We start from the raw sequence: 57671 nt of genomic DNA on the forward strand, positions 1-57671 counted from the left end.
TTAGTTGAAAATGTTATTTTACTCATGTTGTCCCCTAATCCCCATTATCTTGAAATTAAAGTATATAAAAAAATACCTATAGATGAAACACTCTTTTATAAGTGTCCTTTCTATAGGTACCATATTAAAAAGGACGCCCTTTATCTTTAGAAAAGATTTGATTTCCACTCTTTCAACATAATACTAATTTAGTTGAAAGAGTGATAAAGATAAACCCGGAATATGCCCCGGGCATCAATGTACAACATGAATAGAACCATCTTCAAAGATTTCTACATTTTGATAGCTAAAAACAAAATCCATGCCCATGACTGATTTTCCTGCAGACAATTTCTTTTGGCCGTCTTCAAAAACTTCATGATTTAAAATCAAATTATAGAAATTGCATTTTTGATCGTCAATGATTTCGGAATCGACCAATTGAAAGTCGTTGCCGTATTTGTCCTTAAACCAAGCGCGATCTAGAGATTAGCGATTTAGAGTATGCTGAGATAGCTCAAGTATTTGCTAGACGTAATTATCAATGAAAAATCCTCGCTACAAACGTAAACGAGGTTTTTCGCCTTACTTAGCCAAATAATAGATGTTCAATACATCTTCTTCATTTAACTTAACAAAGTTTCCTAAAGGTCTATTCTCAGTTCCCTTCTTAGCCATTTCTTCAAAGTGATCTGAGTCAATATTAGCTTCCTTCAATGTGATAGGCATACCGATTGAGCTGAAGAATTGTTCTGTTTTTTTGATTCCTGCTAAGGCAGTTTTTTCTAGGTTATTTAAATCAATTTCAATATCCCATACTCGGTTAGCGAATTGAACAAATCGGTTAAGGTCATGTTTATAAACGTATTTCATCCATGCTGGGAAGATAGTGGCTAATCCGGCTCCGTGAGCAATGTCATAAATACCACTTAGCTCGTGTTCAATATCATGACTAGCCCAATCACCAATTCTTCCAATTCCTAATGAATCATTATGGGCGATTGTTCCTGACCACATAATCTCAGCTCTTGCCGCATAATTTGTTGGATCTTCAATAACAATGTGTGCATTATTTATGATCGTTTTTAATGTCGCTTCACATAAACGGTCAGTTACTTCAACGTTCTTTTCATTTGTAAAATATCTTTCTAAAATATGTGCCATCATATCTGTAATCCCACATGCTGTTTGATATGCAGGTAATGTATATGTAAGCTCTGGATTTAGGATCGCAAACTGTGGTCTCATCGTAATATGTCCTGTTGCTCGTTTATACCATCCATCTTCATTTGTTATAACTGTTCCAGAGCTAGATTCACTTCCAGCTGCAGGAATCGTTAAGACAACTCCAATCGGCAAACAAGCTTCTATCGTGTTTTTCCCTTCAAAGAAATCCCATACATCACCATCATAGTGAGCACCAGCAGCAATCGCTTTTGCAGAATCGATCACACTTCCTCCTCCAACAGCAAGGATAAAGTCGATGTCATTTTCCTTACAAAGTGCGACACCCTCTCGTACAAGACTAACTCTAGGATTTGGCTTAACGCCACCTAATTCAAAAATCTCAATATTTTGTTCTCGTAATGACGTAACAACTCTATCATAGAGTCCACTATTTTTAATACTGCCACCGCCATAATGCAAAAGAAGCTTTTTACTAAATACAACTGACTCTTGACCAACTAATTGCTCTTTATCTTTACCAAAAATAAGTTTCGTACTATTATGAAAAACAAAATCTTGCATGTTTACCCCTCCCATACTAGTTATACAATGTTATATATTACTTTTTCTAGCATATAAAAACAAGCGCTTTCATGTCGAATCGGCAAAAAATAAATACCAATCTGAAAATTTTCACTAGTAAATATCCGTTCGCAACTTTTGTATCATAAATTTCACAAATAATGTAACAAATACAGTACTTTTTTCGTTATAAAAGTATAAAACTATTTAATGATCTATAAATAAGGGGAATGGGGAAAAATGCATAATGAAAACAATTTGAATAGAACTAGAGTTAGTAGAAAACGAAGGCGATTGAAAAAGTCTGTCAGGCACTTTTTACTTTTTAGTTTTTTGATCATATTTGGAGTATTTATTTATAACCTATTTAAGGTTGAAGAAGTTTCTACTGATCTGACTGAAATTAATCAGGAACATAACTTAAAAGAGAGTGAAAAGCAAAACCAGGAACAAAGCACAAATGAGAATAAAAAGCTGGAACCCGTAACAGAAACCAAGATAAAAATAAGTGCTGCTGGGGATTTTACACTTGGAACCGATGAACGTTTTGAGTATACAGATTCTTTTGTAGATGAAGCTACAACAAATGGTCTTTCCTATTTTGTTGAGGGGTTGGGTACGACTTTCATAGAAGATGACCTAACGACTGTGAATTTAGAAACGACTTTAACAACTGCAACGGAGAAGGCAGATAAGACATTCACTTTTAAAGGAGATCCTTCCTATACACAAATTTTAGAACTTGGTGGAATAGAAGCTGTAAATCTAGCAAACAATCATATCTTTGATTACTTAGATAAAGGTTTTGATGATACAATTTCCGCACTAGAGAAGCAGGATATCGGATATTTTGGATATGACCATCAATATATAAAAAAGATTAAAGGGGTAAAAATAGGTGCATTAGGATATGAGGGATGGGGGGATACCCCTGAAATACGCAATAATGTTGAGCAAGATATAAAGGCTTTACGTGAAAATGGTGTAGAGATTATTCTGGTTCATTATCACTGGGGAGCTGAAAAACAGTACGTTCCAAATGATGAACAGAAATCATTGGCTAGATATACGATAGACAGCGGAGCAGATCTTATCCTTGGACATCATCCACACGTTGTAAAAGGAATCGAAGAATATAAAGGGAAATTTATCGTTTATAGTCTCGGCAACTTTATGTTTGGTGGAAATAGAAATCCAAGTAATAAGGATACGTTTGTATTTCAACAGACCTTTCACTTGAAAAACGGTGATCTCACAGACAAAAAAGAAATCAACATCGTACCATTCTCAATCTCATCAGTTTCGAATCGGAATGATTATCAACCAACCGTTTTAAGTGGTTCTGAATCTGACCGTGTACTACAGAAAATCATAGATGTTTCCAATCACATAAACGGTTCGGATTGGATTGTATATGAAAGTGATATAAATGAAGCTAATGTAGAACAATAAAAAACACAGAGTAACCCCTATTCCATTCCTATTAGGAGTGCAATAGGGGATTTCTTATGTTCACGATATTTAAAACCATATTTATTCATTTAAATCCAAAGAAATTTCAATTAATACTTTAGCTCCTTCATCGTGTAAAACTTTAATATCCTCACCAGATAATATGGTGCCTTTTTCAAATAACAATTCACCTGACTTGCTAAAGATATCCTTTTTAATTGAATTTCCTTTTAATAGTTCAATTAGCTTGGCTTTTAAAGCTGCCTTTCTATCTGGGAAACTTTGGGTTTCCCCTACAGTTTGCATAGGAGCAACTTGCTGCAAATTCGTCTTCTGTTCTGAAATTTGATTGTTTATTTCTTGTAAGGAATCATTTATAATGACATGCTCTTTCCCTAAAGAGATAACATTTTCAATCGGTAAAAACGTTTCATTGTTACCAGATAAAATCAGTAGACTCTCTAATTGACCATTTTCTTCATTAAAATAAAAGTCTGAAACTTGACCTGATAGAAATCCTTTTCTTGTCAGAACTAGTGATCCAATAATATGAATCTTTTTATTTAATAATTGATTAACAATAGGAATCTCATCTAAGTCAATAACTGAATTGTCCTGTTCCACCATCACAGCAGTTTCTCCAACTCCAACAATCTTTTTAAAAGGTACTGCTTTTACACCGACTTGCCAATCTTCCTGTTCCACCGTTAAAAAATCCACTGAAAAATTATCAGGATTGATAATCAACCCTTTGATTTTTCCAATTTGTTTAACTCCGGAAATACTAATGATGGGAAGATCTAATAATTCATTGCTTTTTTTCATTTCCCGCACTCCTGTCCATCAGAATGATAATCCTTTATCACAAAATAAGGAAGTTTATTTGAAATGCTGTGGTTTAAACATTTATTTATAAAGCAGGTATATTTCACTTACCTGTATTTATCAAAAAAACTGTATTAAATTAAGTAGACCAATATCCTAATTCACTTTTTATATACTTATATGTTTTTTGGGCATTGTTGTGACTGATAAAAGGAAGTTATAAAGGAAATTTTAATGAAAGAAGCCTAGTTAGTGTTGGGAAAATTAAATGGAGGTGTTTAGTGAAGGTTGATTATTTAACCTTACTGTCCTAATAATGTGAATATCAACTATTAGTCAAAAAAACAGCATATTATCTATATGCTGTTTAAGTGTAGGGAGTATTATTTCACCTTAATTTTCCCACTATTTACATCTAAATCAATATCATGCTGACCAGAACCGTGTTTTCCTTCAATCCTATGTTTGTCTTCTTTAAAATCTATAAGTGAAAAATCAGTTGAGATTGATCCACTACCTATTTTTCCGTTTAACGTAAAATCAGCATTGGCTGGTAAATCAAGTGTTGCAAAACCAGAATTCACTTCAACGTTAACAGAGTCCGATAATTTGTTCATTTTTAGAGAAAGCTGACCAGATGTAACGTGTGCATCCACTTCTCCGGAATAATCCTTTACATCCAATTTTCCCGAACTCATGTTAAAGGAACCTTTCTTTGTAGTAAAAGAATCAATTCCAACATAGCCTGAAGAGCCATCTTGTTCGAAATAATCTGTCATAATATTACTTAATTGTACATGGCCTGAACTCATATTTAATGTAAGGTTTTTTAAATGCATAGGCTTATTAATAGATTTTCCAGAAAAGGAAAGCTTCCCTGAACCACTATCAATCACCATATCACGATCATAATCTTCTGGAATGTAAATGGTTAAGTTCTTTTTATTAAAAAGCGAAAGGAAATTGAACGAATTTTTTGATTCAAACTCAACCTTAATTGAATCACCATTTTCCTGCACTGTTACTTTTCCCTTTCCTTTATACTCAGCTCTTACGTTGTTTCTTTTTTCAGGAATAATTTTTGTACTTACACCTGAAACATCAATTTCAATCAAATCAATGTTATTTGTCACTTCAGCTTGATTGGTCGCCTGCCCAAATGCTAACCAGGAGGTGTTTGTAACAATAAGTAAAAAAAGACCGACAAGAAAAAATCCTAATACAAATAGTTTTTTCAATAAAATACCTTCTTTCTTAAGCTATATTTTTTAAATGAATGTGCTTAGGAATCACGATAAGTTCATTTTAAATAATGAAGGAGGACCTTACAATGAACTCAGGATTTATTTGCAACTAAGGCTTGAGGCGTATATTGAAAATAATTGACTTTATACCAATTGTATCGTGTTCAAGCTGGAGCCTTCTCAAGTCGAGAAAATGCAGAAAAGAGTCTGACTGAAGTGAAAAATGCAGGCATAAATGATGCTTATATTGTTGCAGAAAAGTAAATGCTAATTAAGTGTTTAAGCGGATCAAAATCATTTTTTGTTGGATAGGAGAAATAGGTGCAGATCTTAATTGCATAAAAATACGGTGATATTCCTTAGTTAATAAAAAATGTTGCCATTTTTTTTGACTACATATAAGTAATTGAATGTCCTATCGTTTATTGTTACATACTAACGAAAAAAGGGAGATGATCCTTAATGGGAAAAAGGAATAAAGAATCATCACAAAACAACTGGACTAAAAGTGAAATTAAGTCAACTAATATTGTTGCAACTGAAAAAGAAACTGATCACGAATTTTCGGAAGAACTTTCTGATGGAGGAGAACGAAACGAAATAATCAAAAGACAACAAAATAAGTAATTCATTCTTTCAAGATAATAAACTAAACTATTGCGGAGAATGTTAAAAATAAAAGGAGTTAAATGAAAATGGAAGAGTTAAAACAGTATGTAGATATCGTTAAAAAAAATTTTGAAACAATGAATGCTCCTGACTACGAAGGAAAAGAAGCAGATTTAATTAATCAAAAAGAAGATCTAGTGAATTACGAGGAGTATTTGAAAGAGAACAGTACCTCACTTGAAAGCTTCGATAAAATTGTCAGTGCTACTGTAGATTACGCATCAAATGAAATCTCTTATTCTGAATTAGAAGGAATTTTCAATCGCTTAACAAAATAGCATCCTTGGGGATGTTTTTTTAAGGCTCTTTTCTAAAAGATTGTTGCTTTTAAAACAACAACTAATTCAGGTTGATTGGAACGGATTGCGAGACTCCTGCTTAGAGCAGCGGGACAGGTGAGACTCATGCAGGCGTTTACGCCGAGGAGGCTCACCGCCCGCCCCGCGGAAAGCGAGCAACTCTCGCTGCAATCAACCACACCGCATGACTTGGTAAATAGCAAAAAAGTTTGCGAAAACAGCCTTTTATAAAGTGAAAAAATGTAAGTTTACAGCTTCATACCCTGTTAAATTGAACTATTTATTAGGAATATTTTCAAGGTATTTTGAGAAGCTTACTTTTATGGAGGTGTAAAAAGTGCAAGAAAATAAACTTGAACAAGCTATTCTTAAGGTCCCTCTATCTACTTCTCTTGATAAAAACCTTTCTCAATTAAAACAAATATTTGAAAAGTGTGAGGATATTGTTTTTCATGAGACAGAAATTCATCATATAAAAGTTTGCCTCGTTCATTTAGATAAAATTAATAAGGAGAAAGTGATTGTTGAGATTGAGCAGGTCTTTTCTACTTACAATAGAGAGGATTTTAGTTTAGATTCAAAAAATCCAATCACAGCTTTTTTTGAGCAGCGTTTCCCTTTCAGAAGTGTTGAAAAACTTACAGAAATAAACGATGTAGTAGAAAAAGTATTAGATAGTGAGATCGTTCTCTTTGTTGATGGATTAGAGAAGGCATTGTTGTTTCAAACAAATGATTTAACTGGTAGATTTGTTTCTGAACCTAGTAATGAACCAACCGTTCGCGGTCCACAGGTTGGATTTGTTGAAGATATAAATATGAACCTAAAGCTAGTTCGTAAAATAATTAAAACACCTTCCCTTAAAGTAGAACATTTAATTGTTGGTAAGCAAACAAAAACAAATATTGCTTTACTGTACCTTAAGGGTATAACTGATGAAAATATTGTTAAAGAAGTACATAAACGGATTTCGCAGATTCAAATAGATGGTGTTTTGGACAGTCAATATCTAGAATCGATGATTCAAGATTCTAGGAATTCACCGTTCCCAACCCTTTTTAGTACAGAGCGACCTGATCGAGTATCCGCAAGTCTGTTAGAAGGAAGGGTTGCCATTCTAACAGATGGCACACCTTATGCATTGACGGCACCAGCGTTATTTGTTGAGTTTCTTCACTCAGGTGATGATTTCTATAATGGGTCACTTGTCTCGACAGTAGTCAGGTGGATTAGATTTCTTGGGTTTTTTATCACATTGATTCTTCCAGCTTTCTTTGTGGCGATGACTTCCTTCCATCAAGATTTGTTACAGACACCCTTTCTAATCAGAATTGCATCTTTACGTGAAGGGTTGCCATATCCGGTTTTGGTTGAAGCGATTTTTATGCTTTTAACATTCGAGCTCATTCGTGAAGCAGGCTTAAGAATACCTAAGACGTTCGGTAGTGCTGCAATAACTATTTTAGGCTTAGTGTTAATTAGTCAGTCTGCTGTCCAAGCTGGGATTATCGGACCAATCATGGCGATCGTGGTCTCAGTTACTGCACTAACTTCCTTTATTTTACCTAATTATTCTTTTCACCAAATTATTCGCCTATGTGGACTTCCTTTACTTTTGTTAGCTGGTTTATTCGGGTTTATGGGAATTATTGTTGGTCTCATGTTTGGATTAACTCATTTAGTTAGTTTAAAGTCTTTTGGAGTTCCTTATTTTACACCTGTTTCTCCAGCATATAGAAGAGGGTGGAAGGATGTTTTCATCCGTGCACCATTATGGGCAATGGAAACTCGTCCACCTGGTTTGGGTGTAAACAATCCTATTCGTGCAGGTGAAAATGACGTAAATGATCCAAATAGTGAGGGAGATCATGGTGATAAAAACTAATTATATAATCTCAAGAAAATTAAGGACTTGTCTCATTTTGCTGTTTCTACTTCCACTATTATCAGGGTGTTGGAGTAGTCGAGAAATAGATAACCTAGCGATTATTAATGTTCTTGGAATCGACCAAAATGAAGTTGGTGAATATGTAATTTCCACGGTTATCGCTAATCAAAGTGATCCAACCTCAACCTCTAGTGCCAATGATTCTAAGAGTTCTGGGAGTAACAGTTCGATTATTAAAACAGCAACTGGAAAAAGTATTCATGAAGCAATGGGAGTAATCTCTTCCTCAACTTCAAAAAGAATTTATCTTGGACATGTAAATAACATCATTTTTGGAGAAAATGTAGCTTTAAAAAGTATGGAAGAATCACTTGATTATTTTAGAAGAGAAAACGACTTCAGGCCAAATATTAATGTACTAGTCACGAAAGGACTAGCAGCAGATATCGTAAAAATTAAACCAGAACTACAAACAAATCTTGGCTTTACAATAAGAGATATCATTAATGAAAATCGGTATGTGCCTACGGCTATGGGAAGAGATATTAGCCAATTTATGAAGGCACTTTCAAGTAATACAGTTGATCCTTTTACAACCGAAATAGGTATTGTAAATAATACAGAACAACCTGTAGAGCAAGTATCACCAAATTCCTCTACTGATAAAGAGAAAAAGAGTAATCAAAATGAGAAATCTGATATTGGTATAAAAGGTACTGCTGTTTTTAAAGGGGGCAATTTAGCTGGCTGGTTAGATGAAAGAGAAACGCGTGGATTATTATGGGTCCAGGGTGAAGTTGATACAGGAATCGTTGTGTTAAGTTGTGATGGTGAAGATAATGGTGTCGTATCTCTAGGAATTGGTAAAAGCAACTCGAAGCTTATACCCAAAATATCAAAAGACAAAGTAAGCATGACTGTAAGTTTAGATGTGAATGCTGAGATTAGAAGTGTATCATGTTTAAATCTTAAAATGGATACTAGTCAGATTGAACGTCTAAATAAAAGACTTGAAAATCTTGTCAAACAGGAGGTAATGAGTGCAATTTCGAAGGCAAAGGATCAATGGCAAACTGATATTTTTGGTTTTGGAGAGGTAATCTATCGTAATAACCCTAAAAAATGGGATCAAATGAGTAAACAATGGAGAACCAGTGGGTTAAAAAACATGGGGGTACAAGTGAAGGTTACGGGTAATATCTCAGGGTATGGACTACAAGAAGATCCTATTAAAGCTAACGAATCGAGGTAACATATGGATATTTTAATTAGCATTCTTTTTATCTTTCTGATTTTTGCTTCATCAGGTGCCCACCTCTACTTCGTTTTGATGAATAAGGACAAAAAAACATTCATCGCTCAGATTACCATTCTCTTAATTGCGGCTTTAGGTGGAGTGCTTGCTATCTATAATTTAACAGATCCATCTATTTCAAAGATGCTGAATAATATAAGCCCCTTATAGAACTGAAACGGAGGAACCATATATGATTGAAAAGGGCAAAATTAGTAATATTCAAGCAGGAATGTTAGCAGTTACTTCATTAACAATTGTCGGACATCTAATTCTATTGACAGTTGTGATTAGCCAAGCACGCCAGGATGGATGGGTTTCTAGTATCATTGGAACTATTTTGGGTTTAATTGGAATTATTGCTTTAGTTAAGCTTTTACAAAGTTTTCCCGGTCTTACCTTGATTGAAATTTTGTTCCAGCATTTTTCATGGGTAGGTAAAGTCATCGGAATTCTTTATCTTGTTTATTTCTTTGTTATGACGATCCTAGCAACCAGATTATTCGCAGAGGCCTATAAAAAGATTATGGTAGATACCCCTCTTTGGGCGTTTGTTACCATTATTCTTCTACTAACTACATTTATTGTTTACTCTGGATTGGAAACACTTGGGAGATTAAATCAAGTCATGCTACCTGTTCTCGTGATTATTGCTATTGCTGTTGTCTTTTTAACAATGGGAAAAGAAAAAGACTATTCAAATTTGTTGCCTATTTTAGGTAATGGTTTTACTCCGGTTGCTAAAGGGTCGTTGTCAGTCATGGGCTGGTTTGGGGAGTTTATTATTATGTCAATGATCTTTCCTTATGTACAACAACCTAAAAAGTTAGTAAAAACAGGCATAGTCGCAGCTATCATTACATTAGTCTTCTTTCTCGGTCCGATTACAGGGCCTATTGCAATGTTTGGACCTGTCGAAGCAGCTAAAATGACCTTACCGACCTTTTCAGAGGTGCGTTATATTGTTGCAGGAGAAGTCATTAACCGTTTTGATGCAATTGCTATTCTTTTTTGGACGGTAGGCTTAATGATTCGCATTTCAATCTTTTTTTACGGAGTTTGTTTAGGTACAGCTCAAGCGCTCAAGTTAACGAGTTATCATCCTTTAGTTATTCCATTTGCCTGGTTAATCGGTGTGGGAGCCATCTTATTTGCAAAAAACTATGCTGAATTAAAGGAGTTCTTATTTCAGACTTATGTACCTCTAAATCTGTTAATTGGTGTTGTCATTCCGTTGTTGCTGCTGCTTGTCACAGTTTTTAGGTTCCAAAAGAGGAAGTCCATGCAATCGTAATAAACAGAATAGGATTATCCAAGAAAGAGGATGGCGAAATACAAAAAATAAGCTACATAAATCATATTCCTGAAATATTAAAAAGTAATCTTGACAAAAATTTCAATTTTTAACAAGATTTATTTATTAATCAATAAATAGATAAATAAAAGGAATGATAGTAGTGGCTGTCCGTGAAGATAAGAAGGAACAAATTATTGATAATGCAGTAGGGGTTTTTGCTGAAAAGGGATATTATAAAGCAACGACTGCAATGGTGGCAAAGGCTTCTGGAGTAACACAGCCATATGTGTTTCATTTTTTTGCAAACAAAGAAGAATTATACAAAGCTGTAATTGATCGTGCCTTTAGTCGAATATATGACACATTTGCCGAAGTTAATGCACCGGCTGATCAATTAATCGAAACGATGGGGCGTGCATTTACGCAAATAATCCAAACTCATCGTGATGAAGTTTTGATGGTCATGCAAGCTCATGCTATATCAGATGTAGGCATTCGTGAACATGTTCGAAAGTTGTTCCTTACCATATTTGAATCATTAACAATGAAATTTGAAAGAGCGGGAATTAGTCAAGCAAAAGAAACAGCAGCACATTTTATTGGCACGGGATTGCTGATTACAGTTGCAGAAGTATTGAATTTACCTCAATTATGCAATGGGAAAAATGTGGTAGAGTAAAAGGTTTTGTGAAAAAGAAGGAGTGATTGATCTTTCTTTTTTTGCATCGTTATTTATTGATTAATAAATAAATAAAAATTCAAATTGAAAGAAGGGACAAATCTTGTCAAATATTATGAGATCTGGCCGTCATGATACATGAACCTGCAATTAAGCTATTTGAAGGAGAAAAGTGGCTTGTCTTAACTAGTAGTATAGGTTTTATTCTTGCTGCAGGGATTGCAATTTATCTTTTTTTTCAAGGTCCAATTATTTTACCTGAAGGTAATGCTAAGGATGCCTTTTCGTTTAATGCAGCAATCGGTGTCTTTGTCCTATCCATTGCAGCCATTTTACCTTTTGCTAATTTTAGAGAGCGTAATCGAAAGATGATGCGGTGGTTTTTTATCATAACAGCTTTATATGCCTATGCAGTCGAGACGATTCAGAATTTCCGAGGATTAAATCCACGATTTTCTCGTGAAGGATCTGTTTTTGATATTATTGCTGGTATCCTATTTGGCGTTGATTCACTTGTGCTTGTGACACTTGCCTTGTTGCTTCCAATTCAGTTTTTTCGGCTAAAAGCTCCTGTTGAGCGACCATTGCTTATCCTGGGGATTCGCTATGCCGTACTCTCTGTTTTCGTAGCAAATCTTGCTGGTGTATGGATGATTTTGCTTCAAGATAGATTTACAGGTGATGCAGGAAATCTAATCGTATTACATGGAATTGGCTTTCATGCTTTACAGACATTGATTGTGCCTGGATGGTTTTTGGAACGAGCACAAATCAATGAAAAGTTAAAAAAATCACTCATTCACTATGGCAGTATGGCTTGGATACTATCAATTATTGTGATAGGTATTCAAACTGGATTAGGCAAAACTGTTTTTGAATTAACAGCATTACCAATCTTTGCGATCATTTTGTTGTTTATTTGGCTTGGGACGACGATTTATGCTGGTTGGCTTTTTATAAAAAGGATGAGGAAATCTACTCTCTCAAAACAAGTTAGATCCCTTTAGGGAAAGGGGGAAGAGTTAGTGTTTGAGCTATTGTTTTCACTTTCAAGTATTGGGATATTAGTTTGGTTACTGATGATCGTTCTTCCTACATGGAGAGTGACACGTTTACTTGCAGAACTAAAAATATTTCCAATCTATTTATCAATCCTCTATATTGTCGGGATCATCACAGTTATTTTAAAGAATGGCTTCGGTTTTATGCAGTATTTTAGCTCTGCAGCTGGAGTCATTCGATTGCTGTCAGAACCTAATTTTGCCTTATTGGTATGGATCCATCTTCTTTGCTTCGATCTATTCGTTGGACATTCTATTTACCGAGAAAATTTAGAGTACAGATATATCCCATTACCACTCCAATCAATTATATTATTTTTGACACTTATGTTTGGACCTTTGGGATTGTTGACCTATGTTGTGTTAAGAAATGCAAGCAATCGAAAGAGAACTTAAGGTTAATGGCTTTTCTATTATTATTTGATCCATATTCAAAGGTGAGTAAGCTTATTTTCAATATTAACTAAAAGGACGTGATCCATCAGGATTAACGTCTTTTATGTATTTAGCACTCTGTTTTAATTAGTCAGATTAAAGTAAATACTATTTTTTGTACCTATGTTTTAATATTTTACTAAGTTTATGTAGTCAAATATAAAAATAAAGTATATAATCACTGTAATATTTGTACCTACAAATATAATATATAGTTATAAATTCAATAATTTGAACTGAGAACGGAGGGTATAAATTGAAATTTCCACATGATTTTTTATTCGGAGCAGCTTCTGCTTCTTATCAAATAGAGGGTGCATGGAATGAAGATGGTAAGGGATTAACAAATTGGGATGTCTTTTCAAAGATTCCAGGGAAAACGTATGAGGGAACAAATGGAGATGTAGCCATTGATCATTATCATCGCTACAAAGAAGATATTAAATTAATGGCTGAAATGGGACTTGAATCATATCGATTTTCCATTTCATGGGCGCGTATTTTGCCAACAGGTGACGGAGAAGTCAATGATAAAGGTTTGGAATTTTATAATAATGTAATTAATGAATGTTTAAAATATGGTATTGTTCCATTTGTAACGCTGTATCATTGGGATTTGCCTTTTACACTTGAAGAAGTTGGGGGTTGGACGAATAAGCGTACAGCTGAAGCCTTCGTTAAGTATGCAGAAGTTTGTTTTCGTGCATTCGGAGACCGCGTCAAACATTGGATTACATTTAATGAAACGGTTATGTTTTGCGGATTAGGCTATTTAAAAGGAGCGCATCCGCCTGGTATTCAAAATGATGAGAATAAATACTTTCAAGCGACACATTACGTATTTTATGCACATGCAAAAGCTGTAGAGGTATATAAGGAAATGAATCATTACGGCGAGATTGGTATTACCCATGTTTTCTTACCAGCTTTCAGTGTAGATGATCGTCATGAGAATGTATTAGCTGCTCGACATGCCAATGAATATGAAACCTTTTGGTATTATGACCCAATTTTAAAAGGAGAATATCCTTCATATGTGGTCGAGCAATTAAAGGAGAAAGGCTGGACGCCAAGCTGGACGGAAGAAGAACTAGCTACCTTAAAAAGAAATGCGGGAAAAAATGATTTTATAGGACTTAATTATTACCAGCCGATTCGAGTAGAAAAAAATAACGAGGCTGTTTCATCCATGGAACATTCAAGAGAAACATCTACTCTAGCTCCAGGCAACCCGTCTTTTGATGGCTTTTATCGGACCGTAAAAATGGAAGATAAAACATATACAAAATGGGGTTGGGAAATTTCACCTCAAGGATTTTTAGATGGGCTGCATATGTTAAAAGAGCGTTATGGTGATATTAAAATGTATGTAACAGAAAACGGACTTGGTGATGAAGATCCAATTATTGAAGGTGAAATAGTAGATGTTCCCCGTATTAAATATATTGAGGAACATTTAAAAGTGATTAAGCGTGCAATCAATGAAGGTATTCACTTAAAAGGGTATTATGCATGGTCTGTCATTGATCTTTTAAGTTGGTTAAACGGATATAAAAAGCAATACGGATTTATTTACGTGGATCAAAAAGACAATTTAAACCGAAAGAAAAAGCTATCGTTTCATTGGTACAAGCATATTATTGAGACGAGAGGAGAAGAGCTGTAAGCAAAATGAAAACCTCTTGATTTAAATCAAGAGGTTTTGTGTATAATAGAGGCAGTAAATAATTGAACGAATAATAGGGAGATTATATGGCTGTAAAATATAAAGAAATAGCTGAATGTTTAGAACGGGATATTAGGGATGGGAAATTTGATAGAGCGAAAAAGTTGCCGACAGAAGAAGAACTGATAAATAATTTTAAAGTGAGCCGAAATACGATCCGAAAAGCAATTAATCAGCTTGTTAATCGTGGCTATGTCTATCAGGTGCAAGGTAGTGGAATGTTTTTACGGGAAAAATCCGTAACAGATTATATAAATTTAGGGAGTCTTAGAGGATTAACAAAAGATTTAACATCTAAAATTATTGAGACAAAAATTCTTGAATTACATGTACTAGATGCAGATGAAGTAATAGCAAAACAATTGCGTTGTGAAGTAGGAGCAAAACTTTATTATATTAAGCGGCTGAGAATTGTAGATAAAGAACCCTTCTCAATTGAAATAAGTTACTTTAAAAAAGACATTGTGCCATATTTAAATGAGGATATTGCATCGAATTCAATTTATAGTTACCTTATTGAGGATTTAAAATTAACCATTGGTTTTGCTGACAAAGTAATCAATTGCGAAAAAATCGGTGAAGCAAATGCGAGATTACTGCATGTTGAACCACTAGATCCAGCATTAATTATTGAAAATACAGTATGTTTAACGAACGGAACCATCTTTGAATTATCTAAATCAGTATTTCACTATCAAAAAGCTAAAATCTTAAATCGAATTAATTTTAAATAAAATGTTTTTGAGCTAAAAACCAGATTTGTAAGTTATGTTAAGTATAGATTACAGAAGTTATGTGTAGCATTTAACACTAAAAGGATGTATTAAGATGAAAGGTGAACAGGTTTAATTTATATAATAAAAAGAGCAATGCTTTTATCGCATTGCTCACTATCATATACTGAATTTATTTGTTTTCTGTTGATTAATTTCTGTTTCATTATAAGTGACACCTAATAAATGGAGTGCATCCTTCACAGTTGACACAGTTGGCGTGGATTTAAAATTTATATTCAAGTTTATGGCAGCTAGAGCTAATTCGGGCCTTAAACCTGAAAAGATAGAAAGGACACCTAACAATGACAATACATTGTTAATTTTAAAAATGTATCCAGTTACCATAGAATCTAGATTATAAATACCAGAGAAATCTACAATTAGATATTTTACTTTTTGTTCCTTTACCTTTACTGGGATACTATCCAGAAGTTGTACTGCTCTTTCCTCATCTATCGATCCTAATAAAGGAAGTACCGCAATCCCTTCCAATAATGGAACTAATGTTGCTGACAATTCATTTATTTGCATTGTTATTTCTTTCTGCCTTTTTTCAGTTAATCTTCTTTCTGTTATATCTCGTACATATGTCTGGATAGCTTTTGTATTACCCATCAAAACTGGATGACAGTATAATTCTACATCCACTGTAGTGCTATCCATTCTATATATAGTTTCTTCAATAATATTTGCCGGCTGTTCATAAGCCGAAAGTATTCTTTTATCTATAGCTGATTTGGATGTCTCCTTAAAAATATCTAATGGACTTGCTCCAATAATATCTTCTCTTGAAGCCCTAAAAAAAATTTCGGCAGCACGATTAATATATAATATTTTTAGCTGTGAATGAATAATTAATGGTTCCAAAGCATATTCAATTACTTGTTTGTAATCTATTTCTGAGATATTTTCACTCATTATATTCACTCCCTAGTATAAATTTTATATTAGTTTCGAAATTTCAACAAGCAGTAATTCTCAGCTTGATACTTGACCACTTTTGGGTGAACAAACCAAAATGGTATGGAACTTCTTACTGACTATTACAGTAGAATTTATTACCTAAAGAAAGACTAAGTGAGGCAATATCGGTTTTATACCTAGTAATGAAGCCTTTGATCTAACTTACCAAGCTTTGGGACGTGTATCAAAATGGTTGAATTCAGTATAGCATCCTCTCGTACTTCAGCAAAAAAGCGCTGGCATAGGAATGTGAGAATTCTTAAAAGATGTTGTAACTAGAAAAATACAACTAATTAAGATGGCCATTCATTGAGGAGCATCGGTTATGAAGTAACGCAAATGGTAGAAGAGATGGATCGTTGATAAAAGTAGTGACCCAAATATGGAACTAGTTATCATTTAGAGTGATTTTATTAGATTGTTAAAGTAATTAGTCTTTTTTAAAAGGAAAAAGAGCCAATTAGTACTTGATAATACATAAATTTGCTCTTTCTTAAAAAGATTAACTATTAGAAGAGTAGTAGAATGTTACCTATCAAAGCCAAAATAGGGTTCAGAAATGGTGATTTAGTTTAAGATCTGGTTTGAGACCTTTTACCTTTTTTAGGGCTAATAAAATTCACATTCAGTTCTTATGAAAAGAAATATTGTTGATATTGTACTGAAAATAACACAAAGTTTTCTCCTTTTCCATCACATTAATTTCTATACTATATGAAGGAGGAAATGATCCTTATAAGATTGAGATAAAAAAGGAGTTAATATAAATGGAAGTAGCTGAGGAAACAATCACTATACAAAACCCAACCTCAAGATCGAAGAACAGCTCTGTTTATAAAACAGTTTGGAGATGGCACTTTTATGCTGGAATTATTTTTGCACCGTTTCTTATAATTCTAGCAGTAACGGGTTCGATTTATTTATTTAAGCCACAAATTGAACAAGTGCTTTATCAAGACTATTACGATGTTACGCCAAATGGAGATAAATTGCCAGCATCCAAGCAGATTGAGGAAGTAAAGATTCTTTACCCTGAAGCAGTAGTGACAAACTATCGTCCTGGCGAAAATGCTAAACGTTCGAGTGAAGTAAGCATTACTTCTAATAATGAGTCGTTTACAATCTTTGTAGATCCTTATACAGGTGAATCTATTGGAGCGTTAAATAATGAAAATAGAATAATGGATAAAATTGAAGAAATTCATGGTGAATTAATGGCAGGTACTCTAGGTGATAGAATTGTAGAATTAGCTGCATGCTGGGGAGTCGTGTTGATTGTTACAGGTCTCTATTTATGGCTTCCAAAAAAGAGGAAAAGTTTGTCGGGTGTGCTTTTTCCAAGATTAAATAAAGGCAAAAAAGTACTAAGACGAGATTTACATGCAGTACCTGCCTTTTGGATTACAGCAGGGATGTTATTTTTAATCATGACAGGTTTACCTTGGTCAGGTCTTTGGGGCAGTAATTTTCAAGTGATAACTACTAATTCTGGCTCAGGCTATCCACCTTCGATCTGGACAGGAAGTGCTCCAATTTCCACAATCAAAACAAAAGATATAGCTGATGTCCCTTGGGCAGCAGAAAATTTAGATGTACCCTTATCAGAAATTCAAGGTTTTATTCCAATATCAATCGATGAAGTTATCGCAATCGCTAATCGAGAGGGATTAAGTCCAATCTATACTGTATCAATACCGAATGAAAAAGATGGAGTTTATACATTATCAGCTTTTCCACCAAAAGCAAAAGATGAAGTAACAATGCATTTTGACCAGTATACTGGAGCAGTTCTAGCTGATTACCGTTATGATGACTATGGTTTAATAGGAAAAATAGTAGCCATGGGAATAACCTTGCACAAAGGGACTGAATTTGGTCTAATCAATCAATTATGCTGCCTACTAATTTGTTTAGGAATAATATTTGTTGCTGTTAGTGGCTTTTATTTATGGTTAAAACGAAAACCTAAAAAAGGATTTGGTGCACCAAAAGCCCTGAGTAGTAAGAAAAAGAAGTCATTACTCATTATATTAATAGCTTTGGGTATTTTGTTTCCATTAGTTGGTGTGTCACTTATTGTTGTTTGGCTATTAGACAGGTTGGTTATTCAAAAAATATCTGTTGTTAAGAAGTTTATGAATGCTTAATTTGAATGTAAAGGATGTCTTTCGCTGTGAGAAAATATATATGTATTTCTTTCATCTTACATGTCAGCCTGCTGTTAAGTGCATGTTCACTCGACCAGGATGTCGCGAATCTGTACAAAGAGGAAATACCTCTTGAAGTCGAAATAATCCTGCCACAATCCTTTTCAGATAATAAACAGGAAACAATAGAGGCAACACTTACACAAGATGGGAAAAGGATAACAGAGGCAGATTTTGTTCACTTTGAGATATGGAAACAAGATGGTTCTCTCAAATATGAGATGGAAGAAGCTGTGGAGGAAGGAAACGGCATGTATAGTATTACTAAGAAATTTGATCGTAATGGTCTATACTATATAAAAGTCCATGCTGGCAATAATGGTTCTGTCATTATTCCCCAAAAACAGTTTATTGTAGGAGAATTATCTGAAAGTGAATTGAATTTCTTGCAAAAAGGTTTGCAAAAACAGGTTGAAAGTCATGAACAACATCATTGAGTAAAAGAACTTTAACAATCTAATTTTATATTTCTTAGTATTCAACTTGAAATGGATGGAAAATTTTATATTATACAGAGTGTGATATAGTTAATTAATGTAGAATCAGATATATCGGATAAGCCTTTTTTAACGAAAAGCTAGTTACTTAGAACGGCGTTTTAGGTTAGAGAAGGATTTACTGTAACTAATGGAGTGAAAGTAAATATATCATCTTTTTGTCGAGGAGATTTATGTAATGAAAAAGTTTTTTTCAAGATATTCTCACTGGTTAGCTCTAATAATAATTAGTTTTGGCTTTAGCACAATGTTTATTAACTTCAAAATTGCTACACCTGACATTATAGCCGTTATTATGGGAGGAATTGGTATGTTATCTGTTGGTTACCTTTGTTTTGTTATAGAGAGACATAAAAGAAAGCAGAGAGAAGAAAAATAGATTTCTTCTCAGAGATAAGATTTTATGCTGCCATTCTTTATAGCTGTTATTAATTGTGAAAAATACGGGTGTCAAACAAGGAGACCAACGACTTTTGTTGGTCTTCTTGTTCTATTTTTAATGTAGTAAGTGTCGTAAGTATTCAACATGTCTTCGGCTAGTATCAATAACTTCCTCAACAATTTGTTTACTAGTTTGATCTAAATCACCTTTTACAAACTCCTCTGAATATTGCACACCATAATTATCCATGCCTTTTAAAGCATCCTCAATGATTTTTTTTGAATCAATAGGGAGCATGATTTTATGCATAAAGCTATGCATCGATCCAGAGACCGCTTCATCGTCGGCTGGAACTCTGCCTAAATTCTGTATTCGTTCCGCTACTTTTTGGGCATTTTGCTTTATGTCCTGTTGCATAGACTGAAAGTTATTCTTTAATTCACTATTGTTTACCTTTTTGATATAGTGTTCAAGTGGACGTATACCCATGTATATACCCCTTAACAACGTGTTTAGTTCCTATATAATTGTCTCATTTGTCATAAACTCACATCCTTTCTACGTATCATGATGCTTGTGTATTGAAATATTCCTAGCTTGTTCAATTTTAAGTGAAGGGTAATTTACGATAAAATGGAAGTCTGCATTACTTGTTTGTATACCTAGACATCATCATATTTTTATAAGGGGGGTATCATTATTTTATGAAACCACGAATTACAGTAATTACATTGGGAGTAGATGATTTAGAAAAATCATTACAGTTCTATCAGGAGGGGCTTGGACTACCGACTCAAGGTATAGTTGGCAAAGAATTTGAGCATGGTGCCGTTGCCTTTTTCGACTTACAACAAGGCTTAAAACTTGCTATTTGGAATCGTAAAGATATTGCTCATGATGCAAAGATTAATCAGACCGTATCTAGTCCTACTGAATTTACTATTGGTCACAATGTAGATAGTAAAGAAGAAGTGGACAAGGTAATGGAACAGGCTAAGCAGGCTGGTGCTAGTATAACCGTTCCGCCTCATGACACTTTTTGGGGTGGATACTCTGGCTACTTTCAAGATCCTGATGGTCATTTGTGGGAAGTAGTCTGGAATCCGCACTGGGAAATAATTGAATAGTTAACAAATGGACAGCATGTTTGGTTTTACTTTAGTATAAGCTCTGTTAATAACGTTAAAATAAGCTGTAAAAATACAATATTCCTTTGATATATGTATTTTTACTGCTTAATATCTATTTAGACTTTTTTAATTCTAAGTAAAATTGAGATTGTAAGAAGTCTTAATAAACTTATCTTATCTTCAAAACTCAGTCAATTTCTTCAAATGTGTTACTCGCGTTACATCTTCTGTAAAATCTAAACACAGAGTTTTTAGATGCTCCAAAAAAATTAGAATATTTAAAGGAAACCGAACAAAGAAGACATTTTCAGTTCATGACCTATGAAAATCAAAAAAACAGTCATTCCAATTAACTCTACTTGGCTTCTTAGGAATAGCTGCAGGTATCTATACCGTAAATGCCTTTATAATGAAGCTATCAATTGGAGTATCTTTTATCGCTAGTGTTGGGTATATTTTTTGTAGTTATAAGCTGAAAAAATGGTTTAAGTATATGCATGAAAAACGGAGAGGTTAGGGGCATTGTAAATACAAAAACCTCTTGGTTATTATCCTAAGATCCTGCGTACAAATGGACGAATGAGAACCAAGAGGCTACTCAAGTGAATAAAAATCAGAACGAATTAACACCTTAAGAAAAAAGTCTAATTCGCTCTGGCAGTGACTAGTAAAATCAATCATTTTAGAATCTAGAATAAAAAAGGGAAATAATCAGCCTTTTGTTTCATCCTTGTCATTTGCAATCTCATCTTTATTGAACCAAAGTGGTTCGTTGTCATCAACCTCACCATTATAGTTGATGAGGATCTCTTCCCCTGCTTTTATATCTTTGTAAGCAAAGAAATCAAACGTATGGTTCTTAAAATTGATATCATAAGTAGCATTAGGCTGATACGAATGATTAAATAGCATACCATAGCCTAACAATATCGCAGTGTGGTTTTGCCCATACTCGAACGCATAATCGTCAAGTAACGTTTTCTCGATATGAATGTGTTGCTCATTTGGATAAGAAATGACTGGTGCTTCATGTAGAAGTGTACCTTTTGCTATATCAGTTGTTGCAAATACTCCTCTATTGAATTCCCCATCACTGAGTGGGGATGTTTTAATTTCGATAATGTTAATCACCTACGAGTTCTTTTAAAGTATTTTATCTTCATTATCTTGACAGTAAATAATGAAGAAAGCAACTGTTTTAACGAACCGAATTAAAAAAATGATCTTAAATCTAATAGATTGCATTAAGAATTCGTATGAAAGAATTATTTATGATTCGCCAAATTTTCTCGGTCAGAAGCTAATGGTGGTTGTTCCATCCATCCGTTACTTATTAATAGTTCGGCTCCATCATCTGCATATAACCCTACCTCAGCCATAAGACGTGTGTATTCTAAAGCAAGATCTCTTCTTTGAGAAACAGCTAAACCAGCTCCAAAATATCCGACCGCTGAGGATACCAATATGACAATATGATTTAACATCAGTTTATCTGAATAGGGTGGAATTGTTGAACTAGTTACTTCAGATACCCATGATGCTGGAGATGCTAATTCATCTTTAGTTAAAGTAGAACTAAGCGTATTGAACTGTTTTTCACAAATGTCTTTCCCTTTTTGGAAATATTTCCTAACCTCTTTTGATTGGCAGACCTGTCCAAATCCAATTTCTAATACGACTTTCACGATAATCTTTAGCATGTTAAAACTAATACCACTAATTTCTATGGCATTTAAAGGTCGTTTTTTGCCAAACCAACCCGATAAATATCGTTGATGATCTACAAAATCAATTTGATTTGGGGCGTTAATACGTGGGGGTCTACTGTAAATGCCTTTATTTAGCAAAACATCTAAGGTCCGTTCATATAGCTCCATTGTTTCTTTATTACATTGAATGAAGTAGGCTATTTGGTCTTTGCGGGTAGAAGTGCCTACAGCACCAGCATAGCCAGTCAATCCGAGTAAAGTCATAACATGTATATACACTAATATAAAGGTATCTGTAAATAGGGGAGGGGAATTAAGGTTAACATCTTCTTCTTTTGTAAATCCCTTTGGAATAGGATAGTTCTCTTGTTTCAAAAAATTTTTTATTTTATTAATATGATTTTCAGCTATTTTAAGCGCAAATTCAAGTACATCCTTTATATCCTCATCATGTGCCTTATTAATAGAATGATAAAGAATACAAATTGATAAAGAATCATTGATATATTGAGACCAAAGATTTGCTATTTCTGATGATGTAAGGCTTAGGTTATTACTGATATTTTCCACGAAAAAACCTCCAAGAATTAATTACCCTGTTCTTTTTTGCTTCATTAAATTTATTAATTATATATAAATTCACCTTTTACTTTTGTGAATATGCATCTAAGTTCTAATTAGTAAGGATAAGCTTGTACTTGGGAGTGGAAAAATCCAGTTACTAGCCATTCAAGTGAAAGGCGAATATAGGTAATGCGAAAGGAATCTAATATTTTCTACTGTGAAAAAATGATCCAACTAACTTCTAGACATAGAAAAATAAACGCAAAAATAAGATTAAGAGGAAGGGTACGTATCTTCAAAGAGGGGGATAGCTTTTGCGAACCGGAGAAGACAATGGTATTTTTGACGTTCAGACAAGGGCAACTTTTCGTGCACTTGTTCAAATGATTATTCAACCTAGAAAGTACATAACTTCAACACTAGGAGCCGTTCAAGTAGAGGATGCACTGCTTGTAAAAGTATATGAATATGTTATTTGGACACTGGATCATTCTTTGGCAAATACATCCAAGCAACAGCTAAACTTAAATAATTCTTCGATGTCAGCTGCTACAGCGGATTTGCTGAATACGGCAGCTGCTTATTTAGTTCAGTCAGGGCGGGCAAAATGTCCTCTAGACGTGAGGGTGTTTACGAAAAGGAATCCGTTTACCTATCTATCTCGAAGTGATCGATTTCGTGTTATTACCTTATTAGAATGCCTTGACATTAATCTTGCAAGTTTGCCAATACCTTATACGAATAACCCTGGACTTATTCGTAATATGATGGATGTACTAAACCAACTCACCCTATTTGGTTATTATTCAGAATGGCCGGCTTATGGAACAACACGTTTTTTACAGCCTGATAACAGACTATTGGAGTATTTTCCAATCGGTTGGTGTCAATCAAACTATCCAGGGGTAGCATTTGGATATCGTGATTTACGAGGATTTTTATTAAAATATCCGCACAAAAGGGGGGATCGAAATGGCTGAACAGGATGTGATTGTGATTGGAGCAGGCGGTGGAGGGGCAGTCATCGCGAAGGAACTTGGAGAGATGGGGTTAAACGTTCTAGTTCTGGAAGCAGGTCCATGGTATGGTAACAAAAAATGGCCAAACCCGAATCAACAACCAGGAGACAAATTCAGCTCTAGTCAAGATGATTTAGATATAAGACTGTACAGACAATCGTTTAACAAGTATGAAGCAAACATGAATGATTTGGTTTCCGGTAGATTACGCTGGGGACCAGCAGATCGCAGTCTTCCACAATGGTTTCGGAAAACTAATCAAAAAGCGCTAATTTGGCAAAATTCTGGTGTAGGGGGAACAACACAAACGTATACAGCTAATTCACCCCGTGCGTTTCCAGAAGCAGTTGATCATGTATGGCCTCTTTCTTATCAAGAATTGGTTCCATATTATGAAAAGGTTGAAGCTATTTTGCCTGTTAATTTTGCCCCCACAACTGCAAAAGAAGACTTATTCTATTATGGGGCGAAACAGGCAGGCTGGAAGCTGATTCCTACTCTAAATGTAACAACCCCTGGGTTTCGTCCGCAGCCTAACGCTATATTGCCTCCCAATAAGAATCTTACTAATCCTACTATACCACTTGAGCAGTTATCATTAATGGAGGGCTGTACACTTGCAGGGCATTGTATAAATGGATGTCCACATGGACCTTCAATGGATAAAATCGCCAAACGTTCAACAAATGTGAGCTACGTTCCGCTTGCGTTAAGTACCGGTAATGTCAGAATAAGACCGAATGCATTTACGATAAAAATCATAACAGAAAATAAAGCTCCTTCAGACTCAAATGCCATTGGAGTAATTGTTCGAGATGTTTGGACTGGAGAGCAGGAAGAATTGCTGGCAGATGCTGTTGTGATGGCTGCAGGATGTATTGAAAGTCCTCGTCTATGGTTAAATTCAGGGTTGCCTAAGAATCCATGGGTAGGAAAAGGCTTGGTTAATCATTATATGGACTGGTTAACAGGTATATTTGATGAAAAGGACTTGGATTTAATTTTAGGAAGCGAAAATGTTGATCCCTTTGTTGGCCACACTTGTGGTGCAAGGTTAGATTATCCTGGACTAGGTTCATTGCAGACTGTTGGGATGAGTCCAGGCTTAACTGCTTCTTTTCATGGAATGAGCGAATTAGGATATAATATTTTACATCCATCTATGCCAAATAGTCATGAGGATTCACAGGGGCGAATTGTTGGATATGAATTGAAAGAATTAATGACTAATTATCGTAGATCATTAAGTATCTTAGTATGTACAGATGATGAAGTGGATCAACGAAATGGAGTTACGGTCGATCCGTTTATTAATGATGAACATGGACCTATTCCTATCGTACAATATAAACCTACTAAACGATCCATTAAGAGACAAAGTGAATTAGCTAAGTTTGCGGCTGATATTCTACGTAAAGCAGGGGCAAAAAAAATAATTAGATCTAATTGGCCTTCAGGTGTTATGATTCATTTGGAAAGCACGATGAGAATGGGCTTTGTTGTTGACCAGAATTGTGAATCATATCAAGTAAAACGATTATACATTGCTGATAACAGTGTACATTTTAACAGCATTGGTGGGCCGAACCCAACCCTTACTACACAGGCGCTTGCTACACGAACAGCGGAAAAGCTTTTCGAGAAATATTTCAATAAGTAGCATTTTTTTATGTCTATTGGAAAACATATCATAAGAACAAATTATATCTTATGTTTGGTGGGATGAATAGACGTGAACTTATTTGAAATGATTCATGATGCATTTGAACCATTTATGGATGATGAAAAGAAGCCATTGAATGTAATGGAAGTGACCAACCTTTGGTTTTTTTTACTTGGAACAGAAACAACGATGAAGAATGAAGAAATTGGCTATAATCTTGCTCAGGATGAAGAATTAAAGCAAATATTATTAGATGTAAAAGAAAATTTACATATACCTATTAAAAAGGAATTAACCGAGTTTCTAAGGAAGGAAGGAGTTCCTTTACCTCAATCAACTCCAGAAAAGCCTATTGGCAAATATCAAAATATTCCAGAGGGAGCTAAATTAAATGATGAGGAAATTGTTAATTTAATGTCATATAATTTGGCAATGGGTGTTACCTATGCGTCAAGAGGACTTACTGAATCAATTCGGTCGGATGTAGGGTTGATCTTTGTGAAAATTATGATGAGAAAAACGATATATGGTTTAAAAGTAAAACGATACTTGGAACAACATGAGTGGCTTCGTATTCCTCCTTACTATAAATCTTAGCGGATTTTTTATATATACTCTGTTAAAGCTCAATATTGATTTTGACACTTTGTTGATTGGAACGTAAACGTGAGACTCCTGCGGGAGTGCTTGTCTAAGGGAAACCCCAAAGGTGCAAAGCACTAAGGAGGCTCCAGGACCGCACGCGGAAAGCGAACGCCTGTAGCGGAAATCAACAACCAAGTTTAACAGAGCCTTTAAATAAAGGGAAATACATTAATAAGTAAAAAACACAGAAGCATAGCTTATTTATTATTGCCATTTCCAATAAAAGTTAAGTATAATATAGAAAATACGTTTTTATAAACTAAAAAGACCGTTGGTGCTGTAACACCAATCGGTCTACAATAGTCGGTTCCTATAAAGGAGTCGGCCAATAAGGTAGAAAAAAATAATCCACCTGAGCCGCTAACTCAAGGGTGGATTATTTTTTTGAGTCAAAAGATAGGATCGCTACGATTAGACTTGCAAACGCAACCGCAAACATCAATGATTCAAAAGTCGTCAAACGGCCTCACCCCCTTTACTAGGAGTGTGCCGACACCCTTGAGAAAACCGATTCTATTGTTCATTAATTGTAACATGATATCAATATGAATGTAGATGAATTAGACAAGTGATGGGCCAAAAGCGATCTATCAATCAAATTGCTATGCTCTCGAAGTAAAGACTTTATCATTTTATATGGCTTTTGAAGCGTCCTTTTCCATTCCTCTTAGATAAATCAGCTAACAAGCAAAACGACAGCGTAGTTATACGCTGTCGTTTTCTTGTTAATATAAGAATTTTACATAACCTAATTAAACAACATCATTAATAAAGGAATGTTTCTATATGTCGAAAAAAATAATCGATATACTTATTGTGGTTTTTCTATATATCGATTAATATTTATCGTAATAGATAAAAATGTATTGGAGGTTCCGTATGACAGTCTTTAAAAAACAAGAAATTCTCACCATTCTTACTTATATAAGCCGTAAAGATATGAATAGGATGGAATTGCTACATATCCTTAGTGACGAAATTCCAACTGTGAATCATGTAATTGATCATTTACTTAATGAAAAATTACTCTGCAATAAGGAAGGAATGTTATCACTATCAGAAGAAGGTTTAAAAAAAGCCCGCCACCTCTATGAAAAACCTCCACACTTAAGAGAAAAAATCAAAACAAAATTCTCAAAACGAAGAGGTCTTATTCAACTAGCAATCCTCCAGCTTCTTAAGGAAGAGCCAAGGCATGGGTATCAGGTAATGAAGCTATTGGAAGAGAGAAGTGATGGTTTTTATACTCCTAGTGCTGGGACTATCTATCCCGCTTTACAAGATTTGCTTGATAAAGGCTTAATTTCAGTTGATGAACAAGCGGATAAAAAGGTGTACACATTAAATCAGGATGGTGTGGAGTTTCTTTCAGACATTATTCATGATGAGGATGATGTTTTTTGGGAGGAATGGCGCATCCGTTTAATGTGGAAGCAATCAAAGGAAGCGGCATTAGTACGGGAAGAGATGGAGAAGTTCCAATTAGAGTTTCAGTTTGCGATGAAGAATGTATTGCATGATCCATCACTTGCACTTGAGCTTGTGTCAATTATTAAAAATGGACGGAATGAGTTGATTAACTGGTCTGAAAAGCAGGCAAGAAAATAACCAAGTAATGATAAGGAGTTTGATAAATGAAATCCATTAGAAAGTTGTTAATATACACAAAGCCCTATAAGCTTTTTATTGTACTTGCACCGTTATTAATGGCGTTAGAGGTAACGATGGATCTCTTACAGCCTTTGATTATGCAAAAAATAATCGATAGCGGAATAGCAAATAATGATATGACATATGTCGTGCAAATGGGGATTTTTATGATTGCTGCTGCTATTATTGGGCTAGCTGGTGGGGTAGGATGTACGATTTATAGTACAAGAGCAGCCGTGAATTTTGCAACAGATATAAGGCGGGATGTATTTAAAAAGGTAGAACATTTTTCAAGTGATAATCGCGATTTGTTCGGCACTGGAAAATTAATTACGATCGTGACGAGTGATATTACATTGGTTCAAACAGCGTTAATGATGACGTTGCGAGTGTTTGTGCGAGGTCCACTTCTTTTTATCGGAAGCATTATTATTGTCTTTTTTCAGGCTCGAGAGCTGTTCCCGCTTTTGTTTTTCCTAATCCCTGTCCTGTTATTTTTCATAATTGTTCTTTCAAGAAAAGCCGGTGTATGGTTTAAACGAGTACAAGAAGGAATCGATCGGCTTAATACAAAGCTACAGGAAAGCATTGCTGGGATAAGAGTTGTAAAAGCGTTTGTGCGTAAAGATTACGAGATTGGTCTGTTTAAGAAGGTAAATGATTCGTTAACGAAAACGACGATGACAGCTGATCAGATTATTACGATTCTGATGCCGATTTTATTATTTGTGATTAATAGTGGAATTGTTATTGCTCTCATACTTGGAGTGATACGTGTGGAGGAAGGATCGATCCAGGTTGGGGTAATCCTTGCATTTATCAACTATTTAAATATTATATTAATGGCGTTAATGTCGAGCAGTATGGTTCTTATGCAATTAATGCGGGCATTCCCATCTGCCGAACGGATTCAACAGGTGTTAGAAACGAAAAATGAGATTGAAAGGTTCGAAGATTTACAGCAAGTTTTTACTGTTAAGGGAAATATAGAGTTTAAGGATGTCTCTTTTTCCTATAGTAAAAATGGTGAACACGTGCTAAAAAATCTCTCTTTTACTGTCGCAAAAGGAGAAAAAATTGGCATAATTGGACCAACGGGAAGCGGGAAAACGACGCTAGCGAAGCTTTTGCCAAGATTGTACGATGTTGGTCAAGGTGAAATTCTCATTGATGGCGTTAATCTGAAGAATATCAAGCTAGAATCCCTTCGTTCAGCGATTGGCTATATTACACAAAAGCCGATCTTATTTTCTGGTAGTATTGAAAGCAATCTTATATATGGTAAAACGTCAGCAACTAATGAAGAGCTTGAAACTGCAGCTAAACATGCTTGTGCTACAGAATTTATTGAGGGATTTGAGGACAATTATGCCCATCAGCTAACACAAGGAGCGACAAACCTGTCAGGTGGACAAAAGCAAAGATTATCGATCGCAAGATCCTTTATTAGAAAACCATCAATCCTTATTTTAGATGATGCTACATCAGCAGTTGATGCTCGTTCAGAGGCAACCATTCTACAAGCCTTGGAATCTGATTATCATAACACAACCACATTTGTGATTGCTTCAAAGATTTCATCGATTATTCATGCAGATAAAATTCTTGTAATGGATGATGGAGAAATTGTTGGCAATGGGACACATCGCCAACTGCTTGAGAACTGTCCTTTATACCAAGAAATTTACAATACACAAGTTGAGAAAGGAGGGGTCGTTGTTGAGTAATCAAACCAATAGTATAGCCAAAATGCAGCAATTAACAGGTGGGGGAGGTCCAAAGGGAAGAATACCTGGTCCACCGGTTAAAACAAAGGATCCGAAAGGTACCTTGCTTCGTGTTTGGAACTATATGGAGAGACAGAAGACTGGTTTGCTGTTATCAACACTTTTTGTCATCCTTTCCTCGTTATTAAGTTTACTAGGTCCTTATTATATTGGGGTGATTATTGACCACTATATTATTCTTAAGGAGGTGTCTGGTACGATCAGAATGGCTTGCTTACTGCTTGGGATTTATTTTATTACATCCCTTTTTACTTGGCTGCAGGCCTATATAATGGTTAATGTTTCACTAAAAACGATAGGTTCCCTTCGTGAGGATTTGTTTACAAAGCTTCAGACACTATCCTTGCATTTTTTTGATCGCCATAAGCATGGGGACCTAATGAGTAGATTCACGAATGATATTGAAAACCTTAATCAAGCATTAAGTCAAAGTGTCATCCAGATCATTTCGTCTATTTTAACTGTTGTAGGTGTGACGATTGCCATGTTTTCCTTGAACTGGGTGTTAGCAATTGTATCCTTAATCACAATTCCCTTGATGCTTTTTGTGACGAAAAAAATCGTTAGCATAAGTAGGAACAACTTTTCAAAACGACAAAAAGATATAGGGGAGCTAAATGGATTTATTGAGGAATCAATTAGTGGTGGAGAGGTTATTACGCTGTTCGGTAAGGAGGATGATACGTTTGCTGAATTTCATGTGATAAATGAACGGCTACGTAAATCTGCGATGCGTGCAGATATGTTTTCAGGAGTTCTTGGTCCATCTAATAACTTTCTTAGCAACTTAGGTTTAGGGCTTGTAATTGGCGTCGGGTCAATTATGGCGTTAAAAGGTATGACAACCGTTGGGATCATTGCTTCATTTGTTACGTATTCACGGCAGTTTTCAAGACCGATTAACCAAATGTCAACCTTACTTAATTCAATGCAAGCTGCATTAGCTGGAGCTGAACGTGTTTTTGAAACGATGGATGAAGTACCTGACTTAAAAGATAAAAAGAATGCTGTTTCTGTAAGCAAGTTTAAAGGGGATATCGAGTTTGTAGATGTTGAATTTAGCTACGACAATGAAAAAAAGATCCTAAAAAATATTGATTTTTCAGCTAGTGCTGGTGAGATGATAGCCTTAGTCGGGCCAACTGGCTCTGGGAAAACAACGATCATTAATTTACTTATGCGCTTTTATGATAGCGATTCAGGTGAAATTCTTATAGATGGCAAAAATAGTAAGGATTATAAACTTAGAGATTTACGAAAAAGAATCGGAATTGTGCTACAAGATCCGTATTTATTTTCTGGAACAGTCATGGAAAATATCCGCTATGGCAGACTAGATGCGACCGATGAAGAAGTTATTCAAGCGGCCAAAACAGCATCTGCTCACGGGTTTATTAAGCATTTTCCAGCGCAATACCACACAATGATTACTGCTGGTGGGTCCAATATAAGCCAAGGGCAAAAGCAACTTCTATCAATCGCAAGAGCCATCCTTGCAGATGCCGATATTCTAATTCTAGATGAGGCAACAGCTAATATCGATACGCGAACAGAGGTTGAAATTCAAAAGGGACTTCGCAATCTGACAAAAGGAAAAACCAGCTTTGTTATCGCTCATCGATTGAGGACAATCGAGCGTGCTGATCAAATATTAGTCATTAAAGATGGGGAATTAATTGAGCAAGGAAACCATGCAGATTTATTAAAGCAACATGGATTTTATTATAATCTTTACGCGAATCAGCTTAGTATCTAGGTTTATAAGAAATTTATTACCTAAAATGAGGGTTTACTGGCCGAACGGGAAGATTTACTAGAGAACAAGAATTGACTTTATAAAATAAGAAAATGACAAACTAAAAATTGAGATTCGAAAGGATGATACAAATGTTTGTAAACACAGCAACCTTTGAAATTGAAAAAGCGTACGAGGAGCGTCTTGTAAATAAGCGAGAAAAAGACAAATCGCAGATAGCCGAGGCGAAAGGAATCCTTTCCTTTGAATGCTGGCGTAGAGAAAACAAAGACACAGTTGAATTTGTCTATGTATCAAAATGGGAATCACAAGATGCCTTCAAAGCATGGATATCAAGAGATGAACATGTGAACGAGCATAAGGAAATGAACAAGCGTAAAAAAGATAATGAGGAAAAAGAGCAAGTGAAAATGAAAAAGACTTTACGGGCATTTGAGCTTTATGATAGCTCGGATAATTAAATGAATGTTGAGGTAGACGGTGTTGCTTTGAGTGCAATGCCGTTTTTTATTATAGGATGAAATTTAAATATTTGTTTTCTTAAAATAGAAAGATTAACAAAAAGGAAAAACTTTAGTAAATTAATAGATTGTTATTTCTTAAGTAATTAGGAAAAATAGGAGAGGTATTCCGGAAAAAGTTTACTAATGTTTTCTGAAATCGCCCTATCCTAATCAATATATTACTATAAAACTCATATTTTATAAGGGTGTTCTAATTATTTAAATTATTAAAAAATATGTTGAAAGCGCTTTTAAAATCTGGTAACCTTTAAATATCAAGTAAATATTTAGTGAAAAAACACATGGCGTTGCCTTTAAATAATTCAAATGTAGTGAGGTAGTTCAAAATATGACAACAATCAAAGATATTGCAGCAAATGCGAATGTCTCGAGTTCAACGGTATCTAGGGTATTAAATAATGATCCGACGATATCAGTAACTCCTGAAACGAGAGATCGGATTTTAGAGGTCTCAAAGCAATTGGGTTATAAAACGGTTAAGAAGCGAAAGACTGAACAAAAGCTTACGCAATCAAATAGCCCGAGGATTGGAATTTTTTTAGCGCATACCCTTGAGGAACAAGAAGATGGTGTGGATGATCCTTATTTTACTTCCATTAGGCAGGGTGTAGAGAGTGAGTGTCTCAATAGAGGAATTTTCACCAACAAGGTTATGCGTTTATCTGATGAACATCAAGAGCAGATAATTGACGACATCGATGGGTTGATTGTGATTGGTGGTATGGATATTAATGTGATGCACTTAGTAAGAAAATGTTCAGACAATATTGTATTTGTTAATTGTTCTCCTGATGAGGATAAGTTTGATTCGGTTGTCATTGATTTCGAAAAAGCGACGACCAGCGCTTTAAAGCACTTATTAGACCAAGGCTTTAAAAAAATTGGTTATATCGGCGGGAAAGAGAGATTTACGGATCAGGTAATTGAGGATAAGCGGCATACTACTTTTGTGAAAATATTGAAATCAGAGGGGTTTTACAACGAAGATCACGTTTTTATTGGCGAATATACAATGACACACGGATACGAGTTAATGAAAACGATCATTAAAAAGGGAAATCTTCCTGAGGCGTTTTTTATTGGGAGTGATTCTATGTCAATCGGGGCTATGCGTGCTTTGCGTGAGGCAAACTTGAAAGTTCCTGAGGATATCGCGATTGCAAGCTTTAATGATGTTCAAATGGCGAGATTTGCAAGCACGCCATTGACAACAGTTAAGGTTTATACCGAGCAAATGGGGCGTATAAGTGTTCAATTGCTATTAGATCGCATCACAGGTCGTGAATTACCACTTAAGGTAACGGTCCCTACTAAGTTAATTGTTCGTGATAGTTCAGGCGTAAAAGAGAAAAGTTAACATTAAAACCTTTTTAGGAGGTGATGCCAGGTATTGAAAAAGTGTCATTTTACTAGTAAGTAAGAGGGGGATCCTGTCAACAAAAAAAGAGATCAAAAAGTCATAGTGTTCGAGAAAGTCAATTTTGCAGAATTGAGTTTGCTCTAAACCGAACACCTAAGACTCTTTCATCTCAAACAAACCCTCCCTTTTCAGTAGGGAGAAAGATCTAGAAATATATTATAAAATATGCTTCTTTTAATAGCAAAATTAATGCTTTTTTTACTTACATCATTGCTTTTGCTACAACAAGGGGAATTTTAGTTCATTCATCATTTAAATTGAATGTGGGGGAAGAAAATGAAGAAGTTATTAAGTATGTTTATATTTGTTATCGCTTTCACTGTTTTGGTCGCTGGTTGCTCCAGAGCGGGGTCAAATGAAAGTGCATCAAATGAATCTGATTCAAATGAAGCATCTGAAAATGGTCAGGTAACCTTGTCCTTTTTCTCATCCATGTCTAATGAAGGCGAGAAAAAGGCAATGGAAAGTGTTGTTGCAAAGTTTGAAGAAGAAAATCCTAATATAAAGATTGATTTAAACCTACCTGGCGGAGGCTATGAGGATATGCTCCGTGTCAAAATGGCAGCGAATGATATGCCAGATTTATTTGATACACATGGCTGGTCACAGCTTCGCTATGGAGAATATGTAGCTGACCAAAAGGATATGGATTGGGTGAAGAACCTTGATCCAGCGTTAGACCAAATACTTAAAGATGAAACTGGAAAAGTATATGCTTTCCCAATTAACCAAGCAAAAGATGGGATTAGCTACAATGTAAATGTGCTTGAAGAGTATGGAATCAAACCGCCAACAACATTAGACGAGTTCGTGGCAGCTTTAGAAACTGTTAAAGAAAAAAGCAATGGTGAAGTAACGCCTTTATGGATTCCTGGTGGTGATAACTGGACAATCGCTCAAATCTTTGACGAATTAGCAACACCTTTAGTAATTACAGATGCTGAAAATAGTCATGGAGATCAGTTGGTGGATGGATCGTTTGACTGGACACTTTATACACCTCTGGCTGAAAAAATGAAGGAAATTCAAGACAAAGGCTTGATCAATGAAGATGTGTTAACAGCAAAGCTGCAGCAAGCAACAGAGTTAATTGCACAAGATAAAATTGCTTTCACATTTGTAGCTGGTTCACTTGGACCAGATGCGACAGAATTAAACCCTGATGCAAAGATAGGGACAATGCCTGTTCCGGCGATTCATGAAGGAGATAAACAAAGCTGGATTGGTGGAGAACGTCATACTATCGCGCTTTGGAAGGATACAAAACACCCAGAAGAAGCAAAACGTTTTATAGATTTCATGGCTCAACCTGAAAACATAAAAATAATGGCAGAAGGAACTTCTGCACCAGATGCATTAACAAATGTTGAGGCTGAAAACTATTTCTCTGAGTACTACAAAGAATACGAGGATATTAAAGTTCAACCATATTTTGACCGTGTGTATTTACCGAGTGGTATGTGGGATGTTATGGCGACAACGGGTCAGGAATTACTTGCAGGTAGCTTAACACCTGAACAGCTTTCGAAGAAAATGGAAGAAGAGTATAACCGTTTAAGAAGTCAGTAACTTCGTTGAAAGACTGAGGTTATTTTATAAAGGGAGCAGATAATCGTTTCTGCTCCTCTCCTTAAAATAACTTCATATGGTCTATATGAGGAGTGGAAATATGAGCGAACTAGCCACAAAAACTGAGCACTCAGTATCGAAGAAAATAAAGAAGCTAAAAGGTAATAATCAATCATCCCTTTGGTGGATGTACCTACCAAGTTTAGTTATCGTTTTTCTGTTTATTGTCTATCCGTTTTTCAATGGAGTTCAATTATCCTTTACGAACTGGAATGGCTTTTCACAAGATTATGATTGGGTTGGCATCGAGCAATACAAAAGACTGTTTTCTGATCCAACAACATGGCTTGTTGTGAAGAATACATTGCTTTACGGAATCGGTAGTACAATTCTTCAAAATGTTATTGGTTTACTATACGCCTTGCTTTTAAATCAAAGCATTAAATTTAAAGCTATTACACGTACTGTCATTTATTTGCCGGTTATTATTAGCCCATTGATTATGGGGTACATTTGGTACTTCTTCTTCGCTTTCCAAGGTGGAGCACTTAATGATGCGTTGCAATTTTTTGGATTTGAAAAAATCAATGCATTAGGAAATCCTGAGTTAAATACGTGGATTATTGTCTTCGTTAATACGTACCAATACGTAGGGGTTGCGATGATTATCTATTTAGCTGGCTTACAAAGTATTTCAAAGGATTATTATGAAGCCGCACAAATTGATGGGGCCACAGCATTGCAACAATTTAAAAATATTACAATCCCATTATTAATGCCATCAATCACAATCAATATGGTAATCAATATTATTGGAGGCTTGAAATTATTTGATGTTATTGTTGCATTAACAGGTGGAGGACCAGGAAATGCGTCACAATCAATGTCTACGTTTATGTATGATCTCTATTTTAAAAGACAGGATGCCGGATACGCTGCAACACAAGGTGTATTTATGGCAATCATTATCCTTATTTTAAGCTTATCTGCTCTCGTTTACTTTAAACGGAAGGAGGTTGAAGCATAATGGAAGGTCTCAATAAAAGGAATAAAAGTTTATTCACTGGTGTCTCAATGCTTATCTTATTGTTTCATATTATACCGTTCTATATTTTGGTTACAACTGCGTTAAAAACGAAGGGTGATTTTAGCTCGAAATGGGTTTTTCCAGAGAAGATTACCTTTGGAAACTTTAGTGATGCATGGGAAATGGCTAATTTAGGATCATCCTTTTTTAATACTACTGTCATCACGGTATTCTCAGCAATTCTATTAATCTTTTTTGGCTCATTGGCTGCATATCCAATGGCACGTCGTCAAACAACTTTAAACAAATTCTTTTATTTCGTGTTTATTGCCATCATGATCATCCCTCCGTTAACAGCTTTAGTACCATTGTACAAATTGGTTGTTAATATTGGCATGATGAACACATATGATGTAGCGGTATTAAATAATGTTGCTGCATATATGCCTTTGACCATCTTCTTATATGCAGGATTTATTCGCTCTACAATTCCGAAAGAGTTGGAAGAAGCAGCGAAAATCGATGGTGCTAGTACAATAGGAACCTTTTTTCGCATTGTGTTTCCATTGCTAAAGCCTGTCACAGCTTCAATTTTAATCATTTCCTGTGTATACATTTGGAATGATTACCAATTTGCGATTTTCTTCTTGCAGGATAAATCGATGCATACGATCACTGTCTCACTAGCTAGTTTCTTTGGGACAAATCAAAACAACCTAAATCTCGTGGCGGCTGCTTCCATCTTAGCAATGCTACCAATGACTGTCTTGTTCTTATTCTTACAAAAGTACTTTATTGCAGGTTTATCAGCAGGATCTGTGAAAGGGTAAACGTGCTATTACTTATAGTATTTGTTTTGTAAAGATTATCGTGTAGTAGATTAAACTAAAAAATGTTTTTGTAGAAAGGGAGAAAACGAATGTCAAAAATCACTTTTATCGGAGCGGGTAGCACAGTTTTTGCAAAAAATGTATTAGGAGATTGTATGTTTGTTCCTGCATTAGCGGGGTTTGAATTTGCTCTTTTCGATATCGATGAGCAGCGTTTAAAGGATTCAGAAAATATGTTGAATAATTTAAAAAATAATTACAACTGCAACATCACGATTAAATCCTACTCTGATCGTAAAGAAGCGTTACGCGAAGCGAAATATGTGATCAATGCAATTCAGGTTGGTGGCTATAAGCCAAGTACAGTAATTGATTTTGAAATTCCTAAAAAATACGGCTTACAGCAAACAATTGCAGACACAACGGGAATTGGCGGGATTTTTAGAGCGCTTCGTACAATCCCAGTTATGTTGGATTTTGCAAAGGATATCGAAGAGGTTTGCCCAGATGCTTTATTCTTAAATTACACAAATCCGATGGCGGCTCTTACTGGAGCTATGCTCCGCTATACAAATGTGAAAACAATTGGCTTATGCCATAGTGTTCAAATTTGTACAGAGCATTTGTTTAGAGATTTAGAAATGGACCATGTAGGAATTGAAGAACGAATCGCTGGAATTAATCATATGGCGTGGTTATTAGAGGTGAAACGAGACGGAAAGGATCTCTATCCAGAAATCAAACGCCGGGCAAAGGAAAAACAAAAAACAAAGCATGATGATATGGTACGATACGAATTAATGGATAAGTTCGGTTACTATATCACAGAGTCATCTGAGCATAATGCAGAATACCATCCATATTTCATCAAGAAAAACTATCCAGAGTTAATTGAAAGATTCAATATTCCGCTTGATGAATACCCACGTCGCTGTGTTTCTCAAATTGAGAGATGGGAAACGATGCGTGAAGAAATGGTTAACAACAGTCAATTAACCCATACTCGTTCACATGAATATGGTTCACGCATTATCGAGGCAATGGAAACAAATGTTCCATTTAAATTTGGCGGAAATCTCTTAAATACAGGTCGCTTAATTAGTAATCTACCAGAAAATGCGGTTGTCGAGGTACCGTGTGTCGTTGATCGTAACGGGATTATGCCAACTTACATTGGCGATCTACCAGAGCAATTAGCAGCTCTAAATAGAACAAATATCAATACACAGCTATTAACCATCGAAGCAGCGATTACAGGAAAACGAGAGCATGTATACCAAGCTGCAATGTTAGATCCACACACAAGCGCAGAACTATCAATGGACGACATCATCGCAATGTGTGACGAACTAATCGAAGCACATGGTGAATGGTTACCACAGTTTGTGAATAGTAAAGTAGAAGTTTAATAAATTTTGGGGACAGTCCCTCACCACTTTAAAGCTTTAAAACAGTGGGGGACTGTCCCCGTTTTTTAAACGGTCATTTTCTTCAGCAAATTTCAAGGATTCCTAGTATACTATTAAATAGTAAGAAATTGGATGAAGGGATGAGAAAAATGCGTTTACTTAAACATCAGCGTATTGTATCACAGAATAATGACATTGCTTACAAAAAACATCTAATAGGTAGGTCTACATAAAATGAATATTGAAACAGTACAACAAGTTCGTCCTAAGAAAAAGTACATACCACTTCCTTTTCTTGTAATCTTTATCGGTTATTTAGTTTTCGGATTCTCAGAGAATATTAAGGGTCCTGCAATTCCGCGTATACAGACTGATTTTGCAATTGATGAATTACAGATTGGTATGCTTTTAGCCTTTAATTCTCTTGGGTTTTTACTCGCTTGTAGTTTTACTGGGGTATTAACATCAAGGTATGGGATAAAACTATCTAGTCTTTTGGCGTTTGGTTCTATGGCAGCAGCTGGACTATTTATTTATTATTCTAGTCATTATTTTACGTTTTCGCTTTCCTATTTCTTTATGTATATAGGGAATGGGATGCTTGAAATTGCGTTAGCGATCTTAGCAGCGCGTGTTTTTACGAAGAATACAGGATTTATGATGAATCTATCACATTTCTTTTATGGATTAAGCTCCACTGTTGCCCCAATTATGGCAACTGGATTAATGGGGATGCATGTTTTTGGAGATGAATTAGGGTGGCGTGGGATGTATGTCCTTATGCTCTCCTTATGTCTTATTCCGATGATCCCGACTATTTTCAGTAAATTCCCAGAGAATAACGCGACAGTAGAAGAAAGGATTCCGTTAAAAGTGTATATTAAGGATCCTGCTGCTTGGTTCATTATTATCATCCTTTCTTTAGGGGTTATTGCAGAGTTATCGATGGCAGGTTGGCTTGTTAATTTCTTGGAAAAATCCTATCATTGGAGCTCAACTGCTTCGTCAGCAATGTTATCTGTATTTTTTCTTTGCTTTATGCTAGGGAGACTTTTATTAGGAGTGATTACAGATAAAATTGGTTTTATGACATCACTCATCATTTTTTCTGCGATTGCAGGAATTGCTACGATTCTTGCCACTTTGATTGGATCGTCTGGAGTATGGTTATTTGCTCTCGCTGGTATTGGTATTGCGCCGATCTACCCAACAGTCATGGCGTTATTAGCAAAGCGCTACCCAAATGGAATTGATGCTGCGATTTCATTTACAGTTACCTTAATGGGAATTGCGGTTGTAATAGGTAATTTTTTGATCGGAGCGATAATCGACTTTTTCAAGGAATGGTTCAGTAGCCTCCATGGTGCGGAAATCGGCTTAACACGTGGATTTCAAGCAGGGTTTCTTTTTATCGGATTATGTGCGCTGCTTTGTTCGGTAGCGAGTGTTATATTGTATCGATATTTGCAGAGAAAAAACGAAGTGATCTAAGTAGGTACATGCTTAAAACTTATATAAGTAGTCTAAAATCTCAATGATTTTAGGCTGTTTTTTTATTTGATGCTAAAGGCTAGTTTCAATAAACAATCCAATTAAGAAGCGACGAATGAAAATTTAGGTGCTAATGAAGGGAAAGAGGAACTAGTTAAATAGTGAAATAAATATTGTGAAAAAGGTTGATTGTTTTTTTAGAAAAGTAATGTTAATTAACATTGGTGTAATAGGGAAAAGTAACATAGCGTTAAATAGTTTATTTGTTATGAAAATTTAGATTATTATTGCTGTTTTAATTGAATTTTACAAATTTTTAATAGCTGTTAAAATTTTATTTTAATCATGCATTTATTATGTTAAGATACTTTTGTGCATAAGAGGTAGATAGCTTTTCTTTCCTTTTATTTTTTATTCTTTCTGAAAGCGATTACATAGTAAAGGAGTGTTTGAGTTTGAGTGATCATAATAAACCAATATTTGATCTGGCAATTCGGACAGCTGATATGCTAGTGAAAATGTATGGTACAAGATGTGAAGTGGCTGTTCACGATTTTAAGGATTTAAAAAAATCACTCATTTATTTAGCGGGTAATGTGACTGGAAGAAAGATTGGGTCACCGATAACCGATTTAGTCCTAAAGGAATTAGCGAAACCAGAAGAGGTAATCAAGGATATTCCTAATTATAAAACCCAGACAACAAAAGGTCAGATTATGAAGTCGTCAACCGTTTTCTTACGGGATCATGAGGAAAAGCCGATTGGTGCTCTCTGTATTAACTACGATATTAGCCTTTTTGTCCAGTTCGGTGGTGAAATTGAGGAATTTATTCATTTTGACACTAATGAGACAACAACAGAAAGTTTCTTTTCTACCGTTCAAGATGTCATTCATGGCATGGTAGATGAAGTTCTGCTTGGCTTTAAAAAGGCTCCATCGAGTATGACGATCGATGAAAAAGTTGATTGTGTCCGGATTCTTGACAAAAAAGGGACGTTCTTGATTAAAGGTGCCACGGAATATGTTGCACACGCCCTAGGTGTATCAAAGTTTACAGTCTACAATTATCTTCAAAAAATAAGAATGATCAATGACTATCAACTTGGAGAAGCTGAAAAGGCTTAAAAATTTAATCCTTAAATAAGCGTATTCACTAAAAAAATATAGATTGCAAGAATACAATATAGAGGAGAGAGACACATGGAAATTTTAAAAGGAACTGTTTTATTATTGCTTGTTTTAGCTTTTTTTACATTATTCAGCTACAAAGCTCCTAAAGGTATGAAAGCGATGGGAGCACTTGCAAATGCAGCGGTTGCAGCATTTTTAGTCGAAGCATTTCAATTATATGTAGGTGGAGATTTATTAGGAATTGAATTTCTTGGTGAGGTAGGAACTGCTGCTGGCGGTATGGGAGGTGTAGCTGCAGCAGCACTTGTTGCGCTTGCTTTGGGTGTTTCTCCTGTGTATGCTTTATTACTTGGCGTTTCTTGTGCAGGAATGGGATTATTACCTGGTTTTATTGCAGGCTATCTCGTAGCCTTCCTAGTGAAAATTATTGAAAAGAAAATGCCAGCCGGATTAGATCTTATTGTAACGATACTTGTTGCAGCACCACTTGTTCGTTTAATTGCTAAGTATATGAGTCCTGTTGTAGATGCGACCTTGCTTAATATCGGAGGAATTATTGCAGAGACAGCAAATAGTAATCCAATTTTAATGGGGATTATTTTAGGCGGAGTTATCACAGTTGTAGCAACAGCACCTTTAAGCTCAATGGCATTAACTGCAATGCTCGGATTAACAGGCCTACCAATGGCAATTGGGGCATTGGCAGTATTCGGTTCTTCATTTATGAATTATGTTTTATTTGATCGTTTGAAATTTGGAAATAGAAGAACGACGATTTCTGTAGCGATTGAACCTTTAACACAGGCGAATATCATTTCTGCAAATCCAATCCCGATTTATGTGACAAATTTCATCGGTGGTGCAGCTGCAGGTATCGTTGTTGCGTTAGCTGGATTAATTAACAATGCACCAGGGACGGCAACTCCGATTGCTGGACTAGCAGTTATGTACGGATTTAATGATCCTTTAAAAGTAACCATAACTGCATTAATTTGTGCAACGGTTGGTGCGCTTAGCGGATTCCTTGGTTCAATTATTTTCAAAAACTTTAAGATTCGTACATTGGCTGAATTGACTAAAGAAGAATCACAACCTGTACGAGAGGTAGCATAAATTACAAAAGGGTGATAAAGAAATGAAATATAGATCAGCTTTTGATATTATCGGTCCTGTTATGATTGGCCCTTCAAGTTCACATACAGCTGGGGCAGCTCGGATTGGTCGTGTTGCAAGAACATTATTCGGAAAAGAACCGAAAAAAGCAGTAATTTCTTTATATGGATCGTTTGCGAAAACCTATAAAGGCCATGGAACAGATGTAGCTATCGTTGGTGGATTACTGGATTTTGATACTTTTGATGAACGAATTCCACAGTCTATCCAATTAGCGGAACAAGCAGGAATCGAAATCGAGTTTATTGTTGAAAATCTAGTGACTGACCATCCAAATACAGTCAGAATTCGCTTGTTTAATGATGAAAAAGAACTCGATGTCGTAGGCATTTCGATCGGTGGTGGAACGATTGAAATAACTGAATTAAATTCCTTTAAGCTTAAATTGTCAGGAGAATATCCAGCCATACTCGTCGTTCATCAAGATCGATATGGTGTAATTTCAGGTGTGACAAATATTTTAGCAAAGTATCAATTAAATATTGGACATATGGAAGTATCTCGGAAAGAAAAAGGCAATATGGCAATGATGGTGATCGAAGTTGATCAAAAAATTGAAGACATCGTTATTCAGGAAATTGAGAGTTTACCCAATATTACTCAGACAATCAGAATGGTCGAGTAATTATGGGGAACAGGGAGGTTTAGTATGTTTAGAAACGTAGCAGAGCTTGTCGCGCTTGCTGAAAGCAAACAAGTGAAAATAGCAGAAGTGATGATCCAACAAGAAATCGAGGTTACGGGTCTTACTAGAGAAGAAATAATAGAAAAAATGGATCGAAATCTAACTGTCATGGAGCAGGCGATTGAACGAGGTCTAAAAGGTGTCCAATCTTTCTCAGGACTTACAGGTGGAGATGCTGTATTATTGCAAAATTATATAAAAAGTGGGAAATCTTTAACTGGAACTATTTTGTTAGATGCAGTAAGCAAGGCGGTAGCAACGAACGAGGTTAACGCTGCGATGGGAACGATCTGTGCAACACCTACAGCTGGCTCAGCAGGAGTGGTACCAGGCACATTATTCGCTGTGAAGGAAAAGTTAAACCCAACTCGTATGGAAATGATTGAATTCTTGTTTACATCGGCAGCATTCGGATTTGTCGTAGCAAATAATGCTTCCATCTCAGGTGCAGCTGGTGGCTGTCAGGCTGAAGTGGGTTCGGCAAGTGGAATGGCAGCTGCTGCAATCGTTGAACTTGCTGGTGGAACACCTGCACAATCTGCAGAAGCAATGGCCATTACACTGAAAAACATGCTCGGTCTAGTATGTGACCCTGTTGCTGGTTTAGTTGAGGTGCCATGTGTCAAACGTAATGCAATGGGTGCCTCAAACGCAATGACTGCAGCCGATATGGCATTAGCGGGCATTAAAAGTAAAATCCCTTGTGATGAAGTCATCAATGCAATGTATTTAATTGGACAATCCATGCCATCTGCCCTAAGAGAAACAGCAGAAGGCGGCCTAGCTGCAACACCTACAGGCAAACGACTCGAAAAAGAAATATTCGGATAATCCCTTTTAATGATGTAGAAGATGGATATCAAATCATAAATAAAAGGATATTTATTATAAATATGAGGGATAGCTGATTGTTAGGGAACTTTTTTCTAGTACATCTGGTATGTGCCATTCCACATACAGATAATCGATTTGAACTTGTTGTAATGCCTATTAAACTTATATAATGGAGAATATGAACAATAAGGACTAATCGATTTCTAGGAAAGGGGGTTGAGTGCGTTGGCGGTTACAATAAAAGATGTGGCAAAAGTAGCAAACGTTACACCTTCAACAGTTTCAAGGGTCATTTCCAACAGCCCAAGAATAAGTGAAAAGACAAAAAGGAAAGTTCGTAAGGCAATGGAGGAACTTGGATATTTTCCAAACTTTAAAGCAAGAAGTCTAGCAAATAGATCGACTCAAACAATTGGTTTAGTAATGCCTAATTCAACAGATAAGGTATTTCAAAATCCATTTTTCCCTGAAGTTATTCGTGGAATTAGTAAAATTGCACATAGTATGGAATATGCTTTACATATATCTACAGGAGAAACAGAGGAAGAGATATATGAAGGTCTTGTCCGTATGGTACAAAGTGGTAGGGTAGATGGCGTTATTTTACTTTATTCTCGAATCAACGACAATGTTATGTCTTATTTAGAGGAAAAAAAATTCCCATATACAATAATAGGGAAACCGTATATTAATAGTGATGGAATCTCACATGTTGATAATGATAATTTTAGTGCTGCCAAAGAAGTAACCAAGTACTTATTGAAGCTTGGGCACAAAAGAATTGGATTTGTTGCTGGTTGCTTGAATTTAATGGTTACTTTAGAACGAAAACGTGGATATGAATCAGCACTATTAAATGCAGATATAACAATTAACAATGATTATATTGTTCATGAAGAGTTTCTAAGAGAAGGTGGGCAAGAGGCTATTTCGGAATTATTATCTCTAAAAGAACCTCCTACAGCTTTAGTGGTAGCAGATGATTTAATGGCATTTGGCATGCTCAATACATTGGATGAAATGGGTCTTAGAGTACCTGACGATATATCAATCATTAGCTTTAATAACCTCTTATTATCAGAGGTATCACGTCCGCCTCTAACCTCAGTAGATATAAATATTTATAATTTAGGTTTACAATCCGCAAAATGCTTGATTGAAAAAATTAAACAACCTGATGAACCAGCTAAGCGAATTATTATTCCTTATAAGGTGATTGAAAGAAACTCCTGTAAAAAATTGAGTTAAATGATTTAGAATTGAGAGCAAAAAGACAGATAAGTAGAAACTCTGTCTTTTTGCTTTATAATTAATTTTTCACTAGAATAATTGAGAATCCATAAGGTGTAAGTTCAATTTTAGATGTTTCCTTTAGCATTGCATTGTCCCATAGATCGACAGGTTTTTTATTTGTAAAATCATATGGAATGTTAACATCAATGTGATCACTTGAGTTATTTATCGTAATAATGATTGTTTCATCAACTGATTGTTTTGAATAGATAACATAGTTTTTTTCATTATTTGTTTCTAAAAATGTAAATTCTCCATCATTACCAAATGCAGAATGTTTGTTTCGAAGTGAAATTAATTTTTTAACAATGGTAAAGAGCTCGCGATCCTGTTTATCTTCCTTCCAAATCATGCACTTACGACAACCAGGATCATTTTCTCCGGTTAATCCAATTTCATCCCCGTAATAAATACATGGTGTTCCAATAAAGGAGAGTTGGAACAAGAAAAGTAGCTTTACCTTCTCTTTATCTTCATTACAAATTGTTAAAATTCTTGGAGTGTCGTGACTTCCTAATAAATTAAAAGCAGCCTCATTTACATTCTTTGGGTAGGAGGTTAATACCTTTGTTAGCTGGTGAGCAAATTCATCTGCATTAATTTTATCTTTTGCAAAATATTCTAATGATGCATTAGTAAACGGATAGTTCATTACAGCATCAAATTGATCCCCTTGAAGCCAAGGCATTGAGTCATGCCATATTTCACCAAGTATATAAACATCAGACTTTATAGCTTTTACTGCTCTTCTAAACTCTCTCCAAAACTCGTGATCTACTTCGTTTGCAACATCAAGACGCCAGCCATCTATATCAAATTCTTCAATCCAATATTTAGCTACATTAAGAAGATATTGTTTTACTTCGGGGTGTTCTGTATTTAACTTTGGCATCATGTGGGTAAATGCGAAAGTATCATAATTTGGTTCGGGAAAGGCTTTAACAGGAAATTCTCGTAAATGGAACCACTCTTTGAATTTAGATTTTTCTTGTTTTTCAAGGACATCCTTAAATGCTTCAAAATAAAAACCACTATGATTAAAAACTGCATCCAACATAACGCGAATACCATTTTTATGGCAAGTTTCAATAAGATGTTTAAAGGTTTCTTTGTCCCCAAATTGAGGATCAATTTCCATATAATCAATCGTGTCATACTTATGATTTGTATTTGCTTTAAAAATGGGAGTTAAGTAAATGCCTGTAATTCCTAGCTTTACTAAATGATTAATGTTTTTAATGATTCCTTCAAAGTCACCGCCAAAATAAGTGTCAGGTTCAGGATCAGCACTTCCCCAAGGGAGTGTTCCTTGAGGATTTAATAATGGATTGCCATTTGCAAATCGTTCAGGGAAAATTTGATACCATACCGTACTTTTTACCCAGTTAGGAGCTTCAAACACATCGACTGAGTTTAAAAATGGAAAACAAAAATAAAATCCAGAATCTCTGGGGTCTTTATCTACAAAACCTCTTTCACCATATACTGCAGTTTCAGTATCTGAATAAATTTCAAAGCCGTAGCGCAAACGTCTGAATTCTGGCTTTATTTCTGCAAACCAATAATCAAATAAATCATCTGATCCTTCCAGGGACATTGGTTTATGAGCGTTAGACCAACCTGCCTCTGTCCATTGGTAAGGATCTCCATGGATTAAAAATACTTTCACCAAATCACCTTTTTTAGAGCGAAGGCGAATATGTAACGTCTCATTGTCATAAGCGTATGCAAAATTATTTTTCGGTCTATGGTATATAGCTTCTTTCAGCAAATTAATTCCCCTTTCAAATTCCCTTTTATTGCGCAAACGTTTGCAACCAAATTGAACTATAACAGGAATACAAAAAAATAAAAAGAGAAAAAAACGACTACTATTGTAAAATTCCGACTTATCTCGATGCTGAAACATCAGTAATAGTGATTGTAATTTGTGAGGATGTCATCTAAGGTGGAATAGAGTACATATTTTTAGAAAAAGGCTCTGTTAATGCTAACTGTTGATTTTTTGCACTTTGTTGAGTGGAACGGATATGTGAGACTCCTGCGGGAGGCTCCTGGACCGTACGCGGAAAGCGAAAATGAATATTCAAAAAATATTGACAAGCCCAAACTGTCAAAGTAGAATAATGCATAACAAGTGTAAACGTTTGCACATGACTTTTTTTACTAAATATCTTAGAAAGTAGATAATATTTATAGTTATGACATCCGTTTAAAAGGTTTAATCATATTTATTAATGCAATAAAATACAAACGTTTGCACTAGTAATTGGATATTTAACAACTTTATAGATTAATAACATTTATTTTATTAAAATTTTCGCACTATAAATCAAAGTGGTAATCATTTAATAGTAAACTCCACTAATGCAAACGTTTGAATTACTTTTAGTTTTCGACAGTTCGATTTTTGGTGTTAGACGACCTAAACGAACGTTGAGATAAATCAACTAATAAAAAAGGGTGGGGAAACATGAAAAAGCTTTTCACTTTATCGATGATTTCTTTATTGATTTTTGTTTTGGCAGCATGTAATAAGCCGGGTGCTCCTACAGCTGGGGAAACTTCAAATGAAGCATCTGAGGGAAGTAAAACAACTGAAACTACTACAGAAGAAATTGTACCTGAAGAAGGAGCTAAACTTGTTTTATGGGATAACGGAGATGAAGAAGGTGAATGGGCAAAATATGTTGCCAAAAAATTCACGGAAGAATATGGCGTTCCAGTTAAATATGAAACTGTCTCCCATACTGAAGCCCCTGGAAAGTTGAAAACAGATGGACCTGCAGGAATAGGTGCAGATGTATTTAATGCAGCACATGATCATGTCGGGGCAATGGTTACCTCAGGTCTTATTTATGATAATTATTTTGCAAAAGAATATAAAGAACGCTTTTTGGAAAGTGCGGTTACAGCTGTATCTGCAAAAGATGAAGAAGAATTAAAAATGTATGGTTTTCCTTTAAACATCGAAGGAATTGCACTTTATTATAATAAAGATTTATTAGCAGAAATGGGATTTGAGCCCGCTAAAACAATGGATGAATTAATCGAACAATCAAAATCGTTTATGGATAAAAATCCAGGATCATATGGATTTATGATCGAACCAGGTAATTTCTACTTAGTTCATGGATTTGTTGGGGGATATGGTGACTTTATATTTGGTGACAACAATACGGATCCGAGTGAAATTGGTTTAAATAAAGAAGGTTCACTAAAGGCTGCCAGTTTAATGGAACGTATTCGTGATGAAATCTTGCCTATGAAAAAAGAAGATATTACAGGTGATGTTATTACTTCACATTTTAATGAAGGAAAACTTTTATATTATTTTTCAGGTCCGTGGGCTGTTAAAGGTCATGAAGAAGCTGGTGTTAATTTTGGTGTAACAACATTACCAAAACTCGAAAATGGTGAGGTTCCACAAACCTTCACAGGAACTAAAGGCTATTATGTAAACGCTTATAGTAAATATCCACAGGCTGCTACTTTATTTGCTAAATTTGCAACAAGTGATGAAATGCTATTAAAACGCTATGAACTTACAGGTCAACTACCTGCATCAAACGGATTGATCGAGAATGAAACCATTAAGTCAAATGAATTAAATAGTGCATTCTTAGAGCAGGCAAAATATTCTATTCCGATGCCAAATATTACTGAAATGCAAACAGTCTGGGGTGGAATGGAAGTGGCATATACAGCTATTTGGAACAATGCGGCTGAACCTAAAGCTTCACTTGATAAAGGAGTACAGCAAATAAAAGAAGCAATTGAATCACAAACAAAATAGGAAAGCAATGAGAGGGAGACTCGGGTAAACAAGGGTCATATCCATTGAGTCACCCTCTCATATCCATTAAAAGGAGGGTGAACCATGAGTTCTTTAGCACGTGATCGTAACTATGAACAAAAATCCCGTAAGGAAAGCAACGCTAAAAAAACAAACAAATCTTCAAAAATACCAATACCACCTAATCGAACTTTCCTAACAAAGCCAAGAATTGGTGCTTTTCTATCTTTAATATTTATGGGTCTTGGCCAGTTGTATAATCGACAAATCGTAAAAGGTTTATGTTTTATAACTTTGGAATTATACCTACTTCTTTTTTGGACTGTTCCTTTTCAATGGGCAATGTGGGGGCTAACAACATTAGGGGAAACTCCACAATCAAGAGATGGATTTAAAATTGTTCAAGGTGATCACTCTATTTTCTTAATGATTGAGGGGATTTTATTTTTAATCTCTTTCTTGCTATTCCTATGGTTCTACTATTTAAATATCCGGGATGCTTATAAGGTAGCTTTAAAGAATGAAAAGGGAATAAAGCCTAACGGAGCAAAAGATATGTTTAGAAACATATGGGAAAATGGCTTTCCCTATATTTTATTAACACCGTCTGTCTTATTTACTTCATTCTTAACAATTCTTCCCTTGTTATTTGGAATCTTAATTGCTTTTACGAATTACTCAGCACCAAATCATCTCCCACCAAAGCATTTAGTTGATTGGGTTGGTTTTGATACATTTATTCAGCTTTTTCAAATGAAAACCTGGAGTACAACATTCTATGGTGTTTTTTCATGGACAGTTATATGGGCAGTAATTTCAACAATTACAACCTTCTTCTTGGGACTGATTTTTGCTGTATTACTAAACCAAAAAGGAATTAAATTTAAGAAGTTTTGGCGAAGTATGTTTATCCTACCTTGGGCAATTCCTCAATTTGTTTCAATATTAATAATGAGAAATATTTTTAATGGTGAATTTGGTCCTTTAAACCGTTATTTAATAGAATTAGGTGTTATTCAAGGAGCAATCCCTTGGCTGTCAGATCCGTTTCTGGCAAAAGTAACACTTATTGTTGTAAACATGTGGTTTGGATTCCCATTCTGGATGGTTTTAATGAGCGGCGTATTAACTAGTATTGATAAAGAAGTATATGAAGCAGCAGAAGTTGACGGTGCGACACCTGTTCAAAGGTTTTGGAAAATTACCATGCCATTAATCATGTTTGCTACAGCGCCTCTTGCAATCATGTCTTTTGCAGGAAACTTTAACAACTTTAATATTATTTATTTAATGACAGAAGGTGGACCGGTTAACATGGATTATTCATATGCAGGGTCTACCGATATTTTAATAAGTTGGATTTATAAATTAACACTTGATAATAGTCAATTTGCAGTAGCTTCTGTTGTCTCTATTTTAATCTTTATTGTGATTGCTACTTTCTCAATTATTAACTTTCGAAAAACAAGAGCATTTAAAGAGGAGGATATGATGTCATGATGGAGGTTAGTTTAAAAAAGAAGCTTAGCCATATAATGATTTATTCCATTTTAACAATTACAACAATCTTTATCCTATATCCTGTTATTTGGATTATTACCGGCTCATTGAACCCAGGTGATTCCTTATTCTCAACACGAATCATACCTGAATCCTTATCACTTTCACATTATGAGTATTTATTTAAAGAAACTGATTATTTATTGTGGTATAAAAACACACTTAAAATTGCATTTTGGAATATGATTTTTTCAACCTTTTTAGTGGTTACTGCAGCATATGCCTTTTCAAGATTTCGTTTTCCAGGTAGAAAGCAAGGTCTAATGACGATGCTTGTTTTGCAAATGTTTCCTGGGTTTATGGGGATGATTGCAATCTACATTCTATTATTGCAAATGAACTTATTAGACAATCATTGGGGGTTAATTCTTGTTTATGCAGGTGGCTCGATTCCCTTTGGAGCATGGCTTGTTAAGGGGTACTTCGATGGTCTACCTAAAAGTCTTGAGGAAGCAGCAAAAATTGATGGTGCAAGCCATGTGAAGATTTTTTATAAAATCATGATGCCACTTTCAAAACCAGTTTTAGTATTTATTGCTGTAACAAACTTTATCGGACCGTGGATGGATTTTATTTTTGCCCAACTTGTCCTAAGATCGAGTGAAAAGAAAACATTGGCTGTAGGCCTATTTGAAATGGTCACAGGACGTGGAAATTCTGAATTTACAAACTTTGCAGCAGGTGCTGTATTAGTAGCAGTACCAATTACAATTTTATTTTTTATCTTCCAAGATCATCTTACAGAGGGACTCAAAGCAGGGGCAAATAAAGGTTAATCGTTGGGGACAGTCCCTCAGTGCGTTAACTTTGTAACGTAGTGGGGGACTGTCCCCCATTTTTTATTTATCCTTCTTTGGTAAATCCCTAATATCTTCTTCTTCCGCAAATTCCGTCCCAAATGCTAGCGTAGGATTCATACCAGTACTTCTTCTCTCAGTTGTTTGTCCAACATTAATCCGATCCTGTAAAAATAAATGAACAAAGACTTCGGCTACAGTTACGATCGTTGCAGATATAATACTTCCCCAACCAATTTGTAGATAATTGTCTAGAAGGATACTTCCGAATATCCACACGCTAAAGTAGGTTAACAAGAAATCTGTAACGGCTGCTGCTCGCTTCCCTAGTTGTGGTAGGATAATTAGCTCACCTAATATATAAGAAGCAATCGTAACAAATAAACTGAAAGAAAGAATATCAACAAACGTCGCGTCAAAGAATAAGTCAAGACCAAGTCCAAAGGCAATCAAACAGGTCACAAATTTTATAAGTAATACAGTTGTTTGTCTCATTATAAAACCTCCCGTTCATAGTTTAGATCAAATATGGAGTGTTCATACATATCAAGAGATAAATTATACAAAAGATTGATTAGAATCTCTCTAAGGGGGAGAGTAAGGAATATTTATCTTTCTTACTCTCCCCCTTAGATTTTTAATTTTTCTACCAAAAGGATGAAAGCATATTTTTATGGATTAAGATACTTATTGGAATAGCAAGGTTTTTGATTATATTGAAATGTCTAAAATACACCAAGATCACAAATACTATATACAATCTATATTTAATAAGGAGCATTATATGAAAATTACTTGTATTGTCATGCTATTATTTATTTTTAGTATTGGAACAAATGTGTTTATGGACATAGGTATCGGTATGAGGAGTTCTCAGCTCCTCAAGCATCATTTAAATCTATTTTGGACCATGGGAGCAGGTGAATATATTATGCTGATATTTTTCTTTGGGATAATAATTGGCCAACCAATTTATTACAACATGAATAATAAAGCTCGAAATGAAGATGGATCTAATTAAGTTTATTTTTTAATCGGTTTTGAACTGTTGCAACGATAAGCATAATCAATGGGAATACAAAGAAAAATAAGGGATGATAAAAACGGAATACATTCTTTGCTTCTTCCATGTATTCTGAAAAATTTGAAGCAATCATCATGGATGAAAAGACGATAATACCACCAACAGGAAATAAAATTTGTTGATGATTATTCAACTTGAATAGATCTACTACACTAATAACCGTAACATATAGAAAAATGGAAGCTTTGAAAAACACCGTTATAAATAGCGTGAAAACAACAATTGCGTCAAGCCTTTGAATAAATTCTAAGAGGTTCACCTTGCCAATTGTTGTTAGCGTAGGAAAAGTTGTTCTCTCCATTACGTCTACTCCAAGAACGGCAATATTTATACTTGCTGTCCAACTTAAAACAAGCCCTCCTGCTATCAATGCAGTCAGCCATACTTTTTTTACAGATCCTGGTTTATTTAAATAAGGAAGGATCATGGTAAATACAATTAATTCACCAAACGGATGAGGGGTAATATCATGGATAGCTGTATTGATGATTGGTTTCCAGCCATCCTCTAGAAAAGGTCTTAAATGATTTAAATTGATACTTCCTGAAACAAGGATGAAAAAGTTTGCTGCAATGCCAAACAATAGTAAGATAATAATAAATACTTCCGCTGTTCTGCCAAGTACTTCTATACCTAAATAAAGCACATAACAAATGACAAGAACAAATGAAATATGAATGGCTAATAATGGTGTTTCAGTCATTGTCGAGGATACGAGCAATTCGCTGAAATCACGAACCTGTCTAGATGTAACGTATAAAAAGTAAAGGATATACAAAAAACCTATAAACCACCCTATATATTTACCTAATATTTTTTGAGTATATCCAGTAAGTGATAATGTTGGATATTGGCGAAATAACCGATAATAAATAAAAAATAAGACAACTCCACTGGACATACCTAAAAGTATGGCTAACCAGGCGTCTTTTTTTGCGCCTATCCCATAACTTACAACTAGGGAAGTACCCATTTCCAGCATAAACATCATAGCAAAGAGTTGAATAACACTTAACTTGGCTTTCTCCATATTCAGAACCCCAATTTCCTAATAATCCGAGCTTATTTTATATATGAATTTGTGCTCATGCCTGTCCGACGTATGACTGATTGTACAGAAACATTAATTTCTGTTTCAGGAAAGATTTCATCTTCCCATTTGTCTTCTATTTTATTCCATAGTTTTTTATCTGCAATATTCACGTATTCACTAAAACCAAAAATATCGCTCTTTTCCTCTTGGGCAACTTTTAAAGTTGTTTTGATCTCTTCTTTTATTTCTTCATTTAACTTCTTTTCAAGCTCTTCAATCGTTTTATTTTTACTTAAATCAATGGAGCAATGATTTTCAGTGACAACTCCTTCAGTTAGAATTGAAACGGTTAGTATTGGTGATTGGTTTTTTATTCTAACTTTAATGTTTGTTTTTGATGAGGTAATCTCAATACCAATTGCTTCTTTTTGCTTTTGACAATCAAGAGTCATAATGGTTCTATTTAATTTATTTTTAATCCATGTAACCCCATGTGCAGCGTCTTTTTCCAGCCATTTATCAAGTTTACCTTCTTTTATGATTGCTAAACCACTTGTTTCAATAATTGTTTCAGGTAAAATTTGTTGGATATTCGTCCCAGCATTCCCTTTTTCAGCTGAACCGTTAATTTGAATGCCTGGAATCGTTAGACTACTATTATTTAATTTTGCAATGACCTCATCAGCGCGTACAGGTAAATACTCTCCCCATATCATTTCAGAGGATTCTAAGCTTGCAACCATTTTTGCAGTAGGAATTGGTATTAATGAAGTCGATATTTTTAAAGCATCTTCCGCTGTATTGCCCCTTACAATGACAATGGGAAAAAGTTCACGAAAATAGGCATCACGTTCAATTACATCCAACGAATCCAAAATACCTTCTTTCGCTAATCCCTCGCTAATAATCATGATTTGGATGTGAGGGAAAAATAGTTCATTTGGTGCTTTTAATGAAACTTTGTGAAATGCTTCTTTCAGAGTACTCCCTGTTGCTGAATAAGTTGTAACCGGTGAAGCTTGAACTTTCCCTCCTTGTTGGCCTCCGGCGATCTGTGAAGGATTGATAATTTGAACAGTTGTACGATATCTATCATCGACTGAGTCACCACCTTTATCAATCCCGATCCCTGAAACAATGCTAAGATCTTGTAGCTCTGCACTATCCCAGCAACCAGATAAACAGATAAGTGAAAGTGCTAAAACAAATATATAAGGCTTATGTTTCATTCAAATCCCTCTCTGATACATCGTTTAAGCGATATTTTTTTCTTAGTTAACAAAGAATGATCCGATGTTTAATTCCTTTTTTTTCGTTTTTGACTAATAAGTCGTGGACGCTTGGACATAAAAGGTTTTGGTAAGCGTAAAATCGCATCCTGTTGGTCAGTAACAATTATGGGAGCAAATGGAGCTAAGTATGGAATGCCAAATGACCGCAAACTCACTGTATGTGCAACCAATAGTATGACACCTAATCCAATCCCATAAAGTCCAAAGGTACTTGCTAATATCATCATCATAAATCGTAGTAATCGAGTTGCATCTGTTAGTGAATAATGGGGGATAGTAAAGCTTGCAATTGCAGTTGCAGCAACAACAATGACCATTGCACTCGACACAATACCAGCAGAAACAGCTGCTTCCCCTAATACCAGCGCACCCACAATTGAAACAGCTTGGCCAACAGGTCGAGGCATTCGCACTCCAGCTTCACGTAATACTTCAAAAGTTAATTCCATTAGTAGTGCCTCGATAATAATAGGAAATGGAATAGCTTGTCTCTGTGCAGCTATATTTATTAGCAAGGGGGTTGGAATTAATTCAGGATGAAACGATACAAATGCAATGAAAAGGGATGGTCCAAGTAAAGTGATCAAAAAAGAAACAATTCTAATAAATCTTAAAAACCCAGAAATACTCCAACGTAAATAATAATCTTCAGCTGTTTGAATAAATTGATTCCAGGTGGCTGGAACGATCAAAGGTATCGGTGTTCCATCAACAAAAATAGCCACACGCCCTTCAAGTAAGTTACCTGCTACCACATCAGGACGTTCTGTCACAAAGATTGTAGGCCAGGGAGTGTATACATCATCGGTAATCCATTCTTCAATAGTGTTGGAACCAAGAATTTCGTCAACATCAATTTTATCAAGGCGTTCTCTTACTTCGTTAAGTAACTTATCGTTAACAACACCGTTTAAATACATGATGCCAATCTCTGTTTGTGTAATCTTTCCCAGCTTTCTAGTTTCTAGCCAAAGATTTGGACTTTTAATTCTTCGTCGTACCATGGATGTATTTGTTATAAGCGATTCAGTAAAACTATCTTTTGGTCCACGAACTGAAGATTCTGCAGTAGGTTCTGATATTGAACGTAGCTCCCCACCTTGAGAAGCACAGTTCAAAGCTTCAGATGAACCGTCAACAAGCACAATAGTTTGTCCTGTGAGTAGTTGGGAAAGCAGGTTTTTCATATCAGAAACAATCTCAACACTTGTTATTGTTATAATATGATCTTTAATATATGTCCCTAATTTATTTGGTGACCACGACTCTTCACGATTATTAATATTGGTGTCATTCATGAGTTTTTCGATGATAAAGTTTCCCATGATTTCCTTATCACTTAATCCGTTTACATAAATAGAAGCAACTTTATGAAATAATGGTTTTCCCATGTTAAATTCTCGAATGATTAAATCACCGCTATTTCCAAAAGCTTGTTTAATGTGTTTAATATTGATATCAATTGAAGAACTTAGCTCTTCTGGATATAGCGTATTATTTGTATCATCAAAGCTTACCTTAGGTTGCATTTTTTCTTTTTTTTGTATTTTGAATAAACGGTTCCATGCACTTTTCATCTTTTTAACACTCCACGTAAAAAAATGATTAAATAATTTTTTTATCTTGTCCTTTTTTTGTGTTTTCATACATTTTTTTCCTGTAGGTTAGGCCTATTTCTTGAAGAATCCTATATAATGCATAATAGCGTTTTCATCTGCTATAATTAATTAAATTAATTGATTCATTACTAGAAGGGGGTTGTCCATAATGATCAATATAGAAAGCATCCACCATGTTAGTCTTTCAGTGACAGATTTGCAGAAGGCAAAACATTTTTATGGAACACTATTGGGCTTCCGAGAATTAGAACGCCCAAATTTTGATTTCCCAGGTGCTTGGTATCAAGTGGGAAATCAGCAGCTTCATTTAATTGTACAAAAAGATTCTTCTACGTTACGTACAGAGCATACGATTAATTCAAAAGATGGTCATTTTGCTATACGTGTGAAAGATTATTATGAAACGTTGAACTTTTTAAAAGTGCTAGGAATTGAAATAACAGAAAAACCGAATAGTACAAGTGGCTTTGCGCAAATTTTCTGTATGGATCCTGATTTCAATTTAATTGAGTTTAATGTTGATCAAGAGGATCTTGTCAAAATCTAAAAAACTATAAAGTTAATTATTCCTTAAGTAAACTTCCTACTTTTTTCCCTTTTACAATTTAGAGTGGAGGTGTTTTACATGGTACCAATTAATTCTCAATCTCTTTTAGATAAACTCCAACAATGGCTCGGAACAAATATTTATCTTCACATTGAAATAAATCCTGGTGGTTATTATAGAAATGGAAAAGCTACTTTATCAAATGTTCATGTAAAAGGAGATCAATCATTTCGTGTTTTCTTAGAGATGGATCAGCAGCAATCCATAATCCAAGTAGATGATCTAACCCATATGTCGATATCCGAAGAATTGGTTGTAATCAGTGGTTATGATCATGTTGACCGCCTTGCTCGTACACTTGAAATAGGTTCTAACCCATTTGTACTTTAATCAATAGGCTTCATTATTTTAGCGAAAAGAAGGGGTTAATGATGGCAACAATCTTGGCAGTGTTTGCTCACCCTGATGATGAAACATTCATATGTGGTGGTACGTTGGCTAAATATGCATATGATGATCACCGAGTTGTACTTGTTTGTGCTACAAAAGGGGAAATGGGCAGAAGAATGGGAGTTCCGCCATTTGCAACGAGAGAGAGCATTCGAAAACTACGAGAACAAGAGCTAATCAATGCCTGCAAAGCATTACATTTCGAGGAGTTACGTTTTTTAGGAATTCGTGATAAATTGCTAGAAATTTATCCATTTGAATCACTCACACAGACAGTTCTTGATCAGATGATTGATGTTAAACCCGATGTTGTGATAACCTTTCATGAAAGACTAGGTGGTCACCCCGATCATTGTACAATCGGGCTTGCAACAAAATCAGCATTTGCAAGATATGCTAAAACAAATCGGGAAGCAGAACTGTACTATGTTTGTTGGTCCAATGTAGCCCAAGATCCAAAAGTCTATGGTTTTTTACCGGAGCAAATAACAGAAATCAATGTCAAAAACGAACATTTACATAAGCTGCGTGCATACCGTGCTCATAAGACACAATCTGATATGGATTCATGGGTGTGGGAGGATGATCAGAAAAGTATAAGTCACTTTCAATCACATGAATATTTCATCCAAGCGCACGAGCCGTTTATCTCAAACAAGCAGTCATTGATTTAGTTAAATATTAAAGTAGAAAAGGCAAGCGCTTAAATGGCGCCTGCCTTTTCTACTTCCAACAATGTGAATCAGATCGTTTTACTTAA

The 57671-nt window shown here is 35.2% G+C and carries 54 protein-coding genes; 42 read left to right on the forward strand and 12 right to left on the reverse strand.

Going from position 1 to position 57671, the window contains the following annotated elements; genetic code table 11:
- Positions 1–564: 564 nt before the first annotated feature.
- Entirely contained in the window at positions 565–1728 is a 1164-nt protein-coding gene (locus tag I7822_RS12260) for an iron-containing alcohol dehydrogenase (protein WP_207978488.1), read from the reverse strand.
- Between the two features lie 240 nt (positions 1729–1968).
- Between I7822_RS12260 and I7822_RS12265 the strand changes: the two genes are divergently transcribed.
- Entirely contained in the window at positions 1969–3180 is a 1212-nt protein-coding gene (locus I7822_RS12265) for a CapA family protein (RefSeq protein WP_207978490.1), read from the forward strand.
- 81 nt (positions 3181–3261) lie between these two features.
- On the opposite strand, the gene I7822_RS12270 is transcribed toward I7822_RS12265, so the two are convergent.
- Both I7822_RS12270 and liaG read right to left on the reverse strand, forming a co-directional pair.
- The gene (locus tag I7822_RS12270) at positions 3262–4005 is read right to left on the reverse strand and encodes a PRC-barrel domain-containing protein (protein WP_207978492.1); all 744 of its coding nucleotides are present in this window, start codon (positions 4003–4005) and stop codon (positions 3262–3264) included.
- A 383-nt stretch (positions 4006–4388) separates the two neighbouring features.
- Positions 4389–5243: a LiaG family protein gene (gene liaG / locus I7822_RS12275; protein ID WP_207978493.1), complete on the reverse strand. Its 855-nt coding sequence runs from the start codon at positions 5241–5243 to the stop codon at positions 4389–4391.
- A 144-nt stretch (positions 5244–5387) separates the two neighbouring features.
- Between liaG and I7822_RS12280 the strand changes: the two genes are divergently transcribed.
- The 12 genes from I7822_RS12280 to I7822_RS12335 all read left to right on the forward strand — a co-directional run bounded on the left by I7822_RS12280 (position 5388) and on the right by I7822_RS12335 (position 15331).
- Positions 5388–5513, forward strand: a complete 126-nt coding sequence (locus I7822_RS12280; protein WP_207978495.1) for an SPOR domain-containing protein — start codon at positions 5388–5390, stop codon at positions 5511–5513.
- A 198-nt stretch (positions 5514–5711) separates the two neighbouring features.
- Entirely contained in the window at positions 5712–5876 is a 165-nt protein-coding gene (locus I7822_RS12285) for a hypothetical protein (protein WP_207978496.1), read from the forward strand.
- Between the two features lie 68 nt (positions 5877–5944).
- A complete protein-coding gene (locus I7822_RS12290; protein WP_207978498.1) occupies positions 5945–6196 on the forward strand; it encodes a YnfE family protein in 252 nt (83 codons plus the stop codon).
- 358 nt (positions 6197–6554) lie between these two features.
- Positions 6555–8102, forward strand: a complete 1548-nt coding sequence (locus I7822_RS12295) for a spore germination protein (RefSeq protein WP_207978499.1) — start codon at positions 6555–6557, stop codon at positions 8100–8102.
- Entirely contained in the window at positions 8086–9357 is a 1272-nt protein-coding gene (locus I7822_RS12300) for a Ger(x)C family spore germination protein (protein WP_207978500.1), read from the forward strand. The genes I7822_RS12295 and I7822_RS12300 overlap by 17 nt, the downstream gene beginning before the upstream one ends.
- 3 nt (positions 9358–9360) lie before the next feature.
- A complete protein-coding gene (locus I7822_RS12305) occupies positions 9361–9570 on the forward strand; it encodes a hypothetical protein (protein ID WP_207978502.1) in 210 nt (69 codons plus the stop codon).
- A gap of 22 nt (positions 9571–9592) precedes the next feature.
- Positions 9593–10693 (forward strand): GerAB/ArcD/ProY family transporter, encoded by a 1101-nt coding sequence (locus I7822_RS12310; protein WP_207978503.1) that lies wholly within the window; start codon positions 9593–9595, stop codon positions 10691–10693.
- A gap of 163 nt (positions 10694–10856) precedes the next feature.
- Positions 10857–11375: a TetR/AcrR family transcriptional regulator gene (locus tag I7822_RS12315; RefSeq protein ID WP_307847735.1), complete on the forward strand. Its 519-nt coding sequence runs from the start codon at positions 10857–10859 to the stop codon at positions 11373–11375.
- Between the two features lie 131 nt (positions 11376–11506).
- On the forward strand, positions 11507–12382 hold the full coding sequence (locus I7822_RS12320) for a hypothetical protein (RefSeq protein ID WP_207978505.1): 876 nt from the start codon (positions 11507–11509) through the stop codon (positions 12380–12382).
- A gap of 18 nt (positions 12383–12400) precedes the next feature.
- Positions 12401–12832: an ABA4-like family protein gene (locus tag I7822_RS12325; RefSeq protein ID WP_207978506.1), complete on the forward strand. Its 432-nt coding sequence runs from the start codon at positions 12401–12403 to the stop codon at positions 12830–12832.
- A gap of 295 nt (positions 12833–13127) precedes the next feature.
- On the forward strand, positions 13128–14537 hold the full coding sequence (locus I7822_RS12330) for a glycoside hydrolase family 1 protein (protein ID WP_207978507.1): 1410 nt from the start codon (positions 13128–13130) through the stop codon (positions 14535–14537).
- 86 nt (positions 14538–14623) lie between these two features.
- Positions 14624–15331, forward strand: a complete 708-nt coding sequence (locus tag I7822_RS12335) for a GntR family transcriptional regulator (protein ID WP_207978508.1) — start codon at positions 14624–14626, stop codon at positions 15329–15331.
- Positions 15332–15490: 159 nt separating this feature from the next.
- Here the strand turns inward: I7822_RS12335 and I7822_RS12340 are convergent, their stop codons facing one another.
- The gene (locus tag I7822_RS12340) at positions 15491–16291 is read right to left on the reverse strand and encodes a PAS domain S-box protein (RefSeq protein ID WP_207978509.1); all 801 of its coding nucleotides are present in this window, start codon (positions 16289–16291) and stop codon (positions 15491–15493) included.
- Positions 16292–17103: 812 nt separating this feature from the next.
- Between I7822_RS12340 and I7822_RS12345 the strand changes: the two genes are divergently transcribed.
- From I7822_RS12345 to I7822_RS12355, 3 genes are all read left to right on the forward strand, one after another.
- On the forward strand, positions 17104–18483 hold the full coding sequence (locus tag I7822_RS12345; protein WP_207978511.1) for a PepSY-associated TM helix domain-containing protein: 1380 nt from the start codon (positions 17104–17106) through the stop codon (positions 18481–18483).
- Between the two features lie 26 nt (positions 18484–18509).
- Positions 18510–18980 carry a FixH family protein gene (locus I7822_RS12350; protein ID WP_307847738.1) on the forward strand — a complete coding sequence of 157 codons (471 nt, stop codon included), beginning with the start codon at positions 18510–18512 and terminating at the stop codon, positions 18978–18980.
- 238 nt (positions 18981–19218) lie between these two features.
- Positions 19219–19419, forward strand: coding sequence for a hypothetical protein (locus tag I7822_RS12355; protein WP_207978514.1), 201 nt, complete (start codon positions 19219–19221; stop codon positions 19417–19419).
- A gap of 117 nt (positions 19420–19536) precedes the next feature.
- Here I7822_RS12355 and I7822_RS12360 read toward each other — a convergent pair whose 3' ends face one another.
- Positions 19537–19929, reverse strand: a complete 393-nt coding sequence (locus tag I7822_RS12360; RefSeq protein ID WP_279381957.1) for a DUF2383 domain-containing protein — start codon at positions 19927–19929, stop codon at positions 19537–19539.
- A 197-nt stretch (positions 19930–20126) separates the two neighbouring features.
- On the opposite strand from I7822_RS12360, the gene I7822_RS12365 reads away from it, so the two are divergent.
- Positions 20127–20549 carry a VOC family protein gene (locus I7822_RS12365; RefSeq protein ID WP_207978517.1) on the forward strand — a complete coding sequence of 141 codons (423 nt, stop codon included), beginning with the start codon at positions 20127–20129 and terminating at the stop codon, positions 20547–20549.
- A 714-nt stretch (positions 20550–21263) separates the two neighbouring features.
- On the opposite strand, the gene I7822_RS12370 is transcribed toward I7822_RS12365, so the two are convergent.
- Positions 21264–21674 (reverse strand): SET domain-containing protein, encoded by a 411-nt coding sequence (locus I7822_RS12370; RefSeq protein WP_207978801.1) that lies wholly within the window; start codon positions 21672–21674, stop codon positions 21264–21266.
- Between the two features lie 143 nt (positions 21675–21817).
- A complete protein-coding gene (locus I7822_RS12375) occupies positions 21818–22831 on the reverse strand; it encodes a DUF3231 family protein (protein WP_207978519.1) in 1014 nt (337 codons plus the stop codon).
- A 308-nt stretch (positions 22832–23139) separates the two neighbouring features.
- Between I7822_RS12375 and I7822_RS12380 the strand changes: the two genes are divergently transcribed.
- The 18 genes from I7822_RS12380 (at position 23140) to I7822_RS12465 (ending at position 44688) form a co-directional block, all read left to right on the forward strand.
- Positions 23140–23805, forward strand: coding sequence for a hypothetical protein (locus tag I7822_RS12380; protein WP_207978521.1), 666 nt, complete (start codon positions 23140–23142; stop codon positions 23803–23805).
- Complete coding sequence (locus I7822_RS12385) at positions 23798–25504, forward strand: GMC family oxidoreductase N-terminal domain-containing protein (protein WP_207978523.1); 1707 nt, start codon at positions 23798–23800, stop codon at positions 25502–25504. The genes I7822_RS12380 and I7822_RS12385 overlap by 8 nt, the downstream gene beginning before the upstream one ends.
- Positions 25505–25576: 72 nt before the next feature.
- A complete protein-coding gene (locus tag I7822_RS12390) occupies positions 25577–26104 on the forward strand; it encodes a DUF3231 family protein (RefSeq protein WP_207978525.1) in 528 nt (175 codons plus the stop codon).
- A 927-nt stretch (positions 26105–27031) separates the two neighbouring features.
- Complete coding sequence (locus tag I7822_RS12395; protein WP_207978527.1) at positions 27032–27760, forward strand: PadR family transcriptional regulator; 729 nt, start codon at positions 27032–27034, stop codon at positions 27758–27760.
- A gap of 26 nt (positions 27761–27786) precedes the next feature.
- Complete coding sequence (locus tag I7822_RS12400; RefSeq protein ID WP_207978529.1) at positions 27787–29529, forward strand: ABC transporter ATP-binding protein; 1743 nt, start codon at positions 27787–27789, stop codon at positions 29527–29529.
- Positions 29530–29551: 22 nt separating this feature from the next.
- On the forward strand, positions 29552–31345 hold the full coding sequence (locus I7822_RS12405) for an ABC transporter ATP-binding protein (protein ID WP_207978803.1): 1794 nt from the start codon (positions 29552–29554) through the stop codon (positions 31343–31345).
- A gap of 131 nt (positions 31346–31476) precedes the next feature.
- Positions 31477–31806, forward strand: coding sequence for an antibiotic biosynthesis monooxygenase family protein (locus I7822_RS12410; protein WP_207978531.1), 330 nt, complete (start codon positions 31477–31479; stop codon positions 31804–31806).
- A 391-nt stretch (positions 31807–32197) separates the two neighbouring features.
- Positions 32198–33226 (forward strand): LacI family DNA-binding transcriptional regulator, encoded by a 1029-nt coding sequence (locus I7822_RS12415; protein WP_207978533.1) that lies wholly within the window; start codon positions 32198–32200, stop codon positions 33224–33226.
- A gap of 339 nt (positions 33227–33565) precedes the next feature.
- Complete coding sequence (locus I7822_RS12420) at positions 33566–34858, forward strand: ABC transporter substrate-binding protein (RefSeq protein ID WP_207978540.1); 1293 nt, start codon at positions 33566–33568, stop codon at positions 34856–34858.
- 100 nt (positions 34859–34958) lie between these two features.
- The gene (locus I7822_RS12425; protein WP_207978541.1) at positions 34959–35885 is read left to right on the forward strand and encodes a carbohydrate ABC transporter permease; all 927 of its coding nucleotides are present in this window, start codon (positions 34959–34961) and stop codon (positions 35883–35885) included.
- Positions 35885–36715, forward strand: a complete 831-nt coding sequence (locus I7822_RS12430) for a carbohydrate ABC transporter permease (protein ID WP_207978542.1) — start codon at positions 35885–35887, stop codon at positions 36713–36715. The genes I7822_RS12425 and I7822_RS12430 overlap by 1 nt, the downstream gene beginning before the upstream one ends.
- Positions 36716–36804: 89 nt before the next feature.
- On the forward strand, positions 36805–38124 hold the full coding sequence (locus I7822_RS12435) for an alpha-glucosidase/alpha-galactosidase (protein ID WP_207978543.1): 1320 nt from the start codon (positions 36805–36807) through the stop codon (positions 38122–38124).
- Between the two features lie 234 nt (positions 38125–38358).
- Positions 38359–39615 carry an MFS transporter gene (locus I7822_RS12440; protein ID WP_207978544.1) on the forward strand — a complete coding sequence of 419 codons (1257 nt, stop codon included), beginning with the start codon at positions 38359–38361 and terminating at the stop codon, positions 39613–39615.
- A gap of 455 nt (positions 39616–40070) precedes the next feature.
- Positions 40071–40742, forward strand: coding sequence for a helix-turn-helix transcriptional regulator (locus I7822_RS12445; RefSeq protein ID WP_243459436.1), 672 nt, complete (start codon positions 40071–40073; stop codon positions 40740–40742).
- Between the two features lie 75 nt (positions 40743–40817).
- Entirely contained in the window at positions 40818–41861 is a 1044-nt protein-coding gene (locus I7822_RS12450) for a PTS sugar transporter subunit IIC (RefSeq protein WP_207978545.1), read from the forward strand.
- Positions 41862–41883: 22 nt separating this feature from the next.
- Positions 41884–42546, forward strand: a complete 663-nt coding sequence (gene sdaAB / locus I7822_RS12455; protein ID WP_207978546.1) for an L-serine ammonia-lyase, iron-sulfur-dependent subunit beta — start codon at positions 41884–41886, stop codon at positions 42544–42546.
- 24 nt (positions 42547–42570) lie between these two features.
- Entirely contained in the window at positions 42571–43437 is an 867-nt protein-coding gene (gene sdaAA / locus I7822_RS12460) for an L-serine ammonia-lyase, iron-sulfur-dependent, subunit alpha (RefSeq protein ID WP_207978548.1), read from the forward strand.
- A 228-nt stretch (positions 43438–43665) separates the two neighbouring features.
- Positions 43666–44688 carry a LacI family DNA-binding transcriptional regulator gene (locus tag I7822_RS12465; RefSeq protein WP_207978549.1) on the forward strand — a complete coding sequence of 341 codons (1023 nt, stop codon included), beginning with the start codon at positions 43666–43668 and terminating at the stop codon, positions 44686–44688.
- A 61-nt stretch (positions 44689–44749) separates the two neighbouring features.
- On the opposite strand, the gene I7822_RS12470 is transcribed toward I7822_RS12465, so the two are convergent.
- Positions 44750–46504: an alpha-glycosidase gene (locus tag I7822_RS12470; protein ID WP_207978550.1), complete on the reverse strand. Its 1755-nt coding sequence runs from the start codon at positions 46502–46504 to the stop codon at positions 44750–44752.
- Positions 46505–47206: 702 nt separating this feature from the next.
- Here I7822_RS12470 and I7822_RS12475 point away from each other — a divergent pair.
- The 3 genes from I7822_RS12475 (at position 47207) to I7822_RS12485 (ending at position 50865) form a co-directional block, all read left to right on the forward strand.
- Complete coding sequence (locus I7822_RS12475; protein ID WP_207978551.1) at positions 47207–48529, forward strand: sugar ABC transporter substrate-binding protein; 1323 nt, start codon at positions 47207–47209, stop codon at positions 48527–48529.
- Between the two features lie 84 nt (positions 48530–48613).
- Positions 48614–50029, forward strand: coding sequence for a carbohydrate ABC transporter permease (locus I7822_RS12480; RefSeq protein WP_207978552.1), 1416 nt, complete (start codon positions 48614–48616; stop codon positions 50027–50029).
- Positions 50029–50865 (forward strand): sugar ABC transporter permease, encoded by an 837-nt coding sequence (locus I7822_RS12485; protein ID WP_207978807.1) that lies wholly within the window; start codon positions 50029–50031, stop codon positions 50863–50865. The genes I7822_RS12480 and I7822_RS12485 overlap by 1 nt, the downstream gene beginning before the upstream one ends.
- Before the next feature lie 63 nt (positions 50866–50928).
- On the opposite strand, the gene I7822_RS12490 is transcribed toward I7822_RS12485, so the two are convergent.
- Complete coding sequence (locus I7822_RS12490; protein ID WP_207978553.1) at positions 50929–51381, reverse strand: YndM family protein; 453 nt, start codon at positions 51379–51381, stop codon at positions 50929–50931.
- A 289-nt stretch (positions 51382–51670) separates the two neighbouring features.
- On the opposite strand from I7822_RS12490, the gene I7822_RS12495 reads away from it, so the two are divergent.
- Positions 51671–51907 (forward strand): YczF family membrane protein, encoded by a 237-nt coding sequence (locus I7822_RS12495; RefSeq protein ID WP_207978555.1) that lies wholly within the window; start codon positions 51671–51673, stop codon positions 51905–51907.
- Here the strand turns inward: I7822_RS12495 and I7822_RS12500 are convergent.
- The 3 genes from I7822_RS12500 to I7822_RS12510 form a co-directional block, all read right to left on the reverse strand.
- The gene (locus I7822_RS12500) at positions 51900–53000 is read right to left on the reverse strand and encodes a GerAB/ArcD/ProY family transporter (protein ID WP_207978559.1); all 1101 of its coding nucleotides are present in this window, start codon (positions 52998–53000) and stop codon (positions 51900–51902) included. The genes I7822_RS12495 and I7822_RS12500 overlap by 8 nt on opposite strands.
- 32 nt (positions 53001–53032) lie before the next feature.
- Entirely contained in the window at positions 53033–54232 is a 1200-nt protein-coding gene (locus I7822_RS12505) for a Ger(x)C family spore germination protein (RefSeq protein ID WP_207978561.1), read from the reverse strand.
- 68 nt (positions 54233–54300) lie between these two features.
- A complete protein-coding gene (locus I7822_RS12510; protein ID WP_207978562.1) occupies positions 54301–55872 on the reverse strand; it encodes a spore germination protein in 1572 nt (523 codons plus the stop codon).
- A 190-nt stretch (positions 55873–56062) separates the two neighbouring features.
- Between I7822_RS12510 and I7822_RS12515 the strand changes: the two genes are divergently transcribed.
- From I7822_RS12515 to I7822_RS12525, 3 genes are all read left to right on the forward strand, one after another.
- Entirely contained in the window at positions 56063–56461 is a 399-nt protein-coding gene (locus I7822_RS12515; protein ID WP_207978564.1) for a VOC family protein, read from the forward strand.
- Positions 56462–56539: 78 nt separating this feature from the next.
- A complete protein-coding gene (locus tag I7822_RS12520) occupies positions 56540–56851 on the forward strand; it encodes a DUF1806 family protein (RefSeq protein ID WP_207978565.1) in 312 nt (103 codons plus the stop codon).
- A gap of 38 nt (positions 56852–56889) precedes the next feature.
- Complete coding sequence (locus I7822_RS12525) at positions 56890–57585, forward strand: PIG-L family deacetylase (RefSeq protein ID WP_243459437.1); 696 nt, start codon at positions 56890–56892, stop codon at positions 57583–57585.
- Positions 57586–57671 lie beyond the last annotated feature (86 nt).

The organism is Metabacillus bambusae (assembly GCF_017497975.1).
GTDB classification, from domain to species: Bacteria; Bacillota; Bacilli; order Bacillales; family Bacillaceae; genus Metabacillus; species Metabacillus bambusae.

What these genes read in the sequence shown, in the direction of transcription:
- I7822_RS12500 (WP_207978559.1), bottom strand. Translation starts at nt 53,000, where the DNA reads ATGGAGAAAGCCAAGTTAAGTGTTATTCAACTCTTTGCTATGATGTTT.
- I7822_RS12355 (WP_207978514.1), top strand. Translation starts at nt 19,219, where the DNA reads ATGAAAAAGTTTTTTTCAAGATATTCTCACTGGTTAGCTCTAATAATA.
- I7822_RS12260 (WP_207978488.1), bottom strand. Translation starts at nt 1,728, where the DNA reads ATGCAAGATTTTGTTTTTCATAATAGTACGAAACTTATTTTTGGTAAA.
- I7822_RS12450 (WP_207978545.1), top strand. Translation starts at nt 40,818, where the DNA reads ATGGAAATTTTAAAAGGAACTGTTTTATTATTGCTTGTTTTAGCTTTT.
- I7822_RS12270 (WP_207978492.1), bottom strand. Translation starts at nt 4,005, where the DNA reads ATGAAAAAAAGCAATGAATTATTAGATCTTCCCATCATTAGTATTTCC.
- I7822_RS12430 (WP_207978542.1), top strand. Translation starts at nt 35,885, where the DNA reads ATGGAAGGTCTCAATAAAAGGAATAAAAGTTTATTCACTGGTGTCTCA.
- I7822_RS12410 (WP_207978531.1), top strand. Translation starts at nt 31,477, where the DNA reads ATGTTTGTAAACACAGCAACCTTTGAAATTGAAAAAGCGTACGAGGAG.
- I7822_RS12300 (WP_207978500.1), top strand. Translation starts at nt 8,086, where the DNA reads ATGGTGATAAAAACTAATTATATAATCTCAAGAAAATTAAGGACTTGT.
- I7822_RS12475 (WP_207978551.1), top strand. Translation starts at nt 47,207, where the DNA reads ATGAAAAAGCTTTTCACTTTATCGATGATTTCTTTATTGATTTTTGTT.
- I7822_RS12440 (WP_207978544.1), top strand. Translation starts at nt 38,359, where the DNA reads ATGAATATTGAAACAGTACAACAAGTTCGTCCTAAGAAAAAGTACATA.
- I7822_RS12415 (WP_207978533.1), top strand. Translation starts at nt 32,198, where the DNA reads ATGACAACAATCAAAGATATTGCAGCAAATGCGAATGTCTCGAGTTCA.
- I7822_RS12480 (WP_207978552.1), top strand. Translation starts at nt 48,614, where the DNA reads ATGAGTTCTTTAGCACGTGATCGTAACTATGAACAAAAATCCCGTAAG.
- sdaAA (WP_207978548.1), top strand. Translation starts at nt 42,571, where the DNA reads ATGTTTAGAAACGTAGCAGAGCTTGTCGCGCTTGCTGAAAGCAAACAA.
- sdaAB (WP_207978546.1), top strand. Translation starts at nt 41,884, where the DNA reads ATGAAATATAGATCAGCTTTTGATATTATCGGTCCTGTTATGATTGGC.
- I7822_RS12305 (WP_207978502.1), top strand. Translation starts at nt 9,361, where the DNA reads ATGGATATTTTAATTAGCATTCTTTTTATCTTTCTGATTTTTGCTTCA.
- I7822_RS12435 (WP_207978543.1), top strand. Translation starts at nt 36,805, where the DNA reads ATGTCAAAAATCACTTTTATCGGAGCGGGTAGCACAGTTTTTGCAAAA.
- I7822_RS12335 (WP_207978508.1), top strand. Translation starts at nt 14,624, where the DNA reads ATGGCTGTAAAATATAAAGAAATAGCTGAATGTTTAGAACGGGATATT.
- I7822_RS12515 (WP_207978564.1), top strand. Translation starts at nt 56,063, where the DNA reads ATGATCAATATAGAAAGCATCCACCATGTTAGTCTTTCAGTGACAGAT.
- I7822_RS12310 (WP_207978503.1), top strand. Translation starts at nt 9,593, where the DNA reads ATGATTGAAAAGGGCAAAATTAGTAATATTCAAGCAGGAATGTTAGCA.
- I7822_RS12340 (WP_207978509.1), bottom strand. Translation starts at nt 16,291, where the DNA reads ATGAGTGAAAATATCTCAGAAATAGATTACAAACAAGTAATTGAATAT.
- I7822_RS12520 (WP_207978565.1), top strand. Translation starts at nt 56,540, where the DNA reads ATGGTACCAATTAATTCTCAATCTCTTTTAGATAAACTCCAACAATGG.
- I7822_RS12425 (WP_207978541.1), top strand. Translation starts at nt 34,959, where the DNA reads ATGAGCGAACTAGCCACAAAAACTGAGCACTCAGTATCGAAGAAAATA.
- I7822_RS12485 (WP_207978807.1), top strand. Translation starts at nt 50,029, where the DNA reads ATGGAGGTTAGTTTAAAAAAGAAGCTTAGCCATATAATGATTTATTCC.
- I7822_RS12525 (WP_243459437.1), top strand. Translation starts at nt 56,890, where the DNA reads ATGATGGCAACAATCTTGGCAGTGTTTGCTCACCCTGATGATGAAACA.
- I7822_RS12405 (WP_207978803.1), top strand. Translation starts at nt 29,552, where the DNA reads ATGCAGCAATTAACAGGTGGGGGAGGTCCAAAGGGAAGAATACCTGGT.
- I7822_RS12490 (WP_207978553.1), bottom strand. Translation starts at nt 51,381, where the DNA reads ATGAGACAAACAACTGTATTACTTATAAAATTTGTGACCTGTTTGATT.
- I7822_RS12510 (WP_207978562.1), bottom strand. Translation starts at nt 55,872, where the DNA reads ATGAAAAGTGCATGGAACCGTTTATTCAAAATACAAAAAAAAGAAAAA.
- I7822_RS12385 (WP_207978523.1), top strand. Translation starts at nt 23,798, where the DNA reads ATGGCTGAACAGGATGTGATTGTGATTGGAGCAGGCGGTGGAGGGGCA.
- I7822_RS12400 (WP_207978529.1), top strand. Translation starts at nt 27,787, where the DNA reads ATGAAATCCATTAGAAAGTTGTTAATATACACAAAGCCCTATAAGCTT.
- I7822_RS12345 (WP_207978511.1), top strand. Translation starts at nt 17,104, where the DNA reads ATGGAAGTAGCTGAGGAAACAATCACTATACAAAACCCAACCTCAAGA.
- I7822_RS12420 (WP_207978540.1), top strand. Translation starts at nt 33,566, where the DNA reads ATGAAGAAGTTATTAAGTATGTTTATATTTGTTATCGCTTTCACTGTT.
- I7822_RS12495 (WP_207978555.1), top strand. Translation starts at nt 51,671, where the DNA reads ATGAAAATTACTTGTATTGTCATGCTATTATTTATTTTTAGTATTGGA.
- I7822_RS12285 (WP_207978496.1), top strand. Translation starts at nt 5,712, where the DNA reads ATGGGAAAAAGGAATAAAGAATCATCACAAAACAACTGGACTAAAAGT.
- I7822_RS12290 (WP_207978498.1), top strand. Translation starts at nt 5,945, where the DNA reads ATGGAAGAGTTAAAACAGTATGTAGATATCGTTAAAAAAAATTTTGAA.
- I7822_RS12395 (WP_207978527.1), top strand. Translation starts at nt 27,032, where the DNA reads ATGACAGTCTTTAAAAAACAAGAAATTCTCACCATTCTTACTTATATA.
- I7822_RS12505 (WP_207978561.1), bottom strand. Translation starts at nt 54,232, where the DNA reads ATGAAACATAAGCCTTATATATTTGTTTTAGCACTTTCACTTATCTGT.
- I7822_RS12320 (WP_207978505.1), top strand. Translation starts at nt 11,507, where the DNA reads ATGATACATGAACCTGCAATTAAGCTATTTGAAGGAGAAAAGTGGCTT.
- I7822_RS12365 (WP_207978517.1), top strand. Translation starts at nt 20,127, where the DNA reads ATGAAACCACGAATTACAGTAATTACATTGGGAGTAGATGATTTAGAA.
- I7822_RS12265 (WP_207978490.1), top strand. Translation starts at nt 1,969, where the DNA reads ATGCATAATGAAAACAATTTGAATAGAACTAGAGTTAGTAGAAAACGA.